Origin of the sequence: Actinomadura sp. CNU-125, assembly GCF_001942465.1 — a bacterium.
Classification (GTDB): Bacteria; Actinomycetota; Actinomycetes; order Streptosporangiales; family Streptosporangiaceae; genus Spirillospora.
In genome coordinates, this window is the sequence record NZ_MKJY01000432.1 from 1 (window position 1) to 46,269 (window position 46,269).

General features: G+C 72.1%; 39 protein-coding genes and 6 pseudogenes. 15 read left to right on the top strand and 30 right to left on the bottom strand.

Annotated features, from left to right (window positions below; genetic code table 11):
• A pseudogene (locus BJF79_RS36035) lies at positions 1-612 on the bottom strand (ATPase); the annotation flags it as partial.
• Positions 613-962: 350 nt separating this feature from the next.
• Here BJF79_RS36035 and BJF79_RS36040 point away from each other — a divergent pair.
• Positions 963-1,658 carry a ribonuclease HII gene (locus BJF79_RS36040; protein WP_075904193.1) on the top strand — a complete coding sequence of 232 codons (696 nt, stop codon included), beginning with the start codon at positions 963-965 and terminating at the stop codon, positions 1,656-1,658.
• Positions 1,659-1,758: 100 nt separating this feature from the next.
• Positions 1,759-2,406, top strand: a complete 648-nt coding sequence (locus BJF79_RS36045; RefSeq protein ID WP_075904145.1) for an endonuclease — start codon at positions 1,759-1,761, stop codon at positions 2,404-2,406.
• A gap of 80 nt (positions 2,407-2,486) precedes the next feature.
• Here BJF79_RS36045 and BJF79_RS36050 read toward each other — a convergent pair whose 3' ends face one another.
• The 5 genes from BJF79_RS36050 to BJF79_RS36070 all read right to left on the bottom strand — a co-directional run bounded on the left by BJF79_RS36050 (position 2,487) and on the right by BJF79_RS36070 (position 7,072).
• On the bottom strand, positions 2,487-3,749 hold the full coding sequence (locus BJF79_RS36050) for a TerD family protein (RefSeq protein ID WP_075904147.1): 1,263 nt from the start codon (positions 3,747-3,749) through the stop codon (positions 2,487-2,489).
• 110 nt (positions 3,750-3,859) lie between these two features.
• Entirely contained in the window at positions 3,860-4,909 is a 1,050-nt protein-coding gene (locus tag BJF79_RS36055; protein ID WP_075904194.1) for a biotin/lipoate A/B protein ligase family protein, read from the bottom strand.
• 4 nt (positions 4,910-4,913) lie between these two features.
• Entirely contained in the window at positions 4,914-5,882 is a 969-nt protein-coding gene (locus BJF79_RS36060) for a hypothetical protein (RefSeq protein ID WP_075904149.1), read from the bottom strand.
• A gap of 84 nt (positions 5,883-5,966) precedes the next feature.
• Positions 5,967-6,431 carry an OsmC family protein gene (locus tag BJF79_RS36065; protein WP_075904151.1) on the bottom strand — a complete coding sequence of 155 codons (465 nt, stop codon included), beginning with the start codon at positions 6,429-6,431 and terminating at the stop codon, positions 5,967-5,969.
• A 14-nt stretch (positions 6,432-6,445) separates the two neighbouring features.
• On the bottom strand, positions 6,446-7,072 hold the full coding sequence (locus BJF79_RS36070) for a GntR family transcriptional regulator (RefSeq protein WP_075904153.1): 627 nt from the start codon (positions 7,070-7,072) through the stop codon (positions 6,446-6,448).
• A 155-nt stretch (positions 7,073-7,227) separates the two neighbouring features.
• On the opposite strand from BJF79_RS36070, the gene BJF79_RS36075 reads away from it, so the two are divergent.
• Both BJF79_RS36075 and BJF79_RS36080 read left to right on the top strand, forming a co-directional pair.
• Positions 7,228-8,100 carry a serine hydrolase gene (locus tag BJF79_RS36075; RefSeq protein ID WP_083734505.1) on the top strand — a complete coding sequence of 291 codons (873 nt, stop codon included), beginning with the start codon at positions 7,228-7,230 and terminating at the stop codon, positions 8,098-8,100.
• Between the two features lie 94 nt (positions 8,101-8,194).
• Positions 8,195-8,587 carry a DoxX family protein gene (locus BJF79_RS36080; protein ID WP_262403071.1) on the top strand — a complete coding sequence of 131 codons (393 nt, stop codon included), beginning with the start codon at positions 8,195-8,197 and terminating at the stop codon, positions 8,585-8,587.
• A 383-nt stretch (positions 8,588-8,970) separates the two neighbouring features.
• Here BJF79_RS36080 and BJF79_RS36090 read toward each other — a convergent pair whose 3' ends face one another.
• The 3 genes and pseudogenes from BJF79_RS36090 to BJF79_RS67715 form a co-directional block, all read right to left on the bottom strand.
• On the bottom strand, positions 8,971-9,879 hold the full coding sequence (locus BJF79_RS36090) for a MerR family transcriptional regulator (protein ID WP_075904160.1): 909 nt from the start codon (positions 9,877-9,879) through the stop codon (positions 8,971-8,973).
• Positions 9,876-10,151: a hypothetical protein gene (locus BJF79_RS67710; protein WP_410050190.1), complete on the bottom strand. Its 276-nt coding sequence runs from the start codon at positions 10,149-10,151 to the stop codon at positions 9,876-9,878. The genes BJF79_RS36090 and BJF79_RS67710 overlap by 4 nt, the downstream gene beginning before the upstream one ends.
• A gap of 157 nt (positions 10,152-10,308) precedes the next feature.
• Positions 10,309-10,704, bottom strand: a pseudogene (locus tag BJF79_RS67715) (helix-turn-helix domain-containing protein); the annotation flags it as partial.
• A gap of 86 nt (positions 10,705-10,790) precedes the next feature.
• Between BJF79_RS67715 and BJF79_RS36100 the strand changes: the two are divergent.
• A complete protein-coding gene (locus tag BJF79_RS36100) occupies positions 10,791-11,171 on the top strand; it encodes a nuclear transport factor 2 family protein (RefSeq protein ID WP_075904162.1) in 381 nt (126 codons plus the stop codon).
• An 80-nt stretch (positions 11,172-11,251) separates the two neighbouring features.
• Here the strand turns inward: BJF79_RS36100 and BJF79_RS36105 are convergent.
• Together BJF79_RS36105 and nrdR are read right to left on the bottom strand one after the other, a co-directional pair.
• Positions 11,252-14,076 (bottom strand): annotated as a pseudogene (locus BJF79_RS36105) (vitamin B12-dependent ribonucleotide reductase).
• A 119-nt stretch (positions 14,077-14,195) separates the two neighbouring features.
• A complete protein-coding gene (gene nrdR, locus BJF79_RS36110; protein WP_075904164.1) occupies positions 14,196-14,669 on the bottom strand; it encodes a transcriptional regulator NrdR in 474 nt (157 codons plus the stop codon).
• A gap of 811 nt (positions 14,670-15,480) precedes the next feature.
• Here nrdR and lexA point away from each other — a divergent pair.
• Positions 15,481-16,158, top strand: a complete 678-nt coding sequence (lexA, locus tag BJF79_RS36115) for a transcriptional repressor LexA (protein WP_075904166.1) — start codon at positions 15,481-15,483, stop codon at positions 16,156-16,158.
• A gap of 87 nt (positions 16,159-16,245) precedes the next feature.
• On the opposite strand, the gene leuS is transcribed toward lexA, so the two are convergent.
• Complete coding sequence (gene leuS, locus BJF79_RS36120; protein ID WP_075904167.1) at positions 16,246-18,714, bottom strand: leucine--tRNA ligase; 2,469 nt, start codon at positions 18,712-18,714, stop codon at positions 16,246-16,248.
• 208 nt (positions 18,715-18,922) lie between these two features.
• The gene (locus tag BJF79_RS36125) at positions 18,923-19,537 is read right to left on the bottom strand and encodes a hypothetical protein (RefSeq protein ID WP_143220701.1); all 615 of its coding nucleotides are present in this window, start codon (positions 19,535-19,537) and stop codon (positions 18,923-18,925) included.
• A gap of 346 nt (positions 19,538-19,883) precedes the next feature.
• Here BJF79_RS36125 and BJF79_RS36130 point away from each other — a divergent pair, with 346 nt between their 5' ends.
• On the top strand, positions 19,884-21,428 hold the full coding sequence (locus BJF79_RS36130; RefSeq protein WP_075904168.1) for a long-chain-fatty-acid--CoA ligase: 1,545 nt from the start codon (positions 19,884-19,886) through the stop codon (positions 21,426-21,428).
• A gap of 48 nt (positions 21,429-21,476) precedes the next feature.
• Here BJF79_RS36130 and BJF79_RS36135 read toward each other — a convergent pair.
• Positions 21,477-22,726, bottom strand: a pseudogene (locus BJF79_RS36135) (cytochrome P450).
• Positions 22,727-22,892: 166 nt separating this feature from the next.
• Between BJF79_RS36135 and BJF79_RS36140 the strand changes: the two are divergent.
• Positions 22,893-23,786, top strand: a complete 894-nt coding sequence (locus tag BJF79_RS36140; RefSeq protein WP_075904198.1) for an alpha/beta fold hydrolase — start codon at positions 22,893-22,895, stop codon at positions 23,784-23,786.
• 3 nt (positions 23,787-23,789) lie between these two features.
• Here BJF79_RS36140 and BJF79_RS36145 read toward each other — a convergent pair whose 3' ends face one another.
• The 5 genes and pseudogenes from BJF79_RS36145 to BJF79_RS36165 form a co-directional block, all read right to left on the bottom strand.
• Positions 23,790-24,794 (bottom strand): ATP-dependent DNA ligase, encoded by a 1,005-nt coding sequence (locus BJF79_RS36145; RefSeq protein ID WP_262403076.1) that lies wholly within the window; start codon positions 24,792-24,794, stop codon positions 23,790-23,792.
• Positions 24,795-24,981: 187 nt separating this feature from the next.
• Complete coding sequence (locus tag BJF79_RS36150) at positions 24,982-26,247, bottom strand: class I SAM-dependent methyltransferase (protein ID WP_075904170.1); 1,266 nt, start codon at positions 26,245-26,247, stop codon at positions 24,982-24,984.
• Between the two features lie 103 nt (positions 26,248-26,350).
• Positions 26,351-27,717, bottom strand: a pseudogene (locus BJF79_RS36155) (FAD-binding oxidoreductase).
• Positions 27,718-27,888: 171 nt separating this feature from the next.
• On the bottom strand, positions 27,889-28,389 hold the full coding sequence (locus BJF79_RS36160; RefSeq protein ID WP_075904172.1) for a DUF1707 and DUF4870 domain-containing protein: 501 nt from the start codon (positions 28,387-28,389) through the stop codon (positions 27,889-27,891).
• A 35-nt stretch (positions 28,390-28,424) separates the two neighbouring features.
• Complete coding sequence (locus tag BJF79_RS36165) at positions 28,425-29,264, bottom strand: polysaccharide deacetylase family protein (protein WP_083734507.1); 840 nt, start codon at positions 29,262-29,264, stop codon at positions 28,425-28,427.
• A gap of 156 nt (positions 29,265-29,420) precedes the next feature.
• Between BJF79_RS36165 and BJF79_RS36170 the strand changes: the two genes are divergently transcribed.
• The gene (locus BJF79_RS36170) at positions 29,421-29,789 is read left to right on the top strand and encodes a hypothetical protein (protein WP_075904174.1); all 369 of its coding nucleotides are present in this window, start codon (positions 29,421-29,423) and stop codon (positions 29,787-29,789) included.
• A 478-nt stretch (positions 29,790-30,267) separates the two neighbouring features.
• Here the strand turns inward: BJF79_RS36170 and BJF79_RS36175 are convergent, their stop codons facing one another.
• On the bottom strand, positions 30,268-31,077 hold the full coding sequence (locus BJF79_RS36175) for an SDR family NAD(P)-dependent oxidoreductase (protein ID WP_075904176.1): 810 nt from the start codon (positions 31,075-31,077) through the stop codon (positions 30,268-30,270).
• Complete coding sequence (locus BJF79_RS36180; protein ID WP_075904178.1) at positions 31,074-32,504, bottom strand: DHA2 family efflux MFS transporter permease subunit; 1,431 nt, start codon at positions 32,502-32,504, stop codon at positions 31,074-31,076. Before BJF79_RS36180 ends, BJF79_RS36175 begins: the two co-directional genes overlap by 4 nt.
• A 78-nt stretch (positions 32,505-32,582) precedes the next feature.
• Here BJF79_RS36180 and BJF79_RS36185 point away from each other — a divergent pair, with 78 nt between their 5' ends.
• Positions 32,583-33,224 (top strand): TetR/AcrR family transcriptional regulator, encoded by a 642-nt coding sequence (locus tag BJF79_RS36185; protein WP_075904180.1) that lies wholly within the window; start codon positions 32,583-32,585, stop codon positions 33,222-33,224.
• A gap of 223 nt (positions 33,225-33,447) precedes the next feature.
• On the opposite strand, the gene BJF79_RS36190 is transcribed toward BJF79_RS36185, so the two are convergent.
• The 3 genes from BJF79_RS36190 to BJF79_RS36205 all read right to left on the bottom strand — a co-directional run bounded on the left by BJF79_RS36190 (position 33,448) and on the right by BJF79_RS36205 (position 35,835).
• Complete coding sequence (locus BJF79_RS36190) at positions 33,448-33,792, bottom strand: hypothetical protein (protein ID WP_262403072.1); 345 nt, start codon at positions 33,790-33,792, stop codon at positions 33,448-33,450.
• Positions 33,793-34,281: 489 nt separating this feature from the next.
• The gene (locus BJF79_RS36200; RefSeq protein WP_075904182.1) at positions 34,282-35,271 is read right to left on the bottom strand and encodes a DUF4192 domain-containing protein; all 990 of its coding nucleotides are present in this window, start codon (positions 35,269-35,271) and stop codon (positions 34,282-34,284) included.
• Between the two features lie 66 nt (positions 35,272-35,337).
• Positions 35,338-35,835 carry a phosphoribosyltransferase gene (locus BJF79_RS36205; RefSeq protein ID WP_075904183.1) on the bottom strand — a complete coding sequence of 166 codons (498 nt, stop codon included), beginning with the start codon at positions 35,833-35,835 and terminating at the stop codon, positions 35,338-35,340.
• Positions 35,836-35,996: 161 nt separating this feature from the next.
• On the opposite strand from BJF79_RS36205, the gene BJF79_RS36210 reads away from it, so the two are divergent.
• A complete protein-coding gene (locus BJF79_RS36210; RefSeq protein WP_187357104.1) occupies positions 35,997-38,039 on the top strand; it encodes an ATP-dependent DNA helicase in 2,043 nt (680 codons plus the stop codon).
• Positions 38,040-38,119: 80 nt separating this feature from the next.
• Entirely contained in the window at positions 38,120-39,109 is a 990-nt protein-coding gene (locus BJF79_RS36215) for an aldo/keto reductase (RefSeq protein WP_075904185.1), read from the top strand.
• Here BJF79_RS36215 and BJF79_RS36220 read toward each other — a convergent pair.
• The 6 genes and pseudogenes from BJF79_RS36220 to BJF79_RS36240 form a co-directional block, all read right to left on the bottom strand.
• A pseudogene (locus BJF79_RS36220) lies at positions 39,106-39,598 on the bottom strand (DUF523 domain-containing protein). The gene BJF79_RS36215 and the pseudogene BJF79_RS36220 sit on opposite strands and share 4 nt — an antisense overlap.
• Positions 39,599-39,622: 24 nt before the next feature.
• Positions 39,623-39,763 carry a hypothetical protein gene (locus BJF79_RS63305; protein ID WP_262403073.1) on the bottom strand — a complete coding sequence of 47 codons (141 nt, stop codon included), beginning with the start codon at positions 39,761-39,763 and terminating at the stop codon, positions 39,623-39,625.
• Entirely contained in the window at positions 39,733-40,440 is a 708-nt protein-coding gene (locus BJF79_RS36225) for an SDR family oxidoreductase (RefSeq protein ID WP_262403074.1), read from the bottom strand. Before BJF79_RS36225 ends, BJF79_RS63305 begins: the two co-directional genes overlap by 31 nt.
• 84 nt (positions 40,441-40,524) lie before the next feature.
• The gene (locus BJF79_RS36230; protein WP_083734508.1) at positions 40,525-42,120 is read right to left on the bottom strand and encodes a flavin-containing monooxygenase; all 1,596 of its coding nucleotides are present in this window, start codon (positions 42,118-42,120) and stop codon (positions 40,525-40,527) included.
• Positions 42,121-42,135: 15 nt separating this feature from the next.
• Positions 42,136-43,137, bottom strand: coding sequence for an AurF N-oxygenase family protein (locus BJF79_RS36235; RefSeq protein ID WP_075904187.1), 1,002 nt, complete (start codon positions 43,135-43,137; stop codon positions 42,136-42,138).
• Between the two features lie 58 nt (positions 43,138-43,195).
• On the bottom strand, positions 43,196-43,948 hold the full coding sequence (locus BJF79_RS36240) for a TetR/AcrR family transcriptional regulator (RefSeq protein WP_262403075.1): 753 nt from the start codon (positions 43,946-43,948) through the stop codon (positions 43,196-43,198).
• Between the two features lie 284 nt (positions 43,949-44,232).
• On the opposite strand from BJF79_RS36240, the gene BJF79_RS36245 reads away from it, so the two are divergent.
• The 3 genes from BJF79_RS36245 to BJF79_RS36255 form a co-directional block, all read left to right on the top strand.
• Positions 44,233-45,015, top strand: coding sequence for an ABC transporter ATP-binding protein (locus tag BJF79_RS36245; protein ID WP_075904190.1), 783 nt, complete (start codon positions 44,233-44,235; stop codon positions 45,013-45,015).
• Entirely contained in the window at positions 45,012-45,809 is a 798-nt protein-coding gene (locus BJF79_RS36250; RefSeq protein WP_075904191.1) for an ABC transporter permease, read from the top strand. Before BJF79_RS36245 ends, BJF79_RS36250 begins: the two co-directional genes overlap by 4 nt.
• A partial coding sequence (locus BJF79_RS36255) for an ABC transporter permease (RefSeq protein WP_143220703.1) occupies positions 45,785-46,269 on the top strand: 485 nt, incomplete at its 3' end. The genes BJF79_RS36250 and BJF79_RS36255, both read left to right, overlap by 25 nt.

Sequence of the window (46,269 nt, forward strand, 5' to 3'; positions counted from 1 at the left end):
CGGGGGCTTCGCCCCGGCCTGCTCCTGCACCCACCCGGTCTCGTACTCCTCCGCGGGCGCACTGCGGCGGGCCTGGTCCCAGCGGTACGCGAGCACGGCCAGCGCGGCGGCCCAGCCCGGCGCCACGCTCGCCTGCGGCAGCGGCTGCGCCACCGCGGCCGTGATCACCCCGGCGGCGCCCAGCGCGAGCACGGTCGTCCGCCACGGCGCGTACCCGCGCAGCCGGAACGCGACCACGGCGACCGGAACCGCGAGCGCCCCCAGCAGCAGTTCGGATGCCAGATAGGGGGGACGACCGTCGTCCGAGTACAGGCTTCCCAAGGGAATCGACAACGCGAGCCAGGACGCCACCACTGCGACGACCGCCATTCCCGTGGGCGAACGCAAGGTCAGGTGCACCACGACGAGCAGGATCACCGCGAACGCGGCCGTCCCCAGCACCGGCCCGTCCAGCACCACCATGGCCGACAGCACGAGGGCGACCAGAAGCAGCCCGCCCAGGAAGCGCAGCCCGGGCGGGAATTGGAAGTAGCGCCAGCGCAGGCGCTCGAAGAGATCCCGTGCCCCGGCGCCGGTCGCCGGGCGGGAGCGGGACCTGCCGAACGAATCCATCAAAAGCGAGTAAAGCGCAGTGGCGCGCCGAACGGGACTCCCCCGGCTCGGTTCGTCGTCTCTTACAAAGACACTTGCATCACCTCACGGCAACCGAATGGAGCGTGCCCGGCCGACCGGACCAGGTCATTCGTCTCCCCGACGCGTCCCGGCACGGGCGGACCGGTTCGCGCCCTAAGATCTGGACGCCGGGACGTGCGCGCGCGCCGACCCCCGGCCACCGATTCCGCGCATCACCCAGGGGGACCTCCGTGACCGACCCGACCGGTGCCCTGCCGGGCCTGGACGACGCCGGCTCCGCCGCCGCGACCGCCGGGCCCGCGGGCGTCCCGCGCGCCGCCGGGTACGAGATCGAGAACGAACTGGTCGCGGCACTCGGCGCGGACGGGCGCCCGGTCCGGATCGCCGGGGTGGACGAGGTCGGACGCGGCGCGTGGGCCGGGCCGGTCGTCGTGTGCGCGGCGATGACGGACCTGAGCGCCCCGCCCGTCCTGCGCGGCCGCGGCGACCGCACGGTCGCGCTCACCGACTCCAAGCTGCTCACCCGCGCCCACCGGGAGTCGTTCGCCGAGGTCCTGCCCGGCTGGCTCACCGGGCACGCCGTCGGCGCGTCCGCCCCGGAGGAGATCGACGAGGTCGGGATGACCGAGGCGCTGCGGCGCGCCGCCGTCCGCGCGCTCGAGGCCCTGCCCGTCCCGCCCGACGTGGTGATCCTGGACGGCAAGCAGGACTTCCTGCGGCCGCCGTGGCGGGTCCGCTGCGAGATCAAGGCCGACCTGCGGTCGGTGACGGTCGCGGCGGCGTCCGTCCTGGCGAAAGTCCACCGCGACCGGCTGATGGCCGATCTGGACGGGGCGTACCCCGGGTACGGGTTCGCCGACGGCGCCGGGTACCCCTCGCCCGTCCACCAGCGGACGCTGGAGGAGTCCGGGCCGACGCCGCAGCACCGGCTCTCGTGGTCGTACCTGGACGATCTGCCGCGCTGGCGGCACCTGAAGAAGCACCGGGACCCCCTCGCCGGGGAAGGCCAACTCAGCCTCATTTGACCCCGCCCCGTAAAGCATGTCCCCCGTAAGCATCTCCCCCGCGCGGCATGCGTCATCGCCCCGAGTCCGGGTAGGGCCGCTGCGAACGGGAGGTGGATCCATGGACGCCGTCGTGAAGAAGCTGCTGCGCGAGTCCGGGGAGACGTTCTCCGCGGAGGCCAGATTCGAACTGAAGGACACGCCCGCCGCACTGTTCAAGCTCCTCGTCCTCGCCAACCTGCTCAGCGCCCGGATCTCGGCCGGGATCGCGCTGGCGGCGGCCCGCGAACTGTTCGCGGCCGGGGGCGGGACGCCGCGCGGCATGGCCGGGCTGACCTGGCAGGACCGCGTGGACGCGCTGGGCCGCGGCCACTACGTCCGCTACGACGAGAGCACCGCGACCCGGCTGGGCGACACCGCCGAGATCGTCCAGGACAAGTACCGGGGCGACCTGCGCAATCTCGCCGTCCAGGCGGAACGCGACCGGGGCAAGGCGGGCGGCCTGCTGCGCGAGTTCCCCGGGATCGGGCCGACCGGCGTGGACATCTTCTGCCGCGAGGCGCAGGCCGTGTGGCCGTGGCTGCGCCCCTACATCGACGACCAGGTGAAGAAGGGCGCGGACCGGGTCGGTCTGCCCACCGACCCGAAGGAACTCGCGGGCAAGGTCGCCGACAAGGACCTCGCCCGGCTGACCGCCGCGCTCGTCCGGGTCGGCCGCGACAAGAAGCTCGCCGAGTCGGTCAAGGAGAAGGCAACGGCCGGACGGTGACGCCGCCGGCCGCCGCCTTTACGTAGTACAAACGCGGAGAGTTCGGACATTTCGCGCTCCGCACACACCAGGTCGGGCGGTCAGCCCTTGCCGCGCGAGGCGACCCACTCCAGGTTCCAGCCGTACGCCTGGTCGACCGACATCTTCCCCCAGCGGGGACGGCCGGGCGGCGGCGGGACGAACCGGCCCTCCCGGTGGACGACCAGCTCGCCGCCCACGTTCTCGATGAGCGCGAGCACCGCGTCCCGGGAACGGTCCACGCAGTCGTCCATGCGCATCTCGATCGGCGGGGAGCCCACCGGGTACAGGGTCGCGATCGCGTCCAGGCCGCGGAAGTCGTCGGCGCCGTCGTAGATCTCGGCGAACACCAGGATGCGCTTGAAGTCGGCCGCCCGGTCGAGGTTGATGTGCAGGTTCTCGCCCGCCTCGACCGCGCCCGTCCGGTCGTCCTTGTCGAGCCGGACGAACGGCGGCCGGTCGAGCGCGCCCATGTCGCCGAGCGCGTGGATGATGCCCTTGCGCCCGTCCTGCAGCTCCCACAGGCAGCACAGGTCGAGGTCGAGGTCGACGCCGCGGCGGCGCTTGCCGAACAGGCCCTTCGCGACGCCCTCGCGCGCCGTCCAGTTAAGGTTCACGCGCATGTGCCCGGACGCGCCGCGCTTGGTCAGCGACACCGACGGGGCGCTCTTGGTCAGCGAGATCTTGCCGCCCTGCTCCTGCGGCTCCGGCGCGGAGGCCGCGGACGGCGCCGCGGGTGCGGCGGGCGCGGCCGGTGCGGCGGGCACGGACGGTGCCGGTTCGGGCGCGGGCTCGGGGCCCGGGTCGTCGACCGAGATGCCGAAGTCGGTCGCGAGCCCGGCCAGGCCCGTGTCGTAGCCCTGGCCGACCGCGCGGAACTTCCACGCGCCCTGCCGCCGGTACAGCTCGCCGAGCACGAACGCCGTCTCCGTCGTGGCGCCCGTGCTGTCGAACCGGGCGACCTCCGCGCCGCCCGCCGCGTCCACCAGCCGGACGTAGAGCCCCTCGATCTCGCCGAACGTGCCGCCGTCCGCGGACGCCGCGACGACGATCCGTTCGATGGCCGGCTCGACCCGGCCGAGGTCGACCGACAGGACGTCAAGGACGGTCGCGCCGCGCTGCTTGCCCTCGTGCTTCACCGCGCCGGACCCGTGCACCGGCTGGTTGTAGAAGACGAAGTCGTCGTCGGACCGGACGCGGCCGGACTCGGCCAGCAGCAGCGCGGACGCGTCGGCGTCGGGCGTCCCCACCCCGCTCCGCCATCCGAGCTCGACGCGCACCGACGGCACCGAGACCGGGGTGTTGGCGCCCTTCTGCATCGACATGAAACGTCCTCCTCGACCGCCGCTGGTTCCAGAACCCTATGGCCGGTCGCGCGGGCCCCGCGACCTGCCCCGACTCGTTGACGCTCGGCGACGCGCGGGAGTTCCGCCGGTCAGGGCACCCGCGCCGTCCAGCCGGGCGTGGTGAACTTGTCGGCGGCGTACTTCTCGGCCAGCCGCAGCTCGTCCTCGGTCGGCCGGTCGGCGACGAGCCCGTAGCGGCCGCGGAAGTGCCCGATCATCCGCTCGATGATCTCCTCGCGGGGCAGGCCGGTCTGCCGCCGCAGCGGGTCCACGCGCTTGTTCGCGCTCGCGATGCCCTTGTCGGAGATCTTCTCCCGGCCGATCCGCAGCACCCGCGTCATCTTCGCCGCGTCGATGTCGTAGGCCATCGTGACGTGGTGCAGCACGGCCCCGGCGGCCAGCCGCTTCTGCGCCGCGCCCGCGATCTTCCCCTGGTCGGACGCGATGTCGTTCAGCGGCCGGTACCACGCCTCGACGCCCAGCTCGCCGAGCGCGCCCAGCACCCAGTCGTCCAGGAACGCGTAGCTCTCCGCGAACGACATGCCCGCGACCAGCGACTCCGGCGCGTACAGCGAGTACGTGATCGTGTTGCCCGGCTCGACGAACATCGCCCCGCCGCCGCTGATCCGGCGCACCACCTCGACCCCGGCGCGCGCGGCCTCCACCGCGTCCACCTCGTTGCGCAGCGACTGGAAGCTGCCGATGATCACCGCTGGGGACGCCCACTCCCACACCCGCAGCGTCGGCGGCCGCCGTCCCGCGGCGACCTCCTCGGCCAGCACCTGGTCCAGCGCCATGTGGACGGCCGGTTCCTGCGGCCCCTCGTGGATCAGCCGCCACTCGTGGTCGCGCCAGTCCGACGCGTGCGCCAGCGCCCGCCGCACCGCGATGCCCACCGCCTCCGCGGTCAGCCCGAGCAGCACCGTGCCCGGCGGCAGCCCCGCCTCCACCCGCGTGCCGATCTCGCGCGCGTCCAGCCCGGCCGGAAGCCCGTCCAGCGCCGCGTTGATCGCGTCGAGGGCGGCGTCCGGTTCGAGGAAGAAGTCGCCGCTGATCCGCGGGGTCCGCAGGAGCCCGTCCACGACGTCGACATCGGCGACCACCAGCTTGCCGCCGGGAACCTTGTACTCACCGTGCATCACATCAGGTTGAACCCCGCCGCCGCGCCCGCGATTCCGTCCCGCCCGCGCCCTCGACGATCGCGGCGAGCAGCAGCGCGCCGGCCGCGATGCCGAGCCCGTGCTGGACGAGCGCCACGGCCGTGCGCTCGACCGGCGCGTAGTCGCCGGGCCGCAGGAAGACCAGCGGCAGTTTCCACGCGCTCCACGCGAACAACGACCCCGACGCCGTGAAACCCAGGCTCGTCGGCAGCCACGCCGGTGTGCCCGGACGGCGCGTCGCGACGGCCCACGCGCCGACGAGCGCCCACACCGCGGACGTGCCCAGGAGCAGCCGCGCGTCCGTGTTCATCCGGTCGCGCGCCCGGGGTCCAGGCCGAGCGTCCCGCCCGCCGCCCAGTACGTCCACATCGCGGCGAGGCACAGGCACAGCACCGCCGCGGACCGCGCGTGCGCGCGCCCTGCGGCCGCCGCGCGCGTCGCCGCGTCCGCCGAGCCGTCCGGCGAACGCGGCGGGCCACCGCTCCCGGAGGTAGAGGGGAAGCGCGACCGCCAGGCCCGCGGCCATGCCGATGAAGCCGATGCCGAGGAACGCCGCCTCCCACGCGGGCATCGTCCCCTCCCCGCCGGAACCGCCGCCGCCCGTGTCGACGAGAACGCCGAGGACCATGAACGGGAGCATCGGGACGAGGAATCCCGCGCCGATCCACGCGACGAGGAGCAGCGGCGCGGCCGGGATCCGCCGGCCCCAGTCGCGGGCCAGGGCGAGGCCGAGCGCGATCCCGACCCCGGCCATCCCGACCGTCACCGCGTTCAGCACGATCCAGTCCGCGCCGCCGACGTCCGACGGCACGGCGCCGAGAAGCCCCGCGACCACCCAGACGACCTTGACGACCAGGTACAGCGACAGGCACGCCGCCGCGCCGTGGCCCGCGGCCCGCCGCACGGCCGTCCACCGGCGGCCCACCGGCCCCGGCGTCAGTTCCGCTTCCATGATCGGCAGTTTTCGCCGTCACGACGCGCGCCGCCTCCCCCGTGCGGGCCGCCCGCCTCCCCCGGACGGGCGAGGCGCGGGCCCTCAGGCGTCCGCGGGTTCGTGGCGGACGGGGAAGTTCACCGAGTTCGCGATGAAGCACAGTTCGTGGGCGCGTTCGTGGAGGGCCGCCGTCTCGGCCGCCCGCGCCGGATCGGCGAGCGTCACCCGGGGGCGCAGCACGACCTCCTCGAACCGGCCGCCGCCGCCGGCGGTCTCGGCCATGGTGCCGATCGGGTCGTCGGTGTAGGCGGTGACGACGACGCCCGCGGCGGCGCACAGGTGCAGGAACCACAGCATGTGGCACTCCGACAGGGAAGCCACCAGCAGTTCCTCCGGGTTCCACCGGGCCGGATCGCCGCGGAACGCCGGGTCGGCGCTGCCCGCGATCGGCGGCTTGCCCTCGGCGCGGATCTCGTGGGCCCGCTCGAACGCGCGGTACGAACTCGTGCCCGTCCCGGTGTTGCCCGTCCAGGCGACCGACACCTCGTAGCGATGGGTCTTCGGCATGCCCGTCTCCTCCTTCACTCCAGTGCCGTGCCGGTCGCGTGGACGTGGTCGCCCGCGATGCGTCCCGCCGCGGCCGGGTCGCCGTCCGCGATCGCCCGCAGCAGCCCCCGGTGCTCGGCCGCGACGGCGTCCGGACGGTCCGGCGCGGCGAGCGTCGCGCGCGTCGACACGACGATCCGGTCCCACAGCCGGTCGAGGGTCTCCAGCGCGACCGGGTTCCCGGCGAGTTCGGCGACGCCCCGGTGGAACCGGCGGTTGAGCCCGATCGCCCGGTCGAGGTCGCCGTCGGCCGTCACGCGTTCCAGCAGTTCGGCGTCGCGGTGCAGGGCGGCGAGCGCGGCGGGGGCGATCAGCCCGGCCGCCCAGCGGTCGGCGGCGTCCCGCGCGGTGAGCGCTTCGAGCGCCGCACGGACCGCGTAGGCGCCGGCCAGCTCGTCCGTCCCGAACCCGCGCACCACCACGCCGCGCCCGACGCCGCGCACCAGGCCGTCGCTCTCCAGCCTGCGCAGCGCCTCCCGGATCGGGGTCCGGCCCGCCGCCAGCGCCGCGCCCACCGTGGCCTCGGTCAAGCGCTCGCCCGGTGGGTACTCGCCCGCGACGATCAGTTCGCGCAACCGCCGGTACACCGCTTCCGCCTGCATGTTCCTCCTTTGCATGCAAAGCATACATTACATTCAAAAGGGGGAAACGGCACGGAAACGACCGCCCGGACACACTCCCCGCCATGCCCAAAGAGACCGTCCCGCCGGGCCGTGGACGGGCACCGGCACGGTACCGGTGGCCTATCGTCGCGCTCGTGATCGCGTGCATCGCCCTCCTCGCGGCGGGCGCCCCGGCCCCGCAGCGGTTCCGGCCGCCCGCCGCGGTGCTCGCCGCCGCACCGCCCCCGTCGCCGTCGCCCTCACCCTGGCCGTCGCCGGGGTTCGGCCCGGCGGAACGGGCCGAACTCACCCGCGTCCTCGACGCCTGCCTGGACGACCGTCCCGGTTCGGTGTCGCTCGCCGTCCGGGACGCGTCCGGCGGCCTCTCCTACGTGTACGGGGACGAACTGCGCACGGCGACGGCCAGCATCGTCAAGGTGAACATCGTCATGGCGCTGCTCCTGCGGGCCCAGCACGACGGCCGTCCGCTCACGTCCGCCGAGCGGGCCCTCGCCGAACGCGCCGTCACGGTCAGCGACAACGCCGCCGCCACCGCCCTCTGGCACGCCGTCGGCGGCGCCGACGGGCTGGCGGCCGCGAACGAGGAGTTCGGCCTGCGCGACACCGTCCCCGGGCCCGGCGGCTTCTGGGGTTCCACGACGACCGGCGCCGCCGACCAGGCCGAACTCCTGTCCGCGCTCGTCTCCCCCGCGAGCCCGCTGTCGGCGCCGAACCGCCGCTACGTCCGGGACCTCATGGCCGACGTGGTCCCCGAGCAGGCATGGGGCGTGAGCGCCGCCGCCGAACCGGCCGGCGGAGCGGCCCTGAAGAACGGCTGGCTGCCGCGCGAGATCCACGGGGGCCGCTGGACGATCAACAGCATCGGCCTCGTCCGCGCGGCCGGGCGGCTGCTGCTGATCGCCGTCCTGTCCGAGCGGCACCCGGCGATGCGCACCGGGATCGAGACGGTCGAACGCGCGGTACGGACCGTGACGGCCGCGCTCGACCGTCCGCACGAAGCTCGCTGACCCCGCCCACCTGGGGCATTCGCGCTATTCGTCCGGATGCCGTCATACTCTCCGACGACCCGGGCCCACCCCCCGTGCTGAAGGAGTCGACGGCATGCGCTCTCGGTCACTGGTGTACGACGTCGCGGCGGTCATCGCGCGGATCGGCGTAGGCGTCGTGTTCATGGCGCACGGCTGGCAGAAGATCGAGGCGGGCGTCACCGCGACGGGCGAGAACTTCGACGCCCTCGGGGTGCCGCTCCCGACCGCCGCCGCCGTCTACGCGGCGTTCGTAGAGCTGCTCGGCGGGGCCGCGCTGATCGCCGGGATCGCCCTGCCGGTCACCGGCGCCTGCTGTTCGTCGACATGGTCGGCGCGTTCCTGTTCGTGCACGCCGACCGGGGCCTGTTCATGGTGGACGGCGACCGCGCGCAGAACGGCTACGAGCTGGTCGTCGCGCTCGGCATGGCGGCCCTGCTGCTCGCCGCGGGCGCCGGAGGACGGCTGACGCTCGACGCCTGGATCGTCCGGAAGCGGGCGGCGCGTCCGGACGAACCGGCCGATGAGGACGACGAGGAGGACGTGGAGAGCTTCGTGGAGTCGCTCCGGCAGGCGGAGCCGGCGTTCCCCGAGCCCGCCGCGAAGGCCCCCGAGCCCGCGCCGAAGCCCGCGCCGCGTCCGGCGAAGAAGGCGCCGTCCCGCCGGTCCGCCCCGAAACCGGCCCCCGAACCGGCCCCCGAACCGGCCGGGCCCCCGGCGCCGCCCGCCGGGACCGAGGACGACAAGCCCGTGGCGGGCCGCCGCAAGGCCGCCCACCGGCGCCGCACCGGGGACACCCAGCCCGTCAAGCCCCCGTCGGACGACGGGGAGGGCGCCCCCTCGTGAACCGGGTCAGCCGGAGTGGGCGCGCAGCGCCGCGATGAACCACTCGAACGACGGGACGGCCGAGGCGCGCGGCTCCCGCCCGTTGATGATCGCCAGCAGGCTCCAGTAGCGCTCCACGCGGGCGTCGGTGAACGCCGCCATCTCGTCGGCGACCGCCGCGCGCTCCGCGACCGGGACGTCCGGATCGGCGATCCGCTCGACCACGGCGCGGCCCTCCGGCGACGCGGGCGCGATCCCGTCCGCCAGGGCCCGCCCCGCGTGTTCCATGACCGCGCCCGGGTCGATCGCGTACCGCTGCTCCCGCGCGGGCCGTCCGGCGACCGCCATGTCGCGGACGCGCCGCCGGAAGTCCTCGTCGGCGACCAGCTCGCCGAGCTCGATCCACGCGTCGACCTGCTCGGGCGCCGGATCGTCCGGCAGCTCGGCGGCCCGCCGCATGTTCTCCGCGATGCCCGGCGCGGGCGAGCCGGGATCGACCCCCTCCAGCACGTACCGGACGAACTCGTCGATGATCTCCTGCCGCTCCCGCGCGGACATCCGGGCAAGCTTGTGCATCAGCAGTGTCTCCTCCTTCGTGGTCGCGCGTTTCGCGACCGTGCCGAGCACCGCGCGGCGCGTCCGCAGCAGCCGGATCTCCGCGTCGAGCGCCGCGACGTGCGCCGCCGCGACCTCCGCGACCGTGGCGGCGTCCGTCAGGACCGCCTCGACCTGGTCCAGACCCAGCCCCAGCTCGCGCAGCGTCCGGACGAGGTCCAGGCGGGCCACCGCCGCCGCGTCGTACAGGCGGTAGCCCCCCGCGGAACGGCCCGCCACCGGGATCAGCCCGGCGTCGGACCAGAACCGGACCGTCCGCGTGGGCAGCCCGCACCGTTCGGCGAGCCGCCCGATCGTGAACAGTTCCGCGCTCGTGCTCATGGCTCGACTGTGCACCTTCCAGCCGCTGGAAACTCAAGTCGTCCACCGCGTTCCGCGGGCGGGCGGGCACGGACGAAGCGGGCGGTCGGGTCGTCCGCCGGGAAGTACGCCTCGACGGCGAGTTCCTCGAGGGTGATGTCGAAGGCCGCGCCGAAGGTGGTGATCGTGTTGAAGAAGTGCAGCTCCGCGCCGCGATGCCCGATCCGGATGGGCAGCGCGATGTCGGCGGGGTCGAGCGGGGCCGGATCGTCGTCGTCCCCGTAGCCGAGCACCTCCTCGTACAGCGCGCTCAGTTCGGGGTCCCCGGTCCGCGCGACCTGGCGGGACAGGCGGGGCAGCAGGTGGGCGCGGACCTGCCGCAGGTTGCGGCGCGAACCCGCCCGGATGCAGGCCGAGCCGCATCATGTTGACCGGCGGCTCCAGCAGCCGCGGGTCGACCCCGTCGAGGAAGACGTCGACCGCCGCGTTGGCGAGCACCAGGTTCCAGCGGCCGTCCACCACCAGCGCCGGATACGGTTCGTGCCCCCGCAGCACCTGATCGAGCGCGTTCCGGACCCTGCCGAACTCCGGATCGTCCAGCGGACGCTGCCGGAAGACGGGCGCGTGGCCCGCCGCGACCAGCAGCCGGTTCCGCTCGCGCAGCGGGACGCCCAGATGCTCCGCGAGACGCAGGATCATCGGGCGGCTCGGGATCGTCCGTCCGGTCTCGACGAAGCTGACGTGCCGGGCCGAGACCCCCGCCTCGATGGCCAGGTCCAGCTGGCTGAGCCCGCGCCGGTGCCGCCATCCGCGCAGCAGCTCACCGACCGGCCGTTCGCTCTCCATGCCCCAGTCCTAGCCGACCCCGCCGCGCGCACGCCATTACATGGCTCGTAATCGACGGCGGCGGCACCGGCGACGAAGCTGGCGCCATGACACGCGACGATCCGGCCCGACGCAACAAGGAACTCGTCTCCCGCGCCTTCGCGGAGTTCGCCGCCGGGAACATCGGCATCCTGCGCACCGTGCTGCGGGACGACTTCATCGAGCACAGCCCCGGAAATCCTTCCGGCCGCGAGGCTTTCATCGAGTTCATCGCCGACGCCCCCGTCGCCGGGGCGCGGCTCGACCTCCAACGGATCGTCGCCGACGACCGGTACGTCGTCGTCCACTACAACATGGTCCCGCCCGGGGACGGACGCGGGCTCGCGGTCGTCGACATCTGGCGCGTGGAAGACGGCCTGATCGCCGAACACTGGGACGTCGTCCAGCCCGTGCCCGAAGCCGCTCAGACACCGAACGGGATGTTCTGAGCCCACGGAACGGACGAACCCCACAAACGGACGAAGCGGGTGCCGGTCCCACCGGCACCCGCTTCACTTCGTGCGCGCGGTCAGCTGCAGCCGCTGGTGGAGCCGCAGCCCTCGCAGACGTAGCAGCTTCCGGCGGGACGCATCTTCGTGCCGCAGGTCAGGCACAGCGGCGCGTCCTGGGTCCGGCCCTGGCGGCTCTCGATGGCCTCGACGGACGAGTGCGCGCCGTTCGCCGACGCGGGGGCCGCCTCGGCGGTCGCGGGGCGTGCGATCTCCGCGGACTGCGCGAGGCTGTCGTGCCGCGCGTCCTCCTCGTCGTGGAGGCTGGCCGGGTCCTCGCCGTTGGCCTGCATGGCGCGCTCCTCGGCGGTGAAGATGCCGAGGCCCGCGCGCTCCTCGAAGGACAGGTGGTCGAGCGCCAGGCGGCGGAAGATGTAGTCCATCACCGACGTCGCCATGCGGATGTCCGGGTCGTCGGTCATGCCGGCCGGCTCGAACCGCAGGTTGGTGAACTTCTCCACCCACGTCTCCAGCGGCACCCCGTACTGGAGGCTGATGGAGATCGCCATGGAGAACGCGTCCATCACGCCCGCGAGCGTCGAGCCCTGCTTGCCGAGCTTGAGGAACACCTCGCCGAGACCGTCGTCGGGGTAGGACGAGGCGGTCATGTACCCCTCGGCGCCGCGACGGAGAAGCGGGTCACGGTCGCGGGACGCTGCTTGGGCAGCCGCTTGCGGACCGGACGGACCTCGGCGGGCGCCTCGGCGGCCACCGGCTCGGCCTTCTCCTTCTTCCCGGCCGCCGACAGCGGCTGGCCGACCTTGCAGTTGTCGCGGTAGATCGCCAGGGCCTTCAGGCCGAGCCGCCAGCCCTCGAAGTACACCTTCTCGATGTCCTCGATGGAAGCCTGCTCCGGCATGTTGACGGTCTTGGAGATCGCGCCGGACAGGAACGGCTGCGTGGCCGCCATCATCCGGACGTGGCCCATCGGGCTGATCGCGCGCTCGCCCATCGCGCAGTCGAACACCTCGTAGTGCTCGGGCCGCAGGCCCGGGGCGTCCACGACGTGGCCGTGCTCGGCGATGTACTCGACGATCGCCTCGATGCGCTCCTGCTGGTAGCCGAGCTGCTCCAGGGCGCGCGGCACCGTGTGGTTCACGATCTGCATGGAGCCGCCGCCGACGAGCTTCTTGAACTTCATCAGCGCGAGGTCGGGCTCGATGCCGGTCGTGTCGCAGTCCATCATCAGGCCGATGGTGCCGGTCGGCGCCAGCAGCGACGCCTGCGCGTTGCGGTAGCCGTTCTTCTCGCCGAGCTTCAGGCAGTCCTGCCACTGCTTGGCGGCGGCCGCCAGGATCGACTTGTCCATCTCGTGGAGCGTGCGGACCGCGTCGTTCGCGGCGGCGTGCTTGCGCATGACCCGCTTGTGGCCGTCGGCGTTGCGCGCGTACCCGGCGTACGGGCCGACGACGCCCGCCATCTCGGCCGAGCGGCGGTAGGCGACGCCCGTCATCAGCGAGGTGATCGCGGCGGCGAGGGCGCGGCCGCCCTCGGAGTCGTAGGCGTGGCCGGTCGCCATCAGCAGCGCGCCGAGGTTGGCGTAGCCGATGCCGAGCTGCCGGTAGTCCCGGGTCGTCTCGGCGATCTTCTCGGTGGGGAAGTCGGCGAACGTGATGGACACGTCCATCGCCGTGATGACCAGCTCGGTCAGCTTGACGAACGACGCGATGTCGAACGTGCCGTCCGCGCCGAGGAACTTCAGCAGGTTGATGCTCGCCAGGTTGCAGGACGAGTTGTCCAGCGACATGTACTCCGAGCAGGGGTTCGACGCGGTGATGCGGCCCGTCTCGGGGTTGGTGTGCCAGTCGTTGATCGTGTCGTCGTACTGGATGCCCGGGTCGGCGCACTCCCACGCGGCCTTCGCCATCTGCCGGAACAGGTCCTTGGCCTTGATCGTCTCGACGACCTCGCCGTTCATCCGGGCGCGCAGCCCGAACTCGCCGTCCGACTCGACGGCGTGCATGAACTCGTCCGACACCCGGACCGAGTTGTTGGCGTTCTGGTACTGGACGCTGCCGATGTCCTTGCCGCCGAGGTCCATGTCGAACCCGGCGTCCCGCAGCGCGCGGATCTTGTCCTCCTCGCGCGCCTTGGTCTCGATGAACTCCTCGATGTCGGGGTGGTCGACGTCGAGCACGACCATCTTCGCCGCACGCCGCGTGGCCCCGCCGGACTTGATCGTCCCGGCGGAGGCGTCCGCGCCGCGCATGAACGAGACCGGGCCGCTGGCGGTGCCGCCGGACGACAGCAGCTCGCGGCTCGACCGGATGCGGGAGAGGTTCAGGCCGGCGCCGGAGCCGCCCTTGAAGATGACGCCCTCTTCCTTGTACCAGTCGAGGATCGACTCCATCGTGTCGTCCACCGACAGGATGAAACACGCCGACACCTGCTGCGGGGACTTCGTGCCGACGTTGAACCAGACCGGCGAGTTGAAGCTGAACATCTGGTGGACCAGCGCGTGCTTCAGCTCGTGGTCGAAGATCTCGGCGTCCTCGTCGGAGGCGAAGTAGCCGTTCTCCTGGCCCGTCTTCACGTACATGCTCACGACGCGGTCGACGAGCTGCTTGAGGCTCCACTCGCGCTGCGGGGTGCCGATCGCGCCGCGGAAGTACTTCGACGTGACGATGTTGACCGCGTTCAGCGACCAGAAGTCGGGGAACTCGACGCCGCGCTGCTCGAAGTTCACCGTGCCGTCGCGCCAGTTGGTCATGACGACGTCACGGCGTTCCCAGTTCAGCTCGTCGTACGGATGCACACCGGGCTTGGTGAAGATCCGCTCGACCTTCAGGCCCTTGCGTGCTCCCTTGCCGCGCCGTGCCGCCTGGCCGCTGACCGTCTCCGTCATGACCTTCCCCCTCTCGGGCCCTCCCGCCGGGCCCTGTCCAGGAACAACTCCGCCGCCGCGCGGGGCATGCCCGGCGCGGTGGCGCTTCACGTTCGATGCTTTGTGTGTTTCCGCCGTCCCTAACGGGACGGGCCGGGCTCCCCCGAGGAACCGGCATTGCGCAGTGTTTCGATCTCCCGCGCGAAGTCGTCGAGCGATTCGAAGCTCCGGTACACGGAGGCGAACCGCAGATACGCGACCTCGTCGAGTTCACCGAGCGGACCCAGGATCGCGAGGCCGATCTCGTGCGAGGGGATCTCCGCGGATCCCGCCGACCGGATGTCCTCCTCGACCCGCTGGCCGAGCTTCGCGAGCGCGTCCTCGTCGACGGGGCGGCCCTGGCAGGCCCTGCGCACCCCGGCGATGATCTTCTCGCGGGAGAACGGCTCGGTGACGCCGCTCCGCTTGGCGACCATCACGAGGACATTCTCCTGGGTGGTGAATCGCCGGCCGCATTCGGCGCACGAGCGGCGCCGCCGAATGGCGCCCCCGTCGTCGGTGGAACGGCTGTCGATCACTTTGGTGTCGGGGTTGCGGCAGAACGGGCAGTGCACGTCTCTCCCCTCCCCGACCGATTGGAAGCGCCATCGCGAGAACAGAGCCACAATCACAAGTTGTGGTTAATCCCATGGATGTAACTACTAGATGTTGTGGTCAACCGTACGGGTCTGCGGACGCCAACGCAACCTGATCGACTGCCTCCCGAGTCACACCGGCCCCGGATCCGCTGGTAGCGCGCGGACCGCGCGGCGCCACACGCGGATCACCTCCGGCGTGTCGCGCGCTCGCGCCCCCGGACGCCCGGCGGACGCCCGGCGGACGCCCGGCGGACGCCGCCCGGATGTCTCCCGGACGGCTCCCGGATGTCTTTCGGACGCTCTCCGCCGCCTGCGGCGCCCGCGCCGCCCACGCCATCGCGGGGATCTCGGCGGGCCGTGACGCCGGGTGTGCGACATAGCGGATATGTCTGCTCGACTCATCGCGCCCGACGGGAAACACGGCTCCCCATGCGCGGACTCGGGGCGTCTCTTTTGCCGCCGTTTGAAGCGCCACAGCAAGCTCTCCGGGACGCGGACTCGGCGCGACACCGAGGCCGGGTCCGGCGATTCGAGAACGGCCGAAGGGAAGTCGTGGGAGCGTGGTCTTGCGCATTGGGTTCGGACGAGCAAACCGTGCGGTGCGTATCGGGCGAAGCAGTCATCCCGGACCCCGCCGCGAGAAAATCCGATCGAACGCCTGTACGATGTTCTCGGGATGTCCCCAAGAAAACACCGGTGCACTTCGAACAATTGTTTGATCGGGGCGCCAAAGCGCGATAACGTGCATGACCAGGAGTGACGACATCTAGCGCCCGGGAGGCGAGCGATGAGCAAGGTCCGGGAGCTGCCCGACGGGCCGATGGACGAGTCGGGGCTGACGCAGCGACAGCGCATGGTGCTCGAGGTGATCCGCGACTCGGTGCAGCGTCGCGGTTATCCGCCGTCGATGCGGGAGATCGGCGAGGCCGTCGGCCTCACCAGCACGTCCAGCGTGTCGCACCAGCTCCGCTCCCTGCAGCGCAAGGGGTACCTGCGGCGCGACCCGAACCGGCCGCGCGCGGTCGAGGTCCGGGTGCCGGGGTCGGCCCCCGTGCAGACCGAGCCGGAACCCGCGGACGGGACGCGGCAGGCGCCCGCGTACGTGCCGCTCGTCGGCCGGATCGCGGCCGGTGGGCCGATCCTCGCCGAGGAGGCCGTCGAGGACGTCTTCACGCTGCCCAAGCAGCTCGTCGGCGAGGGAACGCACTTCCTGCTGAAGGTCACCGGCGACTCGATGATCGACGCGGCGATCGCCGACGGCGACTGGGTCGTCGTCCGCCAGCAGCCGGTCGCCGAGCAGGGCGACATCGTCGCCGCCATGATCGACGGCGAGGCCACGGTCAAGACGTTCAAGCGGCGCGACGGGCATATCTGGCTGATGCCGCAGAACTCCGCGTACGAGCCCATTCAGGGCGACGAGGCGTCCGTCCTCGGACGGGTCGTGGCGGTCCTCCGCAAGATGTGAGCGAACCGGAAAGGGCCGCCGGGGACGTCCCCGGCGGCCCTTTCCGCGTCCCGCGACTCCCGCGTTCCGCCGTTCGGCGGTGCCGCGTCAGCGCTTCGGCACGATGTTCACGATCTTCGGCGCGCGGACGATCACCTTCGCGACGTCCGCGCCGCCCAGCGCGTCCCGGACCTTCGGCGACGCCAGCGCCAGCCGCTCCAGCTCGTCGCCCGCGATGCCCGGCGCCACCTCCAGCCGGTCGCGGACCTTGCCGGCGATCTGGACGACGCAGGTCACCGACTCCTCGACCAGCAGGGCCGGGTCGGCGGACGGCCAGCCCGCGCGGATCACCGGGGTGGTGCGGCCCAGCAGCGACCACGCCTCCTCGGCGGTGTACGGCGCGAATAGCGACAGCAGCACCGCGATCGTCTCGGCGGCCTCGCGGACGGCCGGGTCGGCCGCGCCGGGACCGGAGTCGATCGCCTTGCGGGCCTCGGCGACCAGCTTCATCACCCGCGCGATCGCGACGTTGAACCGCTGCGACTCGACCAGCGTCGTGACCTCGTCCACCGTGCGGGCGGTGGCGCGGCGCAGCGCGACGTCACCGGACGCGACGTCCGCGCCGGGACCGGACGACACCTCGCTCGCGATGCGGTGCACGCGGGACAGGAACTTCGACATGCCGTGCGGGGACACGTCGGCCCAGTCGATGTCGTCCTCGGGCGGGCCCGAGAACAGGATCGCCAGCCGGACGACGTCCACCCCGAACTCGCCGATCTGCTCGCCCAGGTCGACGCCGTTGCCCAGCGACTTCGACATCGCCTTGCCCTGGTTGATCACCTGGCCCTGGTTCAGCAGCCGCGTGAACGGCTCGGTGAAGTCGACCATGCCCATGTCGTGCAGGACCTTGGTGAAGAAGCGGCTGTACAGCAGGTGCAGGATGGCGTGCTCGACGCCGCCGGTGTACTGGTCGACCGGCATCCAGCGGCGGACCTGCTCGACGTCGAACGGGCCGCCCTCGTACCCCGGCGAGCAGTACCGGAAGTAGTACCAGGACGAGTCGACGAACGTGTCCATCGTGTCGGTGTCGCGCGTGGCGGCGCCGCCGCACTTGGGGCACTCGGTGTTCACCCAGCCGGCCGCGGCGGCCAGCGGCGAGGTGCCCTTGGGGGCCAGGTCGGCGCCGCGCAGCCCGTCGGGCAGCCGCACCGGCAGCTGGTCGTCCGGCACGGGGACCTCGCCGCACGCGTCGCAGTGCACGATCGGGATCGGGCAGCCCCAGAACCGCTGCCGCGACACCAGCCAGTCGCGCAGCCGGAAGTTCACCGAGGCCCGGCCGGTGCCGCGCTCCTGCATGATCTCGATGATGCGGGCGATGCCGTCCGGCTTGGCCAGGCCGTCGATCGGGCCCGAGTTGACCAGCAGTCCCTCGCCGGCGGTGGCGACGCCCGTCTCGGCGGGGTCGGCCTGGCCGGTCTCGACGACCACGCGGACCGGCAGCCCGAACTTCAGCGCGAAGTCCAGGTCGCGCTGGTCGTGCGCGGGCACGGCCATGATCGCGCCGTGCCCGTACTCGGCCAGCACGTAGTCCGACGCCCACACCGGCAGCCGCTCGCCGTTCACCGGGTTGATCGCGTAGCGGCCCAGGAAGACGCCGGTCTTCTCCCGCTCGGTGGACAGCCGCTCGATCTCGCTCTCCCGCGAGACCTCGTCGCGGTACGCCTCGAACGCGGCGCGCCGGTCGGGGTGGCAGACCTGCTCGGCCAGCGGGGCGTCGGCGGCGACGACCATGAACGTGGCGCCGTACAGGGTGTCGGGACGCGTGGTGTAGACGGTGACGGGCTCGTCGCGGCCCTCGATGACGAAGTCGACGTCCGCGCCGGTGGAGCGGCCGATCCAGTTGCGCTGCATCAGCAGGACCCGCTCGGGCCACTTGCCCTCCAGCTGCTCCATGTCGTCCAGCAGCCGGTCCGCGTACTCGGTGATCTTGAAGTACCACTGGGTCAGCACGCGCTTTTCGACCAGGGCGCCGCAGCGCTCGCAGTGCCCGCCGACGACCTGCTCGTTCGCCAGGACGGTCTGGTCCTTCGGGCACCAGTTGACGTGGCCGCCCTTGCGGTAGGCCAGGCCCCGCTCGTAGAAGCGCAGGAACAGCCACTGCGTCCACTTGTAGTACTCGGGGTCGGAGGTGTGCAGCCGCCGCGACCAGTCGAACGACGGCGCGTACCGCTGGAACGACGCCGCCTGGGTGTCGATGTTGGCGTACGTCCACTCGGCGGGGTGGGAGTCGCGCTTGATGGCGGCGTTCTCGGCGGGCAGGCCGAAGGAGTCCCAGCCGATGGGGTGCAGCACGTTGTACCCGCGCTGGAACCAGTAGCGGGCCGGGACGTCGCCGATCGCGAACGCCTCGGCGTGGCCCATGTGCAGGTCACCGCTGGGGTAGGGGAACATGTCCAGCGCGTAGCGCCGCTCCCGGCCGTCGTCGCTCTCGACGGCCTCGAACGGGTCGAGCTCCGCCCAACGGGCCTGCCACTTGTCCTGAACCGCCCGCGGGTCGTACTGCTCGTCGCTGCTCACGCTTTCTCTCTCTTTCCTGGCGAGTCCCTGGCGAAGGGGCCAGGCCGTCCCGCGAAATGAAACGGCCCCTCGCGCAGGAGGGGCCGCCACGCTGACTTCTCGTCAGCGTGGCCGTTCGAGGAGCAGCCTGGCATGCATACAGCAAGCCTAGCGCAACCGCAACCCCCGCCGACCGGGGATATCCGGGGCCGCGCCCGGGGCGGCCGGGTCAGTGACCGGACGCCTGGCGGGCGAGGGACACGACGCCGGTGATCTGGACGCGGGTGAGTTCGAGGTCGGCGCCGACCGCGGCGAGGGTCTCCTCCTCGGAGACGCCGAGCGGGCCGTCCATGAGGGCGATCTCGGCGGCGGCGCGCAGGATGCTCTCGCGCGCCTCGGGGGCCAGCGCCGAGGAGGCGCGCCCCATCTCGACGCGGACCTCGTCGAACGGTCGTCCGAGGTCGGCGTTCAGCGCGCCCTCGTCGTACCCGGCCTCGCCGGCCTGGCGGACGACGGCGACGGCGCGGGAGCGGGACGCCGCGTGGGTGTAGTCGCCCGAGCGCAGTACCTGGGCGATCGCCATCCGCAGCAGCATCGCGGGCATGTGCGCGAGCTGCGCGGTCGTCGGGACCTGCAGGACGCCGGTCGTCCAGCGGCCGCGGCAGGTCCCGCATTCGACGATCTCGCCGCCGGTCTTGTTGAGGGGCAGGACCGGAATGAAGAACAGCGTGAAGAAGTTGCGGCCCTGCCGCTTGCGGTACTCGCGGTCGCCGCCGCACTGCGGACAGTGGAAGACGCCCTTGCCCAGGGTGAAGAACACCACGCGCCAACCGAAAATGATCACGAAAAGGCCCCCTTTTCCCGGAACGGTCATCGTAACCAAGCCGGGCGGGGCGCGTGCGGTCGGCGCACCGCCCGCGGACGATCACCGGGGACGATCGGGCGGGACGATCGGGCGCGAGATCGAGCGGAGATCCGGACTCGACCGGTTCGCCCGTCCGGCCCCGGGACCGTCCGTGTCCCTCCCGTCACACCCGCCCCAAAATCGGAGGTGCGTCGCAAAACGGCACGTCAAAAAGGGCGGCGCGGCATGGCGCCGACCCCGGCGGATACAGCAGGATGAGCGGAACGATTCGTAGACTCGTCGGTAACAACCGGCTCGTCACCCGTTTCCCCGCGCGAGGAGTGCCATGCTCAACCTGTCCGTGCTGCTGGAGGACGCCGCCCGTGAGACGCCCGACCGCGACGCGGTCGTGTTCGGCGATCTGCGGCTCTCGTACTCCTTCATCGATTCGGTCGCGAACCAGGTCGCGAACCTGCTGCGGTCGCGCGGCATCGGACCGGGCGACAAGGTGGCGCTGTCGAGCCCCAACCTGCCGTACTTCCCGATGGTCTACTTCGGGGCGCTCAAGGCGGGCGCGGTCGTCGTGCCGCTGAACGTCCTGCTCAAGCCCCGTGAGATCGCCTACCACCTGGGCGACTCCGACGCGAAGGCGTTCTTCTGCTTCGAGGGCACGCCCGAACTGCCGCTCGGCGAGATGGGGTACGCCGGGTTCGAGCAGGCCGACGCCTGCGAGCACTTCTTCCTGCTCCCGGCGAACCCGGCGGCGACCGAGTCGCCGATCGACGGGGCGGAGCTGTTCTGGGCGGCGCTCGCCGGGCAGCCGGGCACGTTCGAGCCCGTCACCAGCGAGCCCACCGACACCGCGGTGATCATCTACACGAGCGGGACGACCGGGCAGCCGAAGGGCGCCGAACTGTCGCACGGCAACCTGCTGATGAACGCGATGGTCGACGACACCCTCTTCGCCAAGACGCTGCACGACACCTCGCTGGTGACGCTGCCGCTGTTCCACATCTTCGGCCAGACGTGCGTCATGAACGTCGGGTTCTACCGGCGCGGCACGCTGGTGATGCAGCCGCGGTTCGACGCCAAGGAGGCCGTCGCGCTGATGGTCCGCGAGAAGGTGAACATCTTCGCGGGCGTCCCGACGATGTACTGGGGCCTGCTGACCGACGAGACGTCCGCCGAGGACGTCGCGACGATCCGGGAGAACCTGCGGGTCGCGGTGTCGGGCGGCGCGGCGCTGCCGATGGAGGTCCTGAAGGGGGTCAAGGAGAAGTTCGGCCTGGACGTCCTGGAGGGCTACGGCCTGTCGGAGACGTCGCCGGTCGCGTCGTTCAACCGCCCGGACCGTCCGACCAAGCCCGGCTCGATCGGCCTGCCGGTGTGGGGCGTCGAGATGAAGCTGATCGACGACGACTGGAAGGACGTCGAGGGCGAGGGCCCCGGCGAGATCGCGATCCGCGGCCACAACATCATGAAGGGCTACTACAAGCGGCCCGAGGCGACCGAGGGCGCGATCCGCGACGGCTGGTTCCGCACCGGCGACGTGGCCCGCCGCGACGAGGAGGGCTACTACTTCATCATCGACCGCTCCAAGGACATGATCATCCGGGGCGGCTACAACGTGTACCCGCGGGAGCTCGAAGAGGTCCTGATGACGCACCCGCAGGTGTCGCTGGCCGCCGTCGTGGGCGTCCCGCACGACAGCCACGGCGAGGAGATCAAGGCGTACGTGATCCGCACGCCGGACGCGTCCGTGACCGAGGACGAGCTGGTCGCGTGGGGCAAGGAGCAGTTCGCCAACTACAAGTACCCGCGGATCGTCGAGTTCCGCGACGAGCTGCCGATGACCGCCACGGGCAAGATCCTCAAGCGCGAGCTGCGCTGACCCGTCGCGGTTCACGGGCCCCGGCGGATCCGCCGGGGCCGTCCGCGTTCAGAAGGTGTACGGCAGCCGCTTGATGCCGTTGATGAAGTTCGACTCCAGCCGCTCGGGCTCCCCGGCGCGGATGTCCGGGACCCGGCGCAGCAGCTCGCGGAACATCACGGTGATCTCGCGGCGGGCGAGGTGGGCGCCGAGGCAGAAGTGCGGGCCGGGGCCGCCGAACCCGACGTGCGGGTTGGGGTCGCGGAGGATGTCGAACTTCTCCGGGTCGGTGAAGACCGACTCGTCCCGGTTCGCGGACCAGTAGTAGAGGACGAGCTTGTCGCCCTCCTTGATCTCGTGCTCGTTCAGCGTCGTGTCGCGGGTCGCGGTGCGGCGCATCCAGATGACCGGGGACACGTACCGGATGATCTCCTCGACGCGCGCGGCATGCGGGCGTCGAAGTCCTCGACCAGGAGGGCCCGCTGGTCGGGGTGCCTGGTGAACAGGTCGAGGCCGTGCGCGATGGCGTTGCGGGTCGTCTCGTTGCCCGCGACGACGAGCAGGATGAAGAACGAGCCGAGTTCCTGGTCGGTCAGGCTCTCGCCGTCGATGTTGGCGTTGACGAGCGCGGACGTCAGGTCGTCGGTGGGCTCGGCGCGGCGGCGTCGTCCGAGCTCCTCCACCAGGCCCTTGAGGCTCTCGCCGGCGCCCAGCAGCGCCATCGCCATCTCCTCGGCGCTGCCGGTGGGGAGGAACTCGGCGTCGTTGCCCGCGAGGATGACGTTGGTGGCGTCCAGGACGGTGCCGTACTTCTCCTCGCCGATGCCCATCATGTCGCAGATGATCTTCAGCGGGAGGCGGGCGGCGACGTCCTGGACGAAGTCGCCCGTCCCGTGGCCCGCGGCGATCTCCTCCACCAGCTCGGCGGCGACCGACTCGACCTTGTCCTCGAACCGCTGGATCATGCGCGGGGAGAACGCCCGGGAGACGATCCGGCGGATCTTGGCGTGCCGCGGGTCGTCCATGTTGATCATGGAGCCGAAGTACTCGTGCAGGTCGCCCGGCATGTCGGGGATGCTGATCGTGCCGCGTCCGGAGCAGAAGTCCTGGGGACGGCGGGACGCCTCGACGACGTCGGCGTGCCGGGTCAGCGCGTAGTAGCCGGGCCCCTGCTCGACGATCTCGACCAAGGGCTCCTCGTAGCGGATCAGGTCGGGGTGCCATCGCAGGGCCTTGAACGCCTCGTGGCGGTAGTCGTGGGGACGGCGCCAGAAGCCCCAGTCGGTCAGGTTGATGTCCTCGACCTTGAGCACGTGTATGTCACCTCATCGTTCCGAACCAGATTCGGTTTACATGCACCCTCTCAAAGTAAAGCGCGGCCCCGGTAGCCCGATCGACAATACGTGAGCCGGGTCACATCGCGGCTCGGGGCCCGCGATGAAAGGGTGGCGGCGCGCGACGAGAAAGTGAGGACTTATGGGCGACATGACCGACATCACGGACGGCATGATCGAGGCGAACGGACTGACGTTCGGCTATCTGGCGGCTGGCCCGCCCGACGGGCCGCTCGCGCTGTGCCTGCACGGCTTCCCCGACACGCCGCACACGTGGCGGCCGCTCCTGCCCGAACTGGCCGCCGCCGGGTACCGCGCCGTGGCCCCGTTCATGCGCGGCTACGCGCCCACGTCCGTCCCCGCCGACGGCGCCTACCAGACCGGCGCGCTCGCCGCGGACGCCGTCGCGCTGCACGAGGCCCTCGGCGGCGGACCCGACGCCGTCGTCATCGGCCACGACTGGGGCGCCGCCGCGACCTACGGAGCGGCGAACCTGGCCCCGGACCGGTGGCGCAAGGCCGTCGCGATGGCCGTCCCGCCGATCGAGGTGCTGGTCAGCTCGTTCTTCGCCTACGAGCAGCTCAAGCGGTCCTTCTACGTCTTCGTGTTCCAGACGCCCCTCGCCGAGACGGTCCTGAACCGCGACTTCGTCGCCGGGCTGTGGCGCGACTGGTCGCCGCCCGACGCCCCCGACGCCGCCGAAGAGGTCGACCGCGTCATGGAATGCCTCGCGACCCCGGCCAACATCACCGCCGCGCTCGGCTACTACCGGGCGATGCTCGACCCCGCGCGGCACGTCGAACGCTACGCGGACGCACAGCGCGCGGCGGACGCGCGCGGCGTCCGTCCCGTCCTGTACCTGCACGGCGGCCGGGACGGCTGCATGGGCGCGGACGTCGTCGCGCCGGGCGGCGACCTCGCCCCGATCGTCGCCGCGCTGCCACCGGGATCGCGGGCGCGGCTCGTCCCCGGGGGCGGGCACTTCCTGCAGCGGGACCGGCCCGCGGAGGTCAACCGGCTGATCCTCGACTGGCTCGCCGAGTAAGCCTCAGTACGGGGCGCCGAACGGGGCGACGTCCCCCGGGTCCAGCTCCGCCCGCGTCCGGACGTACCGGACGGCGTGCCGCCAGCGTCCGTTCTCCACCGCCGCGTCCGCGCTGAACTCCACCACCGTCTCCGGCTCGGTCCGGACGTACCGGATCGGCGGGTGCGAGCCGTAGGGGCCGCCCGCGAAGCCCGACGGCAGCTCCGCCGGCCACGGATGGTCCGCGCCGCCGGGCCGCAGCACCGCGGCCAGCCCGGTGCGCGCGGCGGGCGGCAGCGGCGTCGTCCGGGCGACCACCCGCAGCCGCCCGTCCGCGTCGAACCGGCCCAGGATCAGCGACTCCGGCGCCTGCCGGGTGCCGGTCACCCCGCCGACGATCCCCTCCGCCGTCGTCCGCCGCTTCACCTTCTGCCAGCGGCGGCGCCCCTCCAGGTACGCGCCGTCGGCGTCCTTGACGACCAGCCCCTCGCCGCGCGCGGCGAGCGCGTCGAACCACAGGCGCGCCTCCGCGACGTCCGCCGTCTGCGGCGTCGCCACCACCCGGGAACCGGACGGGACGTCCGCGAGCAGCCGTTCGAGGATCGTGCGGCGCTCGCGCAGCGGCCGCGGCCGCAGGTCGTCGCCGCCGGTCTCCAGGACGTCGAACACCACGTAGTGGCACGGTTCGTCGCGCGCCAGGTCCCGGCGGCGGCGCCCGGCGACGTGCCGGCGCTGCAGCGCGCCGAAGTCCAGCCGCCCGTCGGGCCCCCACCGGACGATCTCGCCGTCCAGCACCGTCGCGGCCGGGACGACCTCCGCGACGGCCGCCGCGACCTCGGGGAACGCCTCGTTGAACCGGGTCCGGCGGCGGGACGCCAGCAGCACCGCGCCCGTCTCGTCCACGATCGCGACCGCGCGGAACCCGTCGAACTTGGGCTCGTACCGGCACCCGCCCGGGCACGCCTGCGGCTCCGGCACGCGGTCGACCGTCGCCGCCAGCATCGGCTTCACCGGGGACCGGATGTGCATGGCCACGCGTCCCCCCGAACTCGGCGTCCTGGTCCCCGCCTACCCCGTTCGACCTGCGGGGATATCGACACGGCGGAATGTTGACCGGTTTTGTACGCGCTCGGGCGGGGGGCGGGCCGGCCGGGGAACGGAACGGGCCGGCCGGTCACCCGGTCGGCCCGTCTGTCCTGCGGGAGCTTCGCCGCGGTCACACGCCCCAGTCGGGACGCAGCGGCATGTTGCCGTTCCCCTTCTCGTCCAGCTTCACCCCAAGGGTCTGGTGCAGCTGGATCCAGTTCTGCTTGAAGCCGAGCACGCACCCGGCCATGTAGACGCGCCACACGCGGGCCGTGCCCTCGCCGACGTCGGCGACGGCCTCGTCCCAGTGCTCGTCCAGGTTGCGGCACCAGCCGGTGAGCGTGCGGGCGTAGTGCTCCCGCAGGTTCTCCTGGTGCCGGATCTCGAAGCCCGCGTCGTTCATCTGCATCTGGACGAACCCGGGGCCTTCGAGTTCACCGTCCGGGAACACGTACCGGTTGATGAACCCGTTCTCCTTGCGCGGCGGCGCCAGGTTGTCGGGCCGCGTGATGGTGTGGTTCAGCATCCGCCCGCCCGGCTTCAGCTTCCCGTGCAGGAACGCGAAGTACGACGGCAGGTTCGCCTTGCCGATGTGCTCGGTCAGCCCGATCGAGCTGACGGCGTCGAAGCCGGTCTCGGCGACGTCCCGGTAGTCCAGGTGCCGCACCTCGGCCAGGTCCGACAGGCCGCGGTCGGCGATCGCCTTCTGCGCCCACTCCGCCTGCTGCTTCGACAGCGTCACGCCCAGCGCCTTCACGCCGTACTCCTGCGCGGCGTGCATCACCATGCCGCCCCAGCCGCAGCCCACGTCCAGCAGCCGCATCCCCGGCTTCAGCCCGATCTTCTTGGCGACCAGATCGTGCTTGTGGAACTGCGCCTCCTCCAGCGTCGCGTCCTCCGTGGGGAAGCACGCGCACGTGTACGCCATCGACGGGCCCAGCACCCACTCGTAAAACGCGTTCGACACGTCGTAGTGGTGGGAGATCGCCTTCGCGTCGCGCCGCTTGGAGTGCCGCAGCCACGACGGGATCCGGCTGAACGGCGCCTCCTGCGGCGGCGGGTCCAGCCGGCGGCTCACCGCGCCCCGCAGCAGCGGGTCGCGCATCACCTCGGCGAGGATCCCCGCCTTCTGCCGTCCGGTGATCTCGCCGAACACCGCCTGCATCGTGGACAGCGCCGTGATCATGTCGCCGGAGACGTCGATCATCCCGGTCACGTAGGCGCGCGCGAGACCGAGCGCCCCCGGCGAATGCACCAGGTAGGACACCGCGTACGGCGAACGAACGTCGAAGCGGATGTCGGCGCCGGGCGTCCCCGCCCGGGAACCGTCGTACCCCGCGAACTCCACTGGCGCCTGCGCCCCGGCGATCTGCTCGAAGACCCTGGCCAGCGTCATTGTGATCCCTCCTGTCTCTCCACCCGGACGGCCGAGTCCGCCGGCCGCCGACATGGTCGGCCGCCGCCCGCCGCCGGGCCCCCCGAAATCGGCGGGCGCCCGATCAGCGCCCGCGCACGCACTTGTCGTAGAGGTCCAGCAGCCGCCCGTCCGGGTCGTAGGCCCCCTTGAGCCGCCGGTAGCTGTCCCCGTCGTAGTACCGCCAGAACTCGTCCCGGCCGTAGAACGCCGTCGAATAAAGGGACTTGTGCCCGTCCAGGGCGGCGACCCTACGCTCGATCAGCCGGTTGTGGTACTCGGGGATCTGCCCCGGGGGAATCCGCACCGTCCCCCAGAACCCCGCGTTCACGTAGGTGCGGCCGCGCTCCAGCGGGTACAGCGGCCAATCCTCCTTCGTCCGCAGCGGGCACAACCAGATGGGGCTCATCCCCACCTTGTCGTGGAAGAACTCCAGGAACTCCGGCAGCCGCTCCACCGGAACCTCGATGTCCTGGATGACGTCCTCGCGCGGCCGCTGCCCCCGCCACCGGTCCACGCGGGCGACCAACTGGTACCGCCGGTCGTAGGCGACCAGCTTCCGGTACACGTCCGACCGCTTGGCCTTGTCCGGCCACACGCGCCGGACGAGCGGATTCTGCACCCCGAACGCGCCCGAGCACCAGAACCAGTCGGTGTCCCAGCGCCAGATGTAGTCGCGGACCGTCAGGAAATCGACCGAGCGCCGCTGGATCGACCGGTAGTAGATGTCCTGACCGGTGTAGTCCGAGGTGTACGGCGCCTCGTCGGTGAAGAACCCGAGCGTGATGTACTGCTCCGACGGGCCGAAGACCGTGCCGTCCATGAAGTCGACGGACTCGCCCTCGTACGTCCGCGACTCGGTGAGCTCCGCCATCGCCGTCGCGAGCGCGCCGCGTCGCCGAACCGCAGGTGCCGCAGCCGGACGTACGGGCGGACGGGCCGCAGCTCGATCTTCAGCCGCAGGGAGTAGCCGAGCGTCCCGTAGGAGTTCGGGAACCCGTAGAACAGGTCCGCGTGCTCGTTGTCGCGCGTCGCCGTGACGACCTGGCCGTCCCCGGTCAGGACCTCCATCTCCAGCACCGACTCGTGCGGGAGCCCGTCGCGGAACGACGTCGACTCGATGCCGAGCCCGGTCACCGCGCCGCCCAGCGTGATCGTCTTCAGCTGCGGGACGACCGTCGGCATCAGCCCGTGCGGGAGCGTCGCGTCGACCAGGTCCTCGTAGGTCGTCATGCCCTGGACCTGCGCGGTGCGCTCGTCCGGGTCCACGCTCAGCACGGAGTCGAACCCCGACACGTCCAGGCCGGGCGCCTCCGAGGGGTCGCGCCACCGGAACAGGTTCGACGTCTTCTTCGCCAGCCGCACCGGCGTGCCCGCCGGGATCGCCGCATAGGACCGCCTGAGCGCCTCCACCGCCCGCTGGTGATCGCCCTTGATCGCAAGCTCCGTCATGTACCCCTCCCGAACATAGTTAATCGATCATCCCATGTACGGTCCACATAACCCGGACGTTGTTGTCATCACAGGCGGGGAGGGGAATAAAGGTACGGGCACGCTGATCCATCTCCCCACGAGGCGGCTGAACAACCTTTCCCCATGGGTGCGCGCCGACAAACCCGCGGGCTACTTGACCAGCCGGAGAATCCACGGGTAGCGGAACGGCTGCCCGGCCAGCGCGTAGATCGCCGCGACGATCGAGGCGATCCACGTCACCGCGTACAGCATCCCGCCGAACCCGAACGTCACGATCGTGATCAGCAGCAGCGTCACCTGCAGGTTCACGGCCTCCGCCGCCTGCCGCCGCACGAACTCCGACCGGCGGCCCCGGGTCAGCAGCACCACCAGCGGCCCCACGAACAGCGTCCACGCCGCCAGCCCGTGGGCCATCGCCGCCGCCACCCGGTCGCCCCCGTCCGGCTCCGGCCCCGCGACCGCGGGCATCGGCGCCAGGTCCCCGGTGACCACGGCGAGGTCGTCGCGTGTCTTCGCCGTCAGCACCAGATGCGTGCGCAGGTCGAACTCGTCGTGATCGATCCGGCCCTCGGCGAACGCGTCCTTCAGCCGACCGAGAACGGGCTCCCGCTCGGCGTCCGACACCCGCAGGTGGCCCTGAGTGCTCTCCATACCCCCATACTCCTCACCGCCCGCCCCCCGAGCCATCAGGGAAGTCCCTGAGACTGCCCTGACTTCGACTCGACGTACTCCTCCCCTGGTGCCAGACGCCCGCCGAACAACTGCGACACGGTGACGAACACGTACCCGTCGTCCCGCAGCCGGTCGATGATGTCCGGGACCGCGTCCACCGTCGAACCGTGGATGTCGTGCATCAGCACGACCGCGCCCGGCCGCACCCCCTCGACGACCCGGCGCTCGACGGACCCGCTGTCGCGCTCGCTCCAGTCCAGCGGATCGACCGACCACAGCACCTGCGACAGCCCCATCCGCCGCGCCTCCCGCGTCAGCGTCCCCGACATCGACCCGTACGGCGGACGCAGCAGCACGGGCGTGACCCCGGTCGCGGCGCGCACCGCCTCCTGCGTCCTCCGCAGTTCCGAGACGACCCGCCGCTTCGACGCCGCGCCCAGGTCCGCGTGCGTGTAACTGTGGTTCCCGACCTCGTGCCCCGCGAGGTGCTCCCGCCGGACGAGTTCCGGGTGCTCCGCCGCGTTCTCCCCCACGACGAAGAACGTCGCCCGCACTCCCCGGGCGTCCAGCACGTCCAGCAGTTCCGCGGTCCCCGGCACCGGACCGTCGTCGAACGTCAGCGCCACGCACTTCGCCCGCGCGCAGTCGACGTCCGGCACCGGCGGCGGTTCCGGCTTCGGCTTCGGCTTCGGCTTCGGCTTCGGCTTCGGCTTCGGCTTCGGCAGCTCCCGCACCACCTGCACGGCCACGGGCTCCTCCCTTCCCGCGGACGGCGCGAGCGTGCTGAGCCACCCGCACAGCGCGGCCGCGAGCACGGCCGCGGCCCCGCGCCGGACCAGGCCAGGCCCGTCCATCTGCTCCCCCCGATCTTCGAGCCTCGCCAGTCTAGATCGCGGACCACCGCCCGTCCGGGACGCGAATTGTCGTGTCGGGAACCGCCGCGAGCAAACGATCGTTATCGTCAGCACCGGCCCCGGAACGGCTCCGGGGGCGCCACCGAGGGGCAGACCATGAGGTTCCGGGACCGGTTCGGCATCCGCAAGCACCGCGGATCCACGGTGACGAAGTTCGACCGCGAGGCCACCGACGCCGACATCGAGGCGCTCATCGCCTTCGCCCGCTCCCGCCGCGGCGTCGAGTTCTTCGTCGAGCCGGAAACCTTCGCCACCGACACCACCGCGGTCGCCGTCGCCCACGACGGCGAATGGACCCGCCGCCGCGTCGGCTCCCCCAAGGTCATCGGCAAGGTCGCCCGCGACCTCGGCGCCCCCGTCTACGACGTCCAGATCGTCGGCTACCCGCCGCGCATGCGGGCCTACAACGCCCGCAACCGCGACCGCCGCATCGACCCCGGCGCCCCCGGCGAAGCCGTCTCCTGAAACACGGCCGCCGACCGAGGCGCGGCGACGGGACGTCGCGTCCCGCGGCCGAACCCGTTGGCACCACCGGCAACCCATGACCGCACGGCCGGGCTCCGATCGACGAAGCCCGCGATCGGACGGCACCACGTCCGCGTCCGCGGCCGACGCAGACATCGCCGCCGCATACAACCGGTCGGTGCGCCCGTGCCTCATGTGACCGTCCCTCCCCCGCCACCATCCCGCCGAATGACGAGAAACGAACGCCCCGGGGTGTCAACCGTCGTCGGGGGTCTGAGCGGTTCGTGAGGCGGGTGATCCCCGGCGTGCTCGCGTGTGGGCGCGCCGGGGATCGCGGTGTTGCGGTGCGGGGTGGGCGGCGTACCGGCCAGCGGCGTCGGACAAGCCCGGTGACCGTGCCGGGCCGTGAAGACGGACGTCGGTTCGCGGGAGTTACGGGGGCGGGGCAGAACGCCGCCCCAATCGGGAAGTCATGAGGTCAGTGCCCCAGTCGGTGCAGCAGGCGGCGGGTGAGGTCGTGGAGGCGGCCGGCGGCGTCGGGGTCGAAGGAGGGGTCGTCGAGGCCGATCGGGGCGAAGCGCGCGAAGGCGGTGAGCGGCGCCGTGGGCGGGGCGTCGATGCGGGCGCCGATCGGCTCGACGCCGTCCCGGACGGGTCGGCCGTGCCGTTTGAGATCGGCGACGTGGGCGGCGGTGGCCGCGTCGTACTCGCCGGCGAAGCTCGTCGCGACCGGGCCGGGATTGATGAGCACGTAGCTCGTGCGTCGGGCGGCGTGACGGGCGGCGTAGTCGACGCCGAGCAGGTCGTTGGCCCGGCCGGCCTGCATCTGCGCGGCGACCCCCTCGTAGCCGCGTTCGAGCATGAGGTCGTCCCAGTGGATGCGGCCCATCGGTACGCCGGGTCCGGACACGTTGACGATGACGCCGGGCTCGTTGAGGCCGTGACCGAGCAGGAACCGGCTCAGGTACTCCAGCGCGAAGGTCCCCTCGACACCCTCGGCGGTGACGAACCGGGTCGAGCGGAAGTACCGGGCGCACAGCACCAGGGCGTCCACCACCGGGTACCGGGCGTTGATCTGTTCGAGGACCCGGAGGTTCTCACTGACCAGGCTCAAGTCCGCCGCGATGAACTCGGCTCCGGGGAGGCCGGCGGCCTTGGCGGCGTCGCGGCCGACGACGACCACGGTGTCTCCCCGGTCCAGGTGGATGCGGGCCAGCTCGCGGCCCATCCCGTCGGTACCGCCGGTGATCACGATCGTCTTGGCGGGGGCGTTCGCGGAGCCGTTCATCGGGTCGTCCTTTCGGGCATGGCGGGTCGGTGTTGGGTGTCCGGCGCGGCCGGACGGCCGGGCAGCAGCGGAACGGCGGCCAGGACGACCGCGAGCACGCCCGCGGTGAGCCAGAAGACGCCGTGCACGCCGGTGACCGGGTCGGCGGAGATCTGCAGGACGAGGGTGACCACGGCGACGCCGAGGGCCGCGCCGAGTTGGTTGAGCATGTAGAGCACGGAACTGCCCTGGGCGATCATCGGGCCGGGCAGGCTGCGGTACAACGACCCCATGGTGGGGGCGCTGAAGAACCCCATCCCGAGGCCGAGCGCGAACGCGGTCACGACCGGCCACGTCTCGGTGGTGCCGGCGCCGACGCGGGTGAAGGCCAGCGCGCCGAGCAGGGCCGCCGCCGCCCGCCGGTGAAGGCCGCGGGGGCCGAGCCGGTCCGACAGCCGTCCGGCCAGCGGCATCGAGATCGCGCCGCCGAGCCCCACCGGGGCCATCAGCAGCGCGGCGGCGAGCACGCCGTGCCCGTGCACCTGCCGGTAGTACAGCGGCAGGACGAACAGCGCAGCGAAGTTGGCCAGCCCGCCCAGCCCCATGATCGCGACGCTCGCGGTGAAGCCGCGGCCGGCGAACAGCCGCAGATCGATCAGCGGCGGGACGGCCCCGGCCCGCCGCGCGTGCGCCGTGTATCCGGCCAGCAGCAGGGCACCGGCGGCCAGCGGGAGCAGCGCCTGCCAGGCGGTGAAGGCCGACTGCTCGGCCGCCTGCGACAGCGCCAGGACGACGGCGGCGAACCCCGGGGCGAGCAGGGCCAGGCCGAGCACGTCCAGCCGCGGGCGCGGTCCGTCGACCACATCGTCGGCGGGCAGGACGCGCACCGCCAGCACGAAGGCGGCCACGCCGACGGGCACGCCGAGCAGGAACATCCAGCGCCAGGACAGGCCGTCCAGGACGGCACCGCCGACGATGGGGCCGAGCACCGGGCCGAGCGAGAGGACGACGCCCATCAGGCCCATCACGCGCCCGGCCCGGGCGGGACCGGCGGCGCGGGCGAGCAGGATCAGCACCAGCGGGTCCAGGAGCCCGGCACCGACGCCCTGCAGCGCGCGGAAGGCGATCAGGCCGCCGATGTCCCGGGCCAGGCCCGCGGCCAGGGCGCCGACCGCGAACACCGCCAGACCCGTCAGCCACAGCCGCCGGCCGCCGAACCGGTCGACCGCCCAAGTGGTGAACGGGATCGTCGCGGTGACCGCGAGCAGGAATCCGGTGGAGGCCCAGCCGACCGTGCTGAGCGAGGCGTCCAGTTCGACGGCCAGGGTGTCGGTCGCCACGGCGGCCATCGAACTGTTCAGGATGCCCAGCAACCCGCCGAGCAGGACCACGCCGATCGTGCCCAGCAGGCGGGCGTCCAAGCGGTCGTCCGCATCGATTGAACTCATGGGTTCAAGTTAATGGCCCAATCAGTCCAGATACAACCTCCAGGTTCATAGAGTTGTACTCACGGGTACAATCAAGGGATGGCGAACACACGCGGAGGCGGCGACCGGCGACAAGCGATCCTGGAAGGCGCGTTCACCGTGTTCGCCCGCCGCGGCTACGCCCAGGCGTGCGTCAAGGAGGTGGCCGCCGAGGCGGGCGTGGCCAAGCCCACCGTCTACAACCACCTCAACGACAAGGCGACCCTGTTCCGGCATGCGATGCGGGCCGCGGCGCAGACCGTCCTGGACGAGCGCCTCGCCGCCCTCGATCCGCTCAAAGACGCGGGCGGCGACCTGCGCACCACCCTGCAGGACGTCGGATACCGACTACTGCGGCTGCACACCGAGGACCGCGCGTGCGCCCTGCGGCGCTTGCTCTATTCGGAGATCACCCAGTTCCCGGACATCCTGGACATCGTCTCCGAGAGCGGGCCGCACCACCTCACCCAGGCGCTGGCCGACCGGCTCGCCCGCCTCGCACTCGCCGGCCGGCTCCGCATCACCGACCCCGACCTGGTCGCCGAGCAGTTCCTCGCCCTGCTCACCGGCCCGCTGGAAGCCCGAACCCGGATGGGCACCCGCCCGATCGACGACGCCGCGCTGCACGACCTGGCCAGAACCGCCGTCGACGCCTTCCTCCAGATCTCCGGCCCCACAGATGACCACGAGAGCGGAAAGTGACCCGCGAAAGCTGATCGCCCAGAGCCGTCGCGCCGCCGGGTAGCCCGGATACACCAACCCGGCCTCGGACTGGATCCGCCGGTCGAACGCGAAGTCGCCAGTCCAGCGGGCGGATACAGGCAAGGGACGGTCACCGACGCCGCTCGTCGAAATGCGTCCAGGGGCGAGCGACCCGTGGGCTCACCTTGGGGAACGCCAAGGCATCGCCTTGCGCCCTCGCTGGTTACTCGGCAGCCAGCTCCATCAGCTGATCGGCGGCGGTGGCATTGCCCCGATCGGCCAAGCGACGCAACTCCCCCACATCGCCGCGTTCGGCAGCCACCTCGACCAACTGATCCGCCGCGGTGGCATTGCCCTGGTTAGCCAAGCGGCGCAACTGCTCGAAATCACCGCGTTCAGCGGCCAGCTCGACCAACTGATCGGCGGCGGTGCCGTTGCCCTGGTCGGCCAGGCGGCGCAGTTCCGTCAGGTCACCACGGCAGGCGGCGAGTTCGATCAGTTGGTCGGCCGCGTACTGGTCACCGCTGTCGGCCCGTTCCCGCAGGGCGGACAACTCGGAGTCGGTCATGGTGGACAACCTCCTATGGTCTGGAGCCTGGGGTGTGTCGCAGTGCTATTCGCCGGGTGAGGGCAGCTTTCCCGCGGCTCGGAGCTCATCGCGGTGGGCGTGCCACTCCCCCAGCAGGGCGGGCAGGCGTTCGCTGAGGAAGTCGGCCAGCGCGACCATCTCCTCCAGCGGGCACGGCGTTCCGGCGGAGCATCGGCCAGCAGCGCCCCCTCCCGGAACAGCGCCGCGTGTTCCTCATGGACGGCGGAGTCGAAGTTCTGCGGCTGCCGACTGGCCGGGTCCAAGCTCACCCGGTCGACGCGTTCACCGGCGGGCCGCGCCCGTCGTGCCATCCGGTAGCTCTCCAGCAGCTTGACCGCGCCGGTGTTCGCCGTGTCGTTGGTGTCTGCCTGCGGTCCTTCCTCGGTGATGCGGGGCCGTTGCCATCGGGGCGCCGCGGCCGGACGGGCCGTGCGGTCGCGGCGCCCCCCGGTCAGGTGTCGCCGGGCGTCATCCGGCCTCCTTTTCGTCGTAGGCGGCGGCCAGTTGGCGGGGTGTCATGCGCATGCGGGCCTTGGAGGGCGGGATGCCGGAGGTGATGACCTGCCGGAGCAGGACGGCCATGGAGTAGTCGGGGTCGGCATCGAGGGCCCGGTCGATGGCGATGTTGGCCAGGCCGCCGTCGCCTCCGGCGTAGGCGGCGTAGGCCAGGAGGGCGGCCGGGCCCGCCGCGTAGGGGTCGCGGACGCGGCGGGCGACGTCGCGCCAGAAGCGGATGTCGTCGGCGGGCGAATCCTCGTCGATGCGGACCCATGCCTCGTCGCGGACGCGGCGGTCGGTGAGCAGGACGCCGAGCCAGGCGACGTCGTCGTCGGTGAGGTCGCCGGTGGGGCCGTCGCGGACGGAGGCGACGAACGCGACTCCTTCTTCGGTGGCTTGGGAGTGGAACCGGTCCGAGGGTTCGCGGGCGCGGGCGAGGAACCGTTTCTCGGCGCGGTCGGTGGCGGCGCGGAGTGCGGGGGTGTCCGGGACGGGCTGGACCGAGCGGACCAGCTCGTCCCGGTCGGCGAGGACGACGTGCCCGGCGAAGGTCGCCTGCGCGGCGACGAGGCTGCCGGAGATGTCGTAGGGGACGCCTTCGGCGGGGCAGCAGGCGTCGTCGCAGGTCAGCGACCACCATCGTTGTTCGTCGACGCGGATGGCCTCGGTGGTGTCGACGCCCGCGGCGGCGAGGGCCGCGCGCAGGGCGACGGCGGCGGCGCCGGCCTCTTCGGGGCCGCCGTAGCCGAGCAGGAGGGCCCTGCGGAAGCCGTTGGCGGCCAGCATCCCGGCCGCCTGGCCGGCGGCCTCGTCCGGCACCGGTAAATCCAGGCGGACGGCGCAGGTGTTCGGTGGGCCGTCGTAGCCGATCACGACGATGCTGCGGGACGGGTGGAAGCCGAGCATGTAGGGGACGGCGGCGATGGCGTCTCGGGCCGAGTGGATGATCAGTGGGCTCATGCCGTCCACTCTCGCCGAGATTGCGGAGAGTGGTCACGTGCTCACTGGATTGTGGATAACTCCGGCTCAGGCGTCGAGGATTTGGTGGGGTTTGCTCACGACCGGGGGTTCTGTGGACCAGGGGAAGTTGATCCAGCGGTCGGTGTGCCGCCAGACGTACTCGCATTTGACCGAGGAAGCGGGCTTCTCGTAGACCACCGCGCAGCGGACGTCGGCGACGTGGTCCGCGCAGAAGTCGCGGACGAGCTTGAGGGTCGCCCCCGTGTCGGCGACGTCGTCGGCGACCAGGACCTTGGCACCGGACAGGTCCACCGCGTTGGGGACGGGCGGAAGCATGACCGGCAGGTCGAGCCGTTCGTCCACGCCGGTATAGAACTCGACATTCATCACATGCAGGTTCTTCACGTCCAGCGCGTAACCGAGGGATCCGGCGACGAACAGGCCGCCGCGGGCGATGGACAGGATCAGGTCGGGGCGGTAGCCGCTGTCGGCGACCGCCTGCGCCAGTCCCCGGCTCGCGGTGCCGAACAATTCCCAGGTCAGGACTTCTCTCTCAGCAGACACGCCACCATCTTGGCCGACCCTGGCCGTGCGTTGAACGCGAGCCCCCGCAATTGGGACGTTCCGGTGACCGGACGGGGCGCGGATGTCCGCGGCGGACGGTAGTGTCGGGCGACGTGCCCGCCCCAGAACTGCTGACCGGCAGCGATACCCAGATTCCGGACATGGCGACCCTGCTCGCCGCCGCCGTCGAGGCCATCGGGGGCGCCGAGCGTCCCGGGCAGACGAAGATGGCCGAGGCGGTGCGCGCGGCCATCGAATCGGGCGAGCACGTCGCGGCGCAGGCGGGCACCGGTACCGGCAAGTCGCTCGCCTACCTGGTGCCCGCGATCCGGCACGCGGTGGACAAGCGGACCACGGTGGTCGTCTCCACGGCGACGATCGCGCTGCAGCGCCAGCTCGTCGACCGGGACCTGCCCCGGCTGGCCGAGGCGCTGGGTCCGCTGCTGGGGACGGAGCTGAAGTTCGCCATTCTCAAGGGGCGGCGCAACTACCTGTGCCTGCACCGGGTGCAGACGGGCGCCCCGGAGGAGGAAGAGGGCGGGCTGTTCGACCCGCAGCAGCTCTCGTCGCTGGGCCGGCAGGTCAAGCGGCTGAACGAGTGGGTCGAGGAGACCACGACGGGCGACCGGGACGAGGTCGTGCCCGGGGTGAGCGAGCAGGCGTGGCGGCAGGTCGCCGTCAGCGCCAAGGAGTGCCTGGGGGCGCAGCGCTGCCCGCACGGGACGGAGTGCTTCGCAGAGCTGGCGCGCGCGCAGGCCGGGGAGGCGCACATCGTCGTCACCAACCACGCGCTGCTGGCGATCGACGCCCTGGAGGAGTTCCAGGTCCTGCCCGAGCACGACGTGGTCGTCGTGGACGAGGCGCACGAGCTGGTCGACCGCGTCACGTCGGTGGCGACGGGCGAGGTGAGCGCGGCGGCCGTCGAGACGGCGGCGCGGCGGTGCGGGCGGCTCATCGAGGAGGGTCTGGCCGACCGGCTCAAGGAGGCGGGCGAGGGGCTCGGCGTCCTGCTGGAGGACATGCCGGGCGGGCGGATGGACGTCCTGTCGCCCGCGCTCGGGAACTCGCTGGCGGCGCTGCGGGACGCCGCGCACGCGGCCGTCACCGCGCTCGGCCCGGAGAAGAAGGACAACGATCCCGGCGACATGGCCGCGCGGAAGGCGGCGCGATCGTCCCTGGAGGACGTGCACGACACGGCCATCCGGCTGCTGGAGGCGTTCCAGCCGGAGATCGCGGAGCGGTTCGACGTGGTGTGGCTGGAGAAGCCGTTCGTGCCGGAGGGGCGCCCGGCGCGGCCGCCGGCGCTGCACGTCGCGCCGATCGGCGTGGGCGGGCTGCTGCGCTCGACGCTGTTCGAGGAGCGCACGACCGTCCTGACGTCGGCGACGCTGACGCTGGGCGGGTCGTTCGAGCCGCTCGCCCGCCAGTGGGGGCTGCCGCCGCTGGCCGAGGGCGCGTCGCGGGACGCGCGGACGGCCGCCGAGGGCCTGGCGGTCACCGCGACGGACAAGGGCGAGACGGGGACGAAGGTCACCTGGTCGGGGCTCGACGTCGGGTCGCCGTTCGACCATCCGAAGTCGGGCATCCTGTACGTCGCGCGGCACCTGCCGCAACCCGGACGGGACGGGCTCGCCGACGCCTACCTGACGGAGATCACCGAGCTGATCGAGGCGGCGGGCGGCCGGACGCTCGGGCTGTTCTCCTCGATGCGGGCCGCCCGGCAGGCCGCCGACGAGCTGAAGGACCATCTGTCGCACCCGCTGCTGTGCCAGGGCGAGGACTCCACGAGCCAGCTGGTCGCGCGGTTCGCCGAGGACGAGCGGACCAGCCTGTTCGGCACCCTGTCGCTGTGGCAGGGCGTGGACGTGCCGGGCCCGTCGCTGCAGCTCGTCATCATGGACCGGATCCCGTTCCCCCGTCCGGACGACCCGGTGTCGTCGGCGCGGTCGCGGGCGGTGGCGGCGAAGGGCGGCAACGGTTTCATGTCGGTCGCGGCGACGCACGCGGCGCTGCTGCTCGCGCAGGGCGCGGGCCGGTTGCTGCGCTCGATGGACGACCGCGGCGTGGTCGCCGTCCTCGATCCGCGGCTGGCGACGGCCCGCTACGGCGGGTTCCTGAAGAACTCGCTGCCGCCGTTCTGGGCGACGACCGATCCGGAGGTCGTCCGGGGCGCGCTCCGCCGCCTGGACGCCGCCGCCGGTTGATCTTTCCGCCCGGTCCGTCCCTGTGGCAGGCTCGGCGTGCGGCTTGAGGCGGGGCCTCGCCGCGTACCGGGAGGGGTCTTTTGCGTTACCGAGTTCTGGGACGGACCGGTCTGCGGGTGTCCGAAGTGTTCTTCGGCGCGATGAGCTTCTACGAGGACGGTCCCGACCGCAAGGCCATGCTGGACGTCTACGCCGACGCGGGCGGGAACGTCATCGACACGGCCTCGTCGTACGGGGAGAGCGAGAACGTGCTGGGCGGGCTGCTCGCGGGGCGCCGCGACCGGTTCGTGCTGGCGACCAAGTACACGGCCTCCCGCGATCCGGACGATCCGAACGGCGGCGGCAACCATCGCAAGAATCTCGTGCTGTCGCTGGAACGAAGCCTGCGGAGGCTGCGGACCGACTACATCGATCTGCTGTGGGTGCACGTGTGGGATCGCCGCACCCCGATCGAGGAGACGATGCGGGCGCTGGACGACGTCGTCCGGTCCGGGAAGGTCCTCTACATCGGGATCTCGGACGCGCCCGCGTGGGTGGTGTCGCGCGCGAACACGCTGGCGGAGTGGCGGGGCTGGACGCCGTTCGCGGGGTTGCAGGTGCCCTACAGCCTGCTGGACCGGGACGTCGAGCGTGAGCTGCTGCCGATGGCGGACGAGTTCGGGTTGAGCGTGGCCGCGTGGGCGCCGCTCGCGCGGGGCGTCCTGTCGGGCAAGTTCAGCGGGCCCCGGAGACCGGACGGCGCGACCCGGGTGGACGCGTCCACGCTGGGCGAACGCGACCACGCGGTGGCGCGGGCGGTGCTGGAGGTCGCCGGGGAGCTGGGCGTCCCGGCGTCGCAGGTCGCGCTGGCGTGGACGCGGGCGCGGCGGCCCGCGGTGCATCCGATCGTCGGGGCGAGCGACGCGGCGCAGCTCGCCGAGAACCTCGGCTTCGTGGACGTCGTCCTCCCCGACGAGGCGGTCGCGCGGCTGGAGGCGGTGACGGGCTTCGAACCGGGGTTCCCGGCCGATTTCATCGCGCAGTGCGACGCGCCCGGGACGGGCGTGTACGGCCGTGCCGAGGTGTACTAGCGGGCTTCGAGGGCCGTCAGGAGCGCCTGGACGGACGCGAGGTCGTCCTCGCCGAAGACGCGGACGCCCGCGCGTTCGAGGAGCGCGGTCGTGACGCCCTCGCCGGGCGTCGGGGCGCCGGTGAAGGTGCCGTCGTAGATCCGGCCGCTGCCGCAGGAGGGGCTGCCTTCCTTGAGGACGGCGATGCGGGCGCCGGTGCGGCGGGCGGTGTCGAGGGCGAGGCGGGCGCCGCGCAGGAACGCGCCCGTCACGTCCTCGCCCGCGCCGGTGCGGACGGCGGCGGTGCCGGCGAGGACGGCCCGGCCGTCGCCGCCGACGATCTCGGCTCGGTCGCGGCACGGCCAGGCCGCCCGACACCTCGGGACAGAACGGGACGAGCCGCCCCTCGGCGCGCCAGCGCTCGAACAGGCCGTCGTCCACCGGCTTGGCCGCGCCGTCGTAGCGGACGGGCCGTCCGGCGAGGCAGGAGCTGACGAGGATCCGTTCCACGCCCTCCAGCCTATGCGCGGCGCGTCACTTCCCCCCGGCGATGCGGCCGACCGCGAGGGAGGCGACGCGCACGGCGCCGGACGGGCTGAGGCGCATGCCCCGCCAGGCGGCGCGGCCGTGCCGGGGGGCGACGATCAGCGCCTGGTTGCGGTCGACGCCACGCATGATGTCGCGGGCGAGTTTCTCGGCGGTGTAGAGGAACGGCGACGCCTTCTTGATGTCGCCGGTGGCGTCGCCGCTGAGCGCGGTCTCGGGGAGGCCGGGGTTGACGTTGGTGAGCAGCGGGGTGTTGACGAAGCTGGGGCAGACGACGCTGACCTTGACGCCGCGCCCGGCGGCTCGGCGCGCAGGCCGAGGGAGAGGCCGACGACGGCGTGCTTGGTGGCGGTGTAGGGGATGCCGACGGGCATCGGGACGAGCCCGGCGAGGGACGCGGTGTTGACGATGTGGCCGTTCCCCTGCTTCAGCATGATCGGGTAGGCGGCGTTGACGCCGTGGATCACGCCCTTGAGGTTGATGTCGATCGCGCGGTTCCAGTGGTCGAGGGACAGTTCCTCGGCCAGCCCGCCGACCGCGATCCCGGCGTTGTTGAAGACGCGGTCGAGCCGGCCGTGCTCGTCCTTGACGCCCGCGTACAGTTCGGAGACCGCGTCGGCGTCGGTGACGTCGAGGCGGGCGGACGCGGCCTTGCCGCGGCCCAGGGTGTTCAGCCGGTCGGCGACGGCCTTGGCGCCGCCCTCGTCGATGTCGGTGACCACGACGGTGTCGCCGCGCGCCACCAGGGACGTGGCGATCGCACGGCCGATGCCGGATGCGCCTCCGGTCACGATCGCGATGCTCATTGCGCGCTCCGCTCGATTAATTGGATGGTGTGTTTAATTGCACGGGATTGTATCCGCGGGACCCGCCCGCCGATACGCACCCGGTTATGAACTCGCCGTCGCGCGTGTGGGCGCGTCCGACTCGATCTCGAAGTCCCCCGCGTCCAGTCGGCGGGTCCGCAGCCAGTAGTTGACGGTGGACGCGGGCCACGCGGCGCGGTTGACGCCGTCGCGGTCCAGGTACCAGCTGGTGCAGCCGCCGGCCACCCAGACGGCGCCCTCGGACTTGCGCTGCACCCACGTGTTGAAGCGGTCCTGCACGGACGGGCGGACGGAGATGCGCGCGCCGCCCGCCGCGTCCAGCATCGCCAGGCACTGCAGGACGTAGCGGACCTGGGCCTCGATGATGAAGATCATCGAGTTGTGGCCCAGCCCGGAGTTCGGCCCGAGCAGCAGGAACAGGTTCGGGAAGCCCGCGACGGTCACGCCCAGGTGGGCCTCGATGCCGCCCTTCCACGCGTCCTGGATCTTCAGGCCGTCCCGTCCGGTGATGCGGGCGTCGTCGAACGCGTCGGCGACGTGGAATCCGGTGCCGAAGATGATCGCGTCGACGTCGTGTTCCCGGCCGTCCCGGGTCACGATCGACTTCGGACGGACCTCGGCGATGCCCTCGGTGGTCAGTTCGACGTTGCGCCGCATCAGCGCCGGGTAGTAGTCGCTGGACACGAGCGTCCGTTTGCAGCCCATCGTGTAGTCGGGGACGAGCTTGCGGCGCAGTTCACGATCCGGGACCTGGCGTGCCAGATGCCATTGGGCGAGGCCACTGGCGAGCTTGAGCAGACGCGGATTCTTGAACCCGACGACGAAGCTCTCCTGCATCAGGTAAATACCGTTGCGGTAACCCCTCCGCACCCCTGGAACGCGACGGAACAGCGCCTTCTCCACGCCGGTGATACGCCGATCGGGCTTGGGGATGATCCACGGCGGCGTCCGCTGGAACACCGTGAGCGACTCGACCCGCTTCGCGATCTGCGGGACGAACTGGATCGCGGACGCGCCCGTCCCGATGACGGCGACCCGCTTGCCCTCCAGGTCGTAGCCGTGGTCCCACTCGGCGGAGTGGAACGCGGCGCCCTCGAACGACTCCAGGCCCGGCAGCTCCGGGACGTTCGGCCGGTGCAGCGGACCCATGCCCGCGACGACCGCCCGCGCCCGGACGACCTCGTCCTCGCCCTCGCTCTCGTCCTCGCCTTCGCGCCCGGCCGCGACCGTGACGCGCCAGGTGCCGGTGGCGTCGTCATACTCGGCCCCGGTCACCTCCGCGCGGAACCGGATGTGCTGCGCGAGGTCGTACTTGTCGACGACGTCCTTGATGTACTGCAGGAGTTCGCCCTGCTTCGGGAACATCCGGGACCAGTCGTTCTTGGGCTCGAAGGAGAACGAGTACAGCAGCGACATGATGTCGCAGCCGCAGCCGGGATAGGTGTTCTCCCGCCAGGTCCCGCCCACCTCGCCGGCCTTCTCCAGGACGACGAAGTCGTGGACTCCGGCCTTCTTCAGCCCGATCGCCATACCGAGCCCGGAGAAACCCGTCCCGATGATGACGACCCGGTACGGTTCGCCCGGCCCCGCCGCGGGGGTGACCACGGCGGGGCGCCGCTCTCCTGCGCGCGTGCCGCTCGCGCGCGTCTCGTCCGTCATGCCGGCGCGTCCCGGTCAGGCGGTCTCGGCGGACGGGACGGGGCGGCGCGTCTTCGGCTCGTCCCAGATACCGAACGCCTTCCACACCCGCTTGCCGACCGGGTCGATCACGCCCAGTTCGGCCATCAGGTCACGGATCTTGCCGACCGAGTTGGCGATCTCCGCCTGGGACGCCTCGCTGCGGTAGGCCGCGCGGACGACGTCCTTCGGGATCCCGAAGTGGCGGACCATCGGCCCCGGCGGGGACAGCATGATCCGGGCCATCACGCCGAGCACGACCGGGGTGAACAGGCCGAGGACGCGGCGGCGCATCGGGTGCATGCGCGGGATGCGGTGCTTGAGGTAGTGCCGGGCGAACGAGATGTGCCGGGCCTCCTCCGCGATGTGGATCCGCATGATCGTCTCTTCGAGCGGGTGCTTGATATGCCCGTTCTTGAGCGACTTGCGCTGCACGTAGTCGATCGGGTCCTCGCCGCCGAGCACGAACACGAAGAACATCTCGGTGCTGATCAGCGGGATCCACGGGGCGGCCTCGGCGACGAGCGTCAGCGACTTCGGCATGCCGCGGATCGGCATCTTCGTCCGGTTCACGAACTCCTGGAACATCATCCCGTGGTGACATTCCTCGGTCGTCTCGTGGTAGACGTACCGGAACTCGGGCCGCCCGTTCGGCAGCCAGTACGCGTAGCTGAGCAGCCCGCGCTTGAGCAGGTTCTCGAACTGCAGGCCGATCTTCATCGCGGTCGCGACCCGCCACAGCCCGATCTGCGACTGGATCTCGGGCGGCTGCGACCGGTACCACTCGGTCTCGCCGAGCCGGTCGAACTGGGGCAGCACCCAGCGCGGGTCGTTCTTGTCGACCGCGAAGTCCGGATCGTCCCACGGGATGTCGGCGTACGCCTCCCAGTGCTTTTCCACCGACGCCTTGTTCAGGCGGTCGATGACGCCGAAATAAGCCTTCTTGTCCTTGACCTGCTCGCGGACCTCGTCGGCGAGGCCGGTGGGTGCTTCGGGCATGGTGACGCTCCCTGGGGGGACGCGGCCGGAGGGGCCGGCCGGCACTTCGGGGGTTGGGCTATGCGGTTGTGGGGGACGGCTCGGGCGCGCGGGCGGCGTCCGGTGCGACGTCGGGTGCGGAGTCGGGTGCGGCGTCCGGGTCGGACGCTGGCGCCGCCGCCGCGGCCGTCCCGAGGACTCCGGGTTCGGGGACGATGAGCCGCGCGACGTCCTTGATCTGGCGCAGGACGGCCGCCTGGTGGCCTTCGGCGTCGTCGTCGAGCGCGTTCTGGATGGACAGGCCGATGAACATCGCGAACAGGCCGCGCAGCATCGTCGGGACGAAGTCGACGGGCAGCGTGCTGGCGGGGAAGAGGCGCTCGAACACCTCCAGGATGACCCGCAGGACCCGTTCGTTGAGGTCCTGGCAGAGGGGGCGCAGCTCGTCGTCGGTGCGGGCCGCGACGGCCAGCTCGGTGAGGGCCTTGGCCGGACGGCCGCGGAACACCCCCCAGAGCAGGTCGAGCGCCCCCTCGACGTTGCGCCGCTCGGCGGGCAGCACCGCGAAGGCCGTCTCGTACGCCAGCCGCTGCGCCTCCAGCAGATGCTCCAGCGCCGCCGCGACCAGGACCATCTTCGTCGGGTAGTGGTGCTGCTGGGCTCCGCGCGAGACGCCGGCGCGCCGGGCGACCTCGGTGGTGGACGTCCCGGACCAGCCGAGATCGACGAGGCATTCCATGGTCGCCTCCAGGAGCCGGGCCCTGGTCCGCGACCGGCGTTCCTCCTGGGTGCGGCCGCCGCCCGAGCGGCGGCGGCGACGGCGAGCGCTCACTGACACACCCCGACCGTACGAGCGCACTTACAAGCAATCAAGCCTGCTTGTATGTTGGCCGCATCACAATTGGACAACGCGTCTTATTGATCTACGTCGCGGTGCGGCCCGGGGAGCGCGCAGCGGTGCTCGGCCGCGGCACCGACGGCGGCCGCCACGCGTGCGGCCGGTCCGCCGTACGTCTCGGGACGTAGCCGGACGCGCCCGCATGCACCGCAGGGCGCAGGAGCGGTGCATCTCCCGGCCCGACGACGTACCCCGGGCCTCGCCGCGAGCATCACGGCATGAAGGAAACAGCAGCGGCGCGAAAGCCGCCCGGGGCGTCCCCGCCCCGGCCCTCCGGAAGCGCCCACACCGAGCGGCTCACCAAGGTGCACGGGTCCGGGCCCATGGCGGTCCGGGCCCTCGACGAGGTCAGCGTGGTGTTCCCGGCCGGGCGGTTCACCGCGATCATGGGTCCGTCCGGCGCCGGGAAGTCGACGCTGATGCACTGCGCGGCCGGACTGGAGGACGCGACGTCCGGCAAGGTCTTCGTGGGCGACGAGGAGCTCGGGGCGCTGTCCGACCGGCGCCTCACCCGGCTTCGCCGCGAGCGCATCGGCTTCGTGTTCCAGGCGTTCAACCTGCTCCCCACGCTCACCGCGCGCGACAACATCGTCCTGCCGATGACGCTGGCGGGCCGGACGCCCGACCCCGAGTGGTTCGACACGGTCGTCCGCGTCCTGCGGCTCGGCGACCGGGTCGCGCACCGTCCGGCGGAACTGTCGGGCGGCCAGCAGCAGCGGGTCGCGCTCGCCCGCGCGCTGATCACCCGCCCCGACATCGTGTTCGCCGACGAACCGACCGGCAACCTCGACTCCCGCACCGGGGCGGAAGTGCTGACGCTGCTGCGCGGCGCGGTCGACGACCTCGGCCAGACGGTCGCGATGGTCACCCACGACCCGGTCGCCGCCGCCCACGCCGACGCGGTCGTGTTCCTCGCCGACGGCGGCGTCGACGACGTCGTGGACGGCCCGACGGCCGACCGCGTCCTCGACCGGATGCGCGAGCTGGGAGGCCGGTCGTGATCGGGCTCGTGCTCAAGGAGATCCGGGGCCGCAAACGCCGCATGGCGGGCGCGCTGACCGCGGTCTTCCTCGGCGTCACGTTCCTCACCGGGACGCTCGTCCTCGGCGACACCCTCGCGGGCAGCCTCGACTCCTACTACTCCGGCTCCTACGGCCGGACGGACGTCATCGTGCGGAACTCGACCGACGTGAGCGACTCGCCGTGGAGCGCCCGCGGCGAGATCGACGCCGCGCTCCTCGACCGCGTGACGGGCGTGGACGGCGTCGCGCACGCGGCGCCGCTCGTCCGGGGGTCCGGGCAGCTCCTCGGCGCGGACGGCACGACGATCGACAACCGCGGCCCCCGCGACGCCGGGAACTGGATCACCGATCCCGCCCTCAACCCGTACCGGGTCGCCGAGGGCCGCGCGCCCCGCGCACCGGACGAGGTCGTCGTCGACCGGCTGACCGCCGAGCAGGGCGGCCTGCGGGTCGGCGACCGGACGGCCGTCCTCACCCCGGACCGGGTCCCGGTGACGATCGTCGGGATCAGCATGTTCGGCGACGAGAAGACGTTCGGCGAGTCGTCGTTCACCGCGTTCACCCTGGAAGGCGCGCGCGAGCACGTCGCCGCGTCGCCCGACCGGCTCGGCGCCGTCCGGATCCGCGCCGCCGACGCACCTCCCCCGGCGAGCTGGCCGCCCGGGTCGCGCCGTGCTGCCCGCCGGGGGCGGAGGCGATCACCGCCGACGCGGCGATCGAGGAGGCCCTCGGCGACGTCGAGGCCGGAATGCTCGGCACGTTCCGCATCGTGATCGCCGCGTTCGGCGGCGTCGCGCTGCTCGTCGCGGCGTTCACCATCCACAACACGTTCGCGATCACCGTGGCGCAGCGGACCCGCGAGTCGGCGCTGCTGCGCGCCCTCGGCGCGGGCCGCCGCCAACTCGTCGCCCTCGTCGGCACCGAGGCGCTGCTGGTCGGGACCGCCGCGACGCTCGCCGGGCTGGCCGGCGGCCTCGGGTTCGCCGCGCTGCTGCGGCAGGTGTTCAACACGTTCCGCATCGGGATCGAGATGGAGGGCGTCACCGTCGCGGCGACGACACCGCTGATCGCGGTGCCGGTCGGGATCCTGGTGACGCTCGCCGCCGCCCTCGGCCCCGCACTGCGCGCGTCCCGGACCGCGCCGATGGCCGCGATGCGGGACGCGGCCGCGGAGCGCGCCCGTCCGTCGGAGGCGCGCGCATCATCCGGCGGTGTCTTCGCGCTGGTCGCCGC

Bases quoted from the DNA above. Each gene is read 5' to 3' on its own strand.
- BJF79_RS36045 (WP_075904145.1), top strand. From the start codon at position 1,759: ATGGACGCCGTCGTGAAGAAGCTGCTGCGCGAGTCCGGGGAGACGTTC.
- BJF79_RS36050 (WP_075904147.1), bottom strand. From the start codon at position 3,749: ATGTCGATGCAGAAGGGCGCCAACACCCCGGTCTCGGTGCCGTCGGTG.
- BJF79_RS36055 (WP_075904194.1), bottom strand. From the start codon at position 4,909: ATGCACGGTGAGTACAAGGTTCCCGGCGGCAAGCTGGTGGTCGCCGAT.
- BJF79_RS36060 (WP_075904149.1), bottom strand. From the start codon at position 5,882: ATGGAAGCGGAACTGACGCCGGGGCCGGTGGGCCGCCGGTGGACGGCC.
- BJF79_RS36065 (WP_075904151.1), bottom strand. From the start codon at position 6,431: ATGCCGAAGACCCATCGCTACGAGGTGTCGGTCGCCTGGACGGGCAAC.
- BJF79_RS36070 (WP_075904153.1), bottom strand. From the start codon at position 7,072: ATGCAGGCGGAAGCGGTGTACCGGCGGTTGCGCGAACTGATCGTCGCG.
- BJF79_RS36080 (WP_262403071.1), top strand. From the start codon at position 8,195: ATGCGCTCTCGGTCACTGGTGTACGACGTCGCGGCGGTCATCGCGCGG.
- BJF79_RS36090 (WP_075904160.1), bottom strand. From the start codon at position 9,879: ATGAGCACGAGCGCGGAACTGTTCACGATCGGGCGGCTCGCCGAACGG.
- BJF79_RS36100 (WP_075904162.1), top strand. From the start codon at position 10,791: ATGACACGCGACGATCCGGCCCGACGCAACAAGGAACTCGTCTCCCGC.
- lexA (WP_075904166.1), top strand. From the start codon at position 15,481: ATGAGCAAGGTCCGGGAGCTGCCCGACGGGCCGATGGACGAGTCGGGG.
- BJF79_RS36130 (WP_075904168.1), top strand. From the start codon at position 19,884: ATGCTCAACCTGTCCGTGCTGCTGGAGGACGCCGCCCGTGAGACGCCC.
- BJF79_RS36140 (WP_075904198.1), top strand. From the start codon at position 22,893: ATGACCGACATCACGGACGGCATGATCGAGGCGAACGGACTGACGTTC.
- BJF79_RS36145 (WP_262403076.1), bottom strand. From the start codon at position 24,794: ATGCACATCCGGTCCCCGGTGAAGCCGATGCTGGCGGCGACGGTCGAC.
- BJF79_RS36150 (WP_075904170.1), bottom strand. From the start codon at position 26,247: ATGACGCTGGCCAGGGTCTTCGAGCAGATCGCCGGGGCGCAGGCGCCA.
- BJF79_RS36160 (WP_075904172.1), bottom strand. From the start codon at position 28,389: ATGGAGAGCACTCAGGGCCACCTGCGGGTGTCGGACGCCGAGCGGGAG.
- BJF79_RS36165 (WP_083734507.1), bottom strand. From the start codon at position 29,264: ATGGACGGGCCTGGCCTGGTCCGGCGCGGGGCCGCGGCCGTGCTCGCG.
- BJF79_RS36170 (WP_075904174.1), top strand. From the start codon at position 29,421: ATGAGGTTCCGGGACCGGTTCGGCATCCGCAAGCACCGCGGATCCACG.
- BJF79_RS36175 (WP_075904176.1), bottom strand. From the start codon at position 31,077: ATGAACGGCTCCGCGAACGCCCCCGCCAAGACGATCGTGATCACCGGC.
- BJF79_RS36180 (WP_075904178.1), bottom strand. From the start codon at position 32,504: ATGAGTTCAATCGATGCGGACGACCGCTTGGACGCCCGCCTGCTGGGC.
- BJF79_RS36185 (WP_075904180.1), top strand. From the start codon at position 32,583: ATGGCGAACACACGCGGAGGCGGCGACCGGCGACAAGCGATCCTGGAA.
- BJF79_RS36190 (WP_262403072.1), bottom strand. From the start codon at position 33,792: ATGACCGACTCCGAGTTGTCCGCCCTGCGGGAACGGGCCGACAGCGGT.
- BJF79_RS36200 (WP_075904182.1), bottom strand. From the start codon at position 35,271: ATGAGCCCACTGATCATCCACTCGGCCCGAGACGCCATCGCCGCCGTC.
- BJF79_RS36210 (WP_187357104.1), top strand. From the start codon at position 35,997: ATGGCGACCCTGCTCGCCGCCGCCGTCGAGGCCATCGGGGGCGCCGAG.
- BJF79_RS63305 (WP_262403073.1), bottom strand. From the start codon at position 39,763: ATGCGTGGCGTCGACCGCAACCAGGCGCTGATCGTCGCCCCCCGGCAC.
- BJF79_RS36225 (WP_262403074.1), bottom strand. From the start codon at position 40,440: ATGAGCATCGCGATCGTGACCGGAGGCGCATCCGGCATCGGCCGTGCG.
- BJF79_RS36230 (WP_083734508.1), bottom strand. From the start codon at position 42,120: ATGACGGACGAGACGCGCGCGAGCGGCACGCGCGCAGGAGAGCGGCGC.
- BJF79_RS36235 (WP_075904187.1), bottom strand. From the start codon at position 43,137: ATGCCCGAAGCACCCACCGGCCTCGCCGACGAGGTCCGCGAGCAGGTC.
- BJF79_RS36245 (WP_075904190.1), top strand. From the start codon at position 44,233: ATGAAGGAAACAGCAGCGGCGCGAAAGCCGCCCGGGGCGTCCCCGCCC.